This is a genomic window from Sorangium sp. So ce426 (assembly GCF_051475585.1).
Lineage (GTDB): Bacteria > Myxococcota_A > Polyangia > Polyangiales > Polyangiaceae > Sorangium > Sorangium cellulosum_B.
In genome coordinates this window covers 13,043,283-13,100,953 of record NZ_CP150341.1, presented here as the reverse complement: position 1 = coordinate 13,100,953, position 57,671 = coordinate 13,043,283, and the positions used below count along the sequence as shown (strand labels likewise).

45 protein-coding genes and 1 pseudogene (2 of these 46 cut by a window edge) are annotated in these 57,671 nt (G+C 69.5%); 18 read left to right on the top strand and 28 right to left on the bottom strand.

Translation table 11 applies throughout. The annotated features are described in order from the left end of the window. On the top strand, positions 1-40 hold the 3' portion of the coding sequence (locus WMF44_RS49305; protein ID WP_437296988.1) for a hypothetical protein. Its footprint begins 1,421 nt before the window's first position; only the last 40 of its 1,461 coding nucleotides appear in the window; its start codon lies off the left edge, out of view; it ends in the stop codon at positions 38-40. 74 nt (positions 41-114) lie between these two features. Here the strand turns inward: WMF44_RS49305 and WMF44_RS49300 are convergent, their stop codons facing one another. The 10 genes from WMF44_RS49300 to WMF44_RS49255 all read right to left on the bottom strand — a co-directional run bounded on the left by WMF44_RS49300 (position 115) and on the right by WMF44_RS49255 (position 12,044). Continuing rightward, on the bottom strand, positions 115-1,701 hold the full coding sequence (locus tag WMF44_RS49300) for an MSCRAMM family protein (RefSeq protein ID WP_437296987.1): 1,587 nt from the start codon (positions 1,699-1,701) through the stop codon (positions 115-117). 248 nt (positions 1,702-1,949) lie between these two features. After that, positions 1,950-2,453 carry a hypothetical protein gene (locus WMF44_RS49295; protein WP_437296986.1) on the bottom strand — a complete coding sequence of 168 codons (504 nt, stop codon included), beginning with the start codon at positions 2,451-2,453 and terminating at the stop codon, positions 1,950-1,952. Positions 2,454-3,274: 821 nt separating this feature from the next. Beyond that, on the bottom strand, positions 3,275-6,799 hold the full coding sequence (locus tag WMF44_RS49290) for a DVUA0089 family protein (RefSeq protein WP_437296985.1): 3,525 nt from the start codon (positions 6,797-6,799) through the stop codon (positions 3,275-3,277). Between the two features lie 159 nt (positions 6,800-6,958). Then, positions 6,959-7,600, bottom strand: coding sequence for an NAD(P)-dependent oxidoreductase (locus tag WMF44_RS49285; protein ID WP_437296984.1), 642 nt, complete (start codon positions 7,598-7,600; stop codon positions 6,959-6,961). Between the two features lie 102 nt (positions 7,601-7,702). After that, entirely contained in the window at positions 7,703-8,476 is a 774-nt protein-coding gene (locus tag WMF44_RS49280) for an endonuclease/exonuclease/phosphatase family protein (RefSeq protein WP_437296983.1), read from the bottom strand. Between the two features lie 194 nt (positions 8,477-8,670). Continuing rightward, a complete protein-coding gene (locus tag WMF44_RS49275) occupies positions 8,671-9,237 on the bottom strand; it encodes a cytochrome c maturation protein CcmE (protein WP_437296982.1) in 567 nt (188 codons plus the stop codon). Between the two features lie 196 nt (positions 9,238-9,433). Continuing rightward, positions 9,434-9,769 (bottom strand): hypothetical protein, encoded by a 336-nt coding sequence (locus WMF44_RS49270; protein ID WP_437296981.1) that lies wholly within the window; start codon positions 9,767-9,769, stop codon positions 9,434-9,436. 28 nt (positions 9,770-9,797) lie between these two features. Then, positions 9,798-10,226, bottom strand: a complete 429-nt coding sequence (locus tag WMF44_RS49265) for a hypothetical protein (protein WP_437296980.1) — start codon at positions 10,224-10,226, stop codon at positions 9,798-9,800. A gap of 244 nt (positions 10,227-10,470) precedes the next feature. After that, complete coding sequence (locus WMF44_RS49260; RefSeq protein WP_437296979.1) at positions 10,471-10,935, bottom strand: hypothetical protein; 465 nt, start codon at positions 10,933-10,935, stop codon at positions 10,471-10,473. Positions 10,936-11,270: 335 nt separating this feature from the next. Then, the gene (locus WMF44_RS49255; protein ID WP_437296978.1) at positions 11,271-12,044 is read right to left on the bottom strand and encodes a phosphoenolpyruvate--protein phosphotransferase; all 774 of its coding nucleotides are present in this window, start codon (positions 12,042-12,044) and stop codon (positions 11,271-11,273) included. A 617-nt stretch (positions 12,045-12,661) separates the two neighbouring features. On the opposite strand from WMF44_RS49255, the gene WMF44_RS49250 reads away from it, so the two are divergent. Then, entirely contained in the window at positions 12,662-13,291 is a 630-nt protein-coding gene (locus WMF44_RS49250) for a LysE family translocator (RefSeq protein ID WP_437296977.1), read from the top strand. Here the strand turns inward: WMF44_RS49250 and WMF44_RS49245 are convergent. The 6 genes from WMF44_RS49245 to WMF44_RS49220 form a co-directional block, all read right to left on the bottom strand. Next, on the bottom strand, positions 13,266-14,018 hold the full coding sequence (locus tag WMF44_RS49245) for a hypothetical protein (protein ID WP_437296976.1): 753 nt from the start codon (positions 14,016-14,018) through the stop codon (positions 13,266-13,268). The genes WMF44_RS49250 and WMF44_RS49245 overlap by 26 nt on opposite strands. A gap of 48 nt (positions 14,019-14,066) precedes the next feature. Further along, a complete protein-coding gene (locus WMF44_RS49240) occupies positions 14,067-14,669 on the bottom strand; it encodes an alanyl-tRNA editing protein (RefSeq protein ID WP_437296975.1) in 603 nt (200 codons plus the stop codon). Positions 14,670-14,736: 67 nt separating this feature from the next. Then, a complete protein-coding gene (locus tag WMF44_RS49235; protein ID WP_437296974.1) occupies positions 14,737-15,522 on the bottom strand; it encodes a 2OG-Fe(II) oxygenase in 786 nt (261 codons plus the stop codon). A 1,111-nt stretch (positions 15,523-16,633) separates the two neighbouring features. Next, entirely contained in the window at positions 16,634-16,936 is a 303-nt protein-coding gene (locus tag WMF44_RS49230) for a hypothetical protein (RefSeq protein ID WP_437296973.1), read from the bottom strand. Next, positions 16,933-17,388, bottom strand: a complete 456-nt coding sequence (locus WMF44_RS49225; RefSeq protein WP_437296972.1) for a hypothetical protein — start codon at positions 17,386-17,388, stop codon at positions 16,933-16,935. Before WMF44_RS49225 ends, WMF44_RS49230 begins: the two co-directional genes overlap by 4 nt. 39 nt (positions 17,389-17,427) lie before the next feature. Then, positions 17,428-17,913, bottom strand: a complete 486-nt coding sequence (locus WMF44_RS49220; protein WP_437296971.1) for a hypothetical protein — start codon at positions 17,911-17,913, stop codon at positions 17,428-17,430. Positions 17,914-18,922: 1,009 nt separating this feature from the next. On the opposite strand from WMF44_RS49220, the gene WMF44_RS49215 reads away from it, so the two are divergent. After that, positions 18,923-22,339: a hypothetical protein gene (locus WMF44_RS49215; RefSeq protein ID WP_437296970.1), complete on the top strand. Its 3,417-nt coding sequence runs from the start codon at positions 18,923-18,925 to the stop codon at positions 22,337-22,339. On the opposite strand, the gene WMF44_RS49210 is transcribed toward WMF44_RS49215, so the two are convergent. Beyond that, on the bottom strand, positions 22,307-22,486 hold the full coding sequence (locus WMF44_RS49210) for a hypothetical protein (RefSeq protein ID WP_437296969.1): 180 nt from the start codon (positions 22,484-22,486) through the stop codon (positions 22,307-22,309). The two genes, WMF44_RS49215 and WMF44_RS49210, sit on opposite strands and share 33 nt — an antisense overlap. Before the next feature lie 116 nt (positions 22,487-22,602). Between WMF44_RS49210 and WMF44_RS49205 the strand changes: the two genes are divergently transcribed. Then, positions 22,603-23,745, top strand: a complete 1,143-nt coding sequence (locus WMF44_RS49205; RefSeq protein WP_437296968.1) for an acyl-CoA dehydrogenase family protein — start codon at positions 22,603-22,605, stop codon at positions 23,743-23,745. Positions 23,746-23,948: 203 nt separating this feature from the next. Continuing rightward, positions 23,949-25,139 carry a glycosyltransferase gene (locus WMF44_RS49200; protein WP_437296967.1) on the top strand — a complete coding sequence of 397 codons (1,191 nt, stop codon included), beginning with the start codon at positions 23,949-23,951 and terminating at the stop codon, positions 25,137-25,139. Positions 25,140-25,215: 76 nt separating this feature from the next. Here the strand turns inward: WMF44_RS49200 and chrA are convergent, their stop codons facing one another. From chrA to WMF44_RS49185, 3 genes are all read right to left on the bottom strand, one after another. Next, the gene (gene chrA / locus WMF44_RS49195) at positions 25,216-26,415 is read right to left on the bottom strand and encodes a chromate efflux transporter (RefSeq protein ID WP_437296966.1); all 1,200 of its coding nucleotides are present in this window, start codon (positions 26,413-26,415) and stop codon (positions 25,216-25,218) included. Positions 26,416-26,478: 63 nt separating this feature from the next. Further along, positions 26,479-28,665 (bottom strand): VWA domain-containing protein, encoded by a 2,187-nt coding sequence (locus tag WMF44_RS49190; protein ID WP_437296965.1) that lies wholly within the window; start codon positions 28,663-28,665, stop codon positions 26,479-26,481. A gap of 92 nt (positions 28,666-28,757) precedes the next feature. Continuing rightward, positions 28,758-28,952, bottom strand: a complete 195-nt coding sequence (locus WMF44_RS49185) for a DUF5522 domain-containing protein (protein ID WP_080599224.1) — start codon at positions 28,950-28,952, stop codon at positions 28,758-28,760. 151 nt (positions 28,953-29,103) lie between these two features. Here WMF44_RS49185 and WMF44_RS49180 point away from each other — a divergent pair, with 151 nt between their 5' ends. Continuing rightward, entirely contained in the window at positions 29,104-31,056 is a 1,953-nt protein-coding gene (locus WMF44_RS49180; RefSeq protein WP_437296964.1) for a hypothetical protein, read from the top strand. Positions 31,057-31,094: 38 nt separating this feature from the next. Here the strand turns inward: WMF44_RS49180 and efp are convergent, their stop codons facing one another. Next, positions 31,095-31,658, bottom strand: coding sequence for an elongation factor P (gene efp / locus WMF44_RS49175; protein ID WP_437296963.1), 564 nt, complete (start codon positions 31,656-31,658; stop codon positions 31,095-31,097). A gap of 217 nt (positions 31,659-31,875) precedes the next feature. Here efp and WMF44_RS49170 point away from each other — a divergent pair, with 217 nt between their 5' ends. Continuing rightward, positions 31,876-32,736, top strand: coding sequence for a tetratricopeptide repeat protein (locus tag WMF44_RS49170; RefSeq protein WP_437296962.1), 861 nt, complete (start codon positions 31,876-31,878; stop codon positions 32,734-32,736). Positions 32,737-32,791: 55 nt separating this feature from the next. Here the strand turns inward: WMF44_RS49170 and WMF44_RS49165 are convergent, their stop codons facing one another. Beyond that, positions 32,792-33,814 carry a hypothetical protein gene (locus tag WMF44_RS49165; RefSeq protein WP_437296961.1) on the bottom strand — a complete coding sequence of 341 codons (1,023 nt, stop codon included), beginning with the start codon at positions 33,812-33,814 and terminating at the stop codon, positions 32,792-32,794. Between the two features lie 62 nt (positions 33,815-33,876). Continuing rightward, complete coding sequence (gene htpG, locus WMF44_RS49160; RefSeq protein ID WP_437296960.1) at positions 33,877-35,865, bottom strand: molecular chaperone HtpG; 1,989 nt, start codon at positions 35,863-35,865, stop codon at positions 33,877-33,879. A gap of 347 nt (positions 35,866-36,212) precedes the next feature. On the opposite strand from htpG, the gene WMF44_RS49155 reads away from it, so the two are divergent. The 3 genes from WMF44_RS49155 (at position 36,213) to hisN (ending at position 39,393) form a co-directional block, all read left to right on the top strand. Beyond that, complete coding sequence (locus WMF44_RS49155) at positions 36,213-37,346, top strand: hypothetical protein (RefSeq protein ID WP_437296959.1); 1,134 nt, start codon at positions 36,213-36,215, stop codon at positions 37,344-37,346. A gap of 143 nt (positions 37,347-37,489) precedes the next feature. After that, positions 37,490-38,488 (top strand): alpha/beta hydrolase, encoded by a 999-nt coding sequence (locus WMF44_RS49150; protein WP_437296958.1) that lies wholly within the window; start codon positions 37,490-37,492, stop codon positions 38,486-38,488. A 107-nt stretch (positions 38,489-38,595) separates the two neighbouring features. Continuing rightward, entirely contained in the window at positions 38,596-39,393 is a 798-nt protein-coding gene (gene hisN / locus WMF44_RS49145) for a histidinol-phosphatase (RefSeq protein ID WP_437296957.1), read from the top strand. A gap of 90 nt (positions 39,394-39,483) precedes the next feature. Here the strand turns inward: hisN and WMF44_RS49140 are convergent, their stop codons facing one another. After that, positions 39,484-40,209: a TetR/AcrR family transcriptional regulator gene (locus WMF44_RS49140; RefSeq protein ID WP_437296956.1), complete on the bottom strand. Its 726-nt coding sequence runs from the start codon at positions 40,207-40,209 to the stop codon at positions 39,484-39,486. Between the two features lie 116 nt (positions 40,210-40,325). Between WMF44_RS49140 and WMF44_RS49135 the strand changes: the two genes are divergently transcribed. The 3 genes from WMF44_RS49135 (at position 40,326) to WMF44_RS49125 (ending at position 44,833) form a co-directional block, all read left to right on the top strand. Next, positions 40,326-40,949, top strand: a complete 624-nt coding sequence (locus WMF44_RS49135) for a hypothetical protein (RefSeq protein WP_437296955.1) — start codon at positions 40,326-40,328, stop codon at positions 40,947-40,949. A gap of 402 nt (positions 40,950-41,351) precedes the next feature. Continuing rightward, positions 41,352-42,950: a serine/threonine-protein kinase gene (locus WMF44_RS49130; RefSeq protein WP_437296954.1), complete on the top strand. Its 1,599-nt coding sequence runs from the start codon at positions 41,352-41,354 to the stop codon at positions 42,948-42,950. A 113-nt stretch (positions 42,951-43,063) separates the two neighbouring features. Beyond that, a complete protein-coding gene (locus WMF44_RS49125) occupies positions 43,064-44,833 on the top strand; it encodes a PEGA domain-containing protein (protein WP_437296953.1) in 1,770 nt (589 codons plus the stop codon). Between the two features lie 95 nt (positions 44,834-44,928). Here the strand turns inward: WMF44_RS49125 and WMF44_RS49120 are convergent, their stop codons facing one another. Next, positions 44,929-46,833 carry an OmpA family protein gene (locus tag WMF44_RS49120; protein WP_437296952.1) on the bottom strand — a complete coding sequence of 635 codons (1,905 nt, stop codon included), beginning with the start codon at positions 46,831-46,833 and terminating at the stop codon, positions 44,929-44,931. Then, the gene (locus tag WMF44_RS49115) at positions 46,830-49,193 is read right to left on the bottom strand and encodes a thrombospondin type 3 repeat-containing protein (RefSeq protein WP_437296951.1); all 2,364 of its coding nucleotides are present in this window, start codon (positions 49,191-49,193) and stop codon (positions 46,830-46,832) included. Before WMF44_RS49115 ends, WMF44_RS49120 begins: the two co-directional genes overlap by 4 nt. Positions 49,194-49,706: 513 nt before the next feature. On the opposite strand from WMF44_RS49115, the pseudogene WMF44_RS49110 reads away from it, so the two are divergent. The 5 genes and pseudogenes from WMF44_RS49110 to WMF44_RS49090 all read left to right on the top strand — a co-directional run. Further along, positions 49,707-51,035 (top strand): annotated as a pseudogene (locus WMF44_RS49110) (hypothetical protein); the annotation flags it as partial. Positions 51,036-51,080: 45 nt separating this feature from the next. Beyond that, positions 51,081-53,357, top strand: coding sequence for a hypothetical protein (locus WMF44_RS49105; RefSeq protein WP_437301709.1), 2,277 nt, complete (start codon positions 51,081-51,083; stop codon positions 53,355-53,357). Between the two features lie 81 nt (positions 53,358-53,438). Continuing rightward, positions 53,439-53,876 carry a hypothetical protein gene (locus WMF44_RS49100; protein ID WP_437296950.1) on the top strand — a complete coding sequence of 146 codons (438 nt, stop codon included), beginning with the start codon at positions 53,439-53,441 and terminating at the stop codon, positions 53,874-53,876. A gap of 130 nt (positions 53,877-54,006) precedes the next feature. Continuing rightward, positions 54,007-54,846, top strand: coding sequence for a hypothetical protein (locus WMF44_RS49095; RefSeq protein ID WP_437296949.1), 840 nt, complete (start codon positions 54,007-54,009; stop codon positions 54,844-54,846). 15 nt (positions 54,847-54,861) lie between these two features. Next, a complete protein-coding gene (locus WMF44_RS49090; RefSeq protein ID WP_437296948.1) occupies positions 54,862-55,305 on the top strand; it encodes a hypothetical protein in 444 nt (147 codons plus the stop codon). Between the two features lie 308 nt (positions 55,306-55,613). Here the strand turns inward: WMF44_RS49090 and WMF44_RS49085 are convergent, their stop codons facing one another. Both WMF44_RS49085 and WMF44_RS49080 read right to left on the bottom strand, forming a co-directional pair. Next, positions 55,614-56,555: a DUF2931 family protein gene (locus WMF44_RS49085; protein ID WP_437296947.1), complete on the bottom strand. Its 942-nt coding sequence runs from the start codon at positions 56,553-56,555 to the stop codon at positions 55,614-55,616. A 73-nt stretch (positions 56,556-56,628) separates the two neighbouring features. Next, on the bottom strand, positions 56,629-57,671 hold the 3' portion of the coding sequence (locus WMF44_RS49080; RefSeq protein WP_437296946.1) for a T6SS phospholipase effector Tle1-like catalytic domain-containing protein. Its footprint extends 391 nt past the window's final position; the window shows 1,043 of its 1,434 coding nt (coding positions 392-1,434); the start codon falls outside the window, past its right edge; it ends in the stop codon at positions 56,629-56,631.

The window sequence follows — 57,671 nt, the reverse complement described above, 5'->3', positions numbered from 1 at the left end:
CTCGGGGCCGTTCACGCTGACCATCGCCCCGGCGGAGTGACCTGAAAACGCGGACCGGCCGTCCAGGAGGCTCCGCCTCCGGACAGCCGGGCGATCGCGCTTTCGCGGAGCTCGCTACCGCAGCGGGAGCGCGGCCTCCTTGCCCTTCATGCTGGGCAGGTCGATCACCTGGAGATCCGCCGTCGCGACCTCGCCCGCCTTCACCTGCACGCCCGTCCCGATGCTCGTCGACTCGACGTTGACGATGTAGCCGCCGGCCGGGAGCCCGGACACGCGGAACGAGCCGTCCTCCACGGTGACGGGGTAGAACATGCCGATCGCGCCGTCGTCCCCGATCTGGGTGGCCACCATGAGGCGAGCCCCCGGGAGCGGCTTGCCGGCCACGGTGACGCGGCCGCGGATCTCCGCGGTGCCCCGGGGCGCAAAGGCGATGTCGTGCTGCGTGTTCTTCCCCTCCTCGATGCCGACCGCCGCGAGCATCACCTCCTCGCCTCGCCGCATCATGACGCGGAGCTCGCCGGGCGGGACCTGGTCGAAATTGAAGCTGCCGTCCTCGTCGCTCACCGTGTTCACGAAGCCGATCGGGCGGTGCATGAGCGTGAGCCGGGCGCCGGCGACGGGCTTGCCCTCGGCGTCTCGCGCCACGCCGGAGAGGCTGCCGCCGGGCGACATCACGAGCTTCACCGGCTTCAGGCCGTCGCAGCCCGCGACCTCGATCTCGGTCGAGCTCACGGCGTTGCTGCCGTCATAGCCGCGGACGACGATCGTGCCCTTCGGCACGTGCGGCAGGCTGAAGGAGCCGTCGTCCTCGGTCTGCGCCTGCGCGGCGGCCTCCATGGACAGGCTGCTCAGCTCGCCGACGGCGAAGAGCGACTCGGCGTCCACGTACACCCCGGGCAGCCCAGCGCCGGACGAGTCCACCGCTTGCCCGATCAAGGTACATCCCTTCGAGAGGGTCAGATCCATCTTCTCGACGTCTCCGGCGCGCACGTTGACGTTCGTGGAGAACGCGGGCGCGAACTCCGCCGCCGTCGCCCTGACGACGACATCCCACGAGGGCAGCTGATCGACGCGGAACGAGCCGTCCGGGCTCTCGAACGTGCGAGAGAACAGGGGCGGCGTCGCCGGCGTCTCCGCCGTCACGGCCGAGAGGATGTCGATCGAGAAGCGGCGCACGGGCTCGCCCCGCTCGTCCAGCACGCGCCCCTCGATGACGCCGCTCTTCGGCAGCACGAGGCTCAACGCCTCGCCGGGGCGCGCCGTGGTCGACGTGGTCCCGTATCCATCGACGCTCGCGCTCAGCTGATAGGTGCCGTCCGGGAGCGTCAGCTCGAACCGCCCTCCATCGTCGCTCTTCACGGAGCCCGCGGTCGAGAGCACGTTGCCGGCGACCTCGAAGGTCATGGCGACGACGGTCGCTCCGGCGAGGGTGTTCCCGTCCGTGCCATAGACGACGCCGCTGATCGTGGGCTTCGCCTCCTCCTTCGCCGCCGGCGCCGGGCCGCGCACGAGCGCCCTGTTGCGATAGCGGACGTGCTTCTCGGCCCCGGCGGCCGGGCCGCTCGCCCCGGCGGTCTGCTCGTCCCCGGAGCGGAAGGCGAGGAAGAGGGCGACGCCGGCGAGGGCGGCCAGGAGCAATCCGGCGGCGATCCACGAGGGCCGGCGCGAGGGGTTCCGTTGCGACGAACTCGGTTGCATCATTGTTCCTCCAGACAAGTTGACCTGGCTAGAGCCCTGCGGTCCGGAGCTCGGCGGAGGCGGAGAAGAGAAAGGGGCCGCCGGCGTTCCGCCGGCGCCCCCTCCTCAATCCGCACGACACGATCGACGAGCGCCTCCCCGACCTGCCCGGGGCCGTTACTATGGGCTTTCTGCAGGGAGGCTCTCGCCGATCGGTCGGACGCCGGGCGCCGTCTCAGAGCCCGGTGAAGACCGGTCTCAAAGGCACGCCGTCAGTAGCAGTGCGGGGTGTACGTGACCGGCACGGGCATCGACAGCGCGGAGTAGAACTGAATCGTGGCCTTGATCGTGCCGGTGAAGTCGTCCTCCATCCCCACGAAGTTGCAGATGGGCGCCTTCTGGAGCCGTGAGGTGATGCCGGAGCTGGGCGGGAACGCCACCGTGCTGGGCGGGATCGGCACAGAGGGCAGGAGCGAGATGCTCCCGTCCGTGAAATAGAAGGAGTTCCAGTCGCAGTCGTTGCTCCCGATCGTCGTCGCCTGGCGAAGGAACATGTTGGCGGCGACGGCGGCGCCCGGGGCCGCCACGACTCCCCACTTGCACACGTAGCCGCACTCATCGTTGAACGGGGTGCCCGCCTGCTCGGCCAGCTGGCAGACGGTCGTACCGACGGGCACCTTCCTCAGCCCGGTCTTCATCGACACGTTGTAGATACAGTCGTTCCGGATGGCCAAGGCGCTGCCCGAGATCGACGTGACGGTTGCGAAAGCGAGCACCCAACGAGCGAAATTCTTCATGAGAAATACCTCCGAGGAATCGAATCTGTGGTGAAGTTTGATGCAGATACCTATCCAGATCGTCACCCAAGGGATGCAATCCCCCGGGGCCTGCGCCAGGAGAGCGGTGCCCCGACGGGCGCGACGCACGTCGTCGTCGTCCCGTCACGGTCACGCTCCCGGAGGAACCCGCCCCGAGGTCATGACGCGAACAACAGGAGACTATTCTCCCCGCGGTCTCACGCAAGCACTTTTGACTGGCATCTTTCCGGTCAAAAACAGGACGGAGTTAGAACCATGGAGAATACCGGCACTCCTCGAATATGAACTCGCGCCCTCTGCCGTGAACGCACCCCGCGGGCGCCTACATCCGGCCGAAGTATCGGGCACCCGCGCCGAGAGGCGGTGTGCGGCGGCGCCGCGAGGCGCGGCCGAGGGCGGGAATCGCCGGGGAACGCCAGGGCGGGCGCGCGGCGGCGGACGCGCGCGCGAGGCACAAGGCAGCTCCGTGCCGCCCCCGGCGCTCGATCTACCCACCAACCTACCTACCTACCGAAGACGCCCCGCGAAGGCGCTTGTGGGTATGGCCCCCCCATGCGGCGCCGGTGGGCACCGCGGAGCCACACCGCGCGGCGGCGCGACGGAGCGCGGCAGTCTCGCGATGATGGGATATCGAGACATCGAATCAAATCATCGCGCGGCGGCGGGTGCGTCCCGGTCCTCTGACAACGCGCGACGCGCGACGCGCGGCGGCGGACGCGCGCCGTCCCGGCCGGATGGGCTCAAGGGTGATCCCGGACGTCCGGCGGCGTCCGCGCTCGTCAGCGGAGCGTGACGGCCAGCCGGTACGCGAAGAGGGCCGCGGTGCCCGAGGCGCCGGACGCGGCGCGGACGCGGAGGAAGTACCGCCCCGCCGGTAGCGCGTGAGCCCCGGGGTGCCGCGGGGCGTCCCCGGTGCCGTCGAGGATCGAGCAGTTGCCCCGGCCGCCGTCGTCATCGTCCGCGATGAGCGCGCCCGCGGCGTCGAGCAGCGACAGCCGGCTGTCGATCTCGAGCGACTCGCACGCTTTCTCGCCGCCCTCGATGATCTCCGCGCGGATCGACCGGCCCTCCGGGACATCCACGGCGTAGAAGTCGAAATCGTCGGTCGCCCGCGCGCCGGCGATGAACCCGTCGGATCCGACGGATTGGCGCGCGGTGGCGATGCTGCCATTCGGCTCCTCCTCGGCGCCCGCGGGCGCGAGGATCTTGGCCTGGAGGAGGTAGAGCGGAAATTCCGCGCCGCCCTCGCGCGCCGCGACCTCGACGTCGTGGTCGCCGGAAGGCAACGCCACGACGAGCGCCGAGCATCCGCCGATGCCCCCCGCGTACGCGGCGTCGGAGAGCCCCTCGTCCGTCGCGACCGTCCCGCCCGCCGCGTCGAGCACGCGGAGCGTCGTGACGAGGCCTCCCTCGCAGCCCGCCGCGGTGCCGTCGAAGACCTCGAGGCGTACGACCGAGGCGACAGGCAAGCTCAGGCGGAACACGTCCCTGTCGCCGCCCGCGGAGAGGCTCGCCGCGAGGAGCGCGTCGCCCGAGATCACGAGATCGCTCGCCCCGGCCTGCGCGGGGGTGTCGTTCGGCTCGATCTCGGCCGTCACCGCCTCGAGCTGGCAGGCGGCGCTGCACCCGTCGCCGCCCGCGGCATTGCCGTCGTCGCACCCCTCCGGCGCGTCGAGCAGGCCGTCGCCGCAGACAGGGAGCCTCTCGCAGCGGGCGCTGCACCCCGCGCCGCCGTCGCACTCCTCCGCGCCCTCCCTCACGCCGTCGCCGCACGAGGCGTCGAGCGAGACCCGCAGCGTGTAGCGGGCCCCCGGCTGCTCCGGGAAGCCGCTGACCCGGACATGGTATGTCCCGGGTTCCAGGCGGCGCGCCGCGGCCCCGCCGGGGCTCCTCGAGTCGATGAGCGAGCAGGCGCCGATCCCGCCGTCGTCGTCGGACGCGAGCACGGTCGCCCCGTCCGGCGAGAGGAGGGAGAGGACCGTATCGACGCCCTCGGCGCACCGCGCGGGGCCGCTCGAGTCGAAGGTCTCGAGCCGGAGATCGGAGACGGTCGTGACCTGCAGGGCGAACAGGTCGACATCGCTGTCCGGCTCGATCGCGCCGGACACCAGCGCTCCCGGCGCGACAGCGCCGTTCGCCTCGGCCTCGGCAGGGGTCGAGTTGGGCTCGACCTCGGCGATCGCGCCCTCGATCCGACATGCGGCGTCGCAGCCATCCCCGGCTCCTGTGTTGCCGTCATCGCAGACCTCGGGCTCGTCGATGAAGCCGTCTCCGCACACAGGGACGCGCTGGCACGTCGCCCCGCACGCGGCGCCGCCGTCGCACTCCTCCAGGCCCTCGACAACGCCGTCGCCGCAGACGGCCGTCGTCCGCGCGCGCACGGTGTATTGAGCGATGGAGTCTCCTCCATAGTCCTGGACGCGCACGTAATAGCGGACGTGATCGACGCCCGGCGCGGTGACCGCGGCGCGGATCCGGGAGCACCTGCCTTCGCCGCCGTCGTTGTCCTCGGCGATCACGGCGCCGTCGGGCCCGAGGAGCTGCACCACGGTATCGACGCCGCGGCACGAGGTCGGGCCGGTCGCGTCGAAGGTCTCCACCTCCAGCTCGGCCAGGCCGGGGACGTCGATGGCGAAGAAGTCGGCCTCTCCCGGCGGAGAGATCGACGCCGTGAACAGCGCCCCCGCCGCGGTCGCCCGACCCGCGGTGGCCTGGCCTCGCGCGTCGTTCGGCTCGATCTCCGGGAGGGTCCCCTCGAGCTGGCACGCGGCGCTGCAGCCGTCTCCGCCCTCGGTCCCGCCGTCGTCGCACGCCTCGCCGCCGTCGATGGCTCCGTCGCCGCACACCGCGATCCGCGCGCACTCCGGGGAACAACGCTCCCCGCCGTCGCACGCCTCGCCCTCCTCGATCACCCCGTTGCCGCAGAGCGAGGTGAAGGCGATGAGGAGGTCGTACCCCGGGATGACGGCGTCGTTGTTGAACTCCTCGACGGTCACATAATACGTGCCCGGCTGGAGCCGTGTCGCCCTGTCGTCGACGCTCGAGTCGATGAGCGAGCACGCCTCGAGGCCGCTGTCGTCGTCGCTCGCCAGCACCGTGGCGCCGTCCACGTCGAGCAGCTGGAGGAAGGTGTCGACTCCCTCGGCGCACTCGTCCAGCCGCCCGGGGCTGAACGTCGCGAGCTGGACGTCCGCGAGGCTCGGCACCTCGAAGGCGAAGACGTCGAGCTCGCCGAGCGGCTCGATCGCCGCCGAGACGAGCACGTTCGGCCGGAGCGCGGCGCGCCCCTCCGCCTCCGCCGCGGTGCCGTTCGGCTCGACCTCGGGGGAGCGGAGCTCCAGCTCGCACGCGGCGCTGCAACCGTCACCGCCGGTCGTGTCGCCGTCGTCGCAGAGCTCCGGATCCTCCAGCACGCCGTCGCCGCACACCGAGGTATCCAGCGTGAGGGAGAGCGTGTAGTCGAACGTCGCGGGCTCCGCTTCAGGGGAGATCTGCACGCGGACGAAATACTCGCCAGGGCTCAGCTTGCGCAGCGCCAGGTAAGAGCAGAAATCGTCGTTGGCGACATCGTCGTTGTCCTCGATGCTCGCCAGGCTCGCGTCGAAGATCGTCACATGGGTATCGACGCCGAGCGAGCTGCACGTCGTGCCCAGCGGGCCATCGAGCGTCTCTGCCTTGATGCGCCCTATCGACCCCTCGGGGACGGTCACCGAGAACACGTCCACGTCGGATCCGGGGTCGATGAACGCGCGGATAAGGCCGCCGGGCGCGATGGCGAAGGCGTCGTTGGCGGAGGCGAATCCGTCGTTCGGCTCGACCTCGCAGCCGGACTCGACCCGACACGCGCGCGAGCAGCAATCGCCGTCCTTGTCGCCGCCATCGTCGCAGGTCTCCGCGCCGCCCAGCGCGCCGTCGCCGCACCCGCTCGTACAAACGCTCGGCGCCCCGGCGCACGCGAACCCAGGCTCGATCGCGCATCCCGGATCGCACCCGTCGCCGGCCGTCCGATTCCCATCGTCGCACATCTCGGCAGGAGCGCTGACCGCCCCATCGCCGCACACAGCGCCGGCCGCGCCGCCCTGCCCACCGCCGCCGCCTTCTCCGCCGTTGCCGCTCTCTACACTGCTGCCGCCTTCTCCGTCGCTGCCGCCTTCTCCACTGCTACCGCCCTCTCCGCCCCTGCCTCCGACCGCGGGTGCATCGATCTTGCTGCGGTCCGCCGAGGCGAGCAGCTCACATCCGCTCAGGGCAATCAGCGCCAGACCGAGGAACCATGGGAGAGCGGTCCTGGGGGAGAAAATCATGATTTTTGAGGCCTCTGCTCGGCAGCGTCGCGAGGGTCACGGCGATCGCGGCATTCGTGGCGATCACCGCAGGCGCGCCGCAGGCTGGCCACGACGGCGGGGGCGGCAGAAGACCGATGCTCCGCGGCTGCGTCAAGAGATGACGACCGCGCCGCGCCCTCAGTACGTCACGACGATCGCCTTGTGGAGGTACTCTTCGCTCTCCAGCTGGGAGAGCATGAAATACGCCAGATCCTCGCGCGAGATCGTGGGGCCGCCAAAGAGGTAGCCCTCCGGCGGAGAGGGGTCGACTTCGGCGCGGCACTCCCTGGTGAGCCGCCCATCGGTGAGCTTGGGGACGCGCACGACGGTCCAGGCCACATCGCTCTGGCGGAGGGCCTCTTCCATCCGCAGCATGTCGGAATACCGGTTGCGGAGCATCGGCTTGACGAGGAGCCGGAACCAGAGCGCAGGCTGCTGCTCCTCGCCGATGCCCGCGGCGGTGACGGCGATCAGGCGGCGGACGCCGTGCTCCTTCATCGCGCGCAGGACGTGGACGATGCCGTCGGAGTAGACGCGCGTCGGGCCCAGGCCGCGCGACCCCAGGGCCGAGAGGACGGCGTCGTGGCCGGACACGGCGCGCGAGACCTGCTCGGCATCCATGATGTCGCCGCGGAGCGCGCGCAGCCGCTCATGGTGGGGGACAGGCAGGGTGGCGGGCGTGCGCGCGAAGGCCGAGACCTCGTGTCCAGCCTCCAGCGCCTGACGGATCAACGCGGCGCCCGTGCCCCCGGTCGCCCCCAAGATCAGCAGCCTGCTCATGTGCCGAAAGCCTACCCGGTCCGCCGCAGCGGGTACAATTTGCGCGCGAACGCCGCATCCATCGAGATCTGCTGGAGATCCGGGCGAGCGGGGCCCCGCCCTTCAGGCGCCGAGCCGCAGCCACGCGGCCACGCCGTGGTGATCCGAGCCGGAGAAAGGCGCCCGCTCGCAGCGCGTGACCGCCCACCCCTCGCCCGGTTGAACGAAGACATAATCGATGCGTCGCAGCGGCAGGCCCGCGGGCCAGGTGCCGCCCGCCTTGCCGGGGTGCGCCTGCGTCCAGGCGTCGAGCCAGGAGCCATTTCCGGCGCTCGCCTGGAGATAACAGACCGCCTCCTCGCTGGGGAGCGCGTTGAAGTCGCCCATCAGCACGGCGCCGTGGCTCCCCGACTTCTGGCGCTCGCGCGCGGCGAAGCTCACGAGCTCGCGCACGGTGCGCGCCCGCGCGCGCTTCGACAGCGAGAGGTGGGTGACGAGCACGTCGACCACCGCGCCGGCGTGCCGGATCGCGGCGCGCAGGACGACGCGCTGGCTGTCGCGCTCGAACGGGTCGTCGCGATCGAGCGTGAGCGCCTCCACGGAGTGGTCGAGCACCTCGATGTCCTCCCGGCAGAGCAGCGCGACCCCCTCGCACTCGCCGCTCGCGGCGACCCTGCCCGGCGCGAACCAGGCCCGGTATCCGCCGGCGAGCCGCGAGAGCTCCCCGGCCTGGCCGAGGTCGCCGCTCGACGCCGGCGCGTGCACCTCCTGGAGCCCGAGGAGGCAAGGGCGCAGATCGCCGATGAGCCTGGCAAGCATCGCCCGGCGCCGCTCCCAGAGGGCGACTCCCCCCCAGATGTTCTGCGTCAGGACGACGAGATCGCGATCGTGGCTCAAATGCCTCCTCCTCGGGCGTCAGTCCGGGGATGTCTCTTAGCCAGCTTGTCGAGGAGGCTCAAGGTCCCGCGAGCGAGCCAGTCGGCGGCTTGCCGGGGAGCGGGGAGAGGGATCCGGTCGTGTCGGCGCCGCGCGCGGCGGCGCCTGTGGGCGTGCCGGCGCCGCGCGCGGCGGCGCCTTCGGGCGGGAAGCGCTCAGTTGAGCGAGAGCGGGCCCTCGCCGGGCTGGGCGCCGCCCTTCATCTCGTGCGAGTTGGGATCGTACTTCGAGGTGCACTTGGCCATCACGAGGCTCGCCTCGAAGTCGCCGCCCTGCGAGAGCGTGCCCTCGACGGTCACCTGGACGCCGCCGCTCGGGACGTCGCGGAAGGTGTCGGGGATGACGCACTGGGCGTAGCGCACGGGCAGCGGCGCCTGCGTGCCGTGGATCTGGAAGCGGTACTCGCAGGGCGAATCGCGCTTGACCAGCGTGCCGGGCACGAGCTCGCCCTCGACCCGGACCTTGCGGCCGGTGAGCTTGTCCTTCGACGCGAGCAGCTGGTCGACCGGCGTCGCGTAGACGGCCGCTTCCTTGAAGCCGACGAGGAACAGGGCGACGAGCGCGCCCACCATGACGAGCAGCGTCGCCAGCAGGCCGAGGCTGCGCGACGGGCGCGCCTTCGGGGCCGGGCTCGCCGCTGCCGGCTTCACCACCGCGGGCGTATCCTGCTGCTCTGCGAGAGACAGCGCCTGGGCCAACTCGTCGTCCAGCTTCTTGCTCATCGTGGATAGGTACAGGCTAGCCCGCGCCCCGCGGACGGTCGAGCACCACCTGCACGGCCTCGGGTCCGGCCGGCGGCGTCCTCCCGTTTGGGCGCTGCGGCGGACAGCCCGACCGGAGTTCTCCCTCGCGAGCGGACCCGACGACCCCGCGCGCCCGCTCGCGGAGGGTCGGAGCTCACCGGCCCCTCTCGCCTGCTCAGCGGCGCGATCTCCACGCGCCGACGAGGCTGACCAGCGCACCGACGCCCCCGAGCGGGAGCGCGAGGAGCCCCGCCGCCCCGCAGTTCATCAACCGTGACACGGTTTCCGCCAGGAGCCGGGCCTTGGTCGCAGGATCCACGCTGCTCGACGCGATGCCCGACGCGACCACGAAGGGCAACACGCCGCACCCGATGCCTCCCGCCACGGCGATGAGGCAGAGCGTCCTGCCACGACCCCACCGGCGCTGCAGCAGGGCACGAAGGCCAAGCAGGGCCACGCCGAGGGTGGACAGCCCGAGAAGGAGCATCAGCACGTCCAGCGCCTGCATCATGGCATCGTCCTACGGCGCTGGATGGCGCTCATTGCGGTGTCAGAGCTCCTCCTGGCGCTGGCGCGGCACCCTGCCTGGGCCCCTCATGGGCTCTGCTTATAGCCGCCTCGATGGCGGGGAGAAACAGCGTGTGAGGGAACGCCGCGCGGAGCCGCTCGGCGCGCGCGCGGGCGTCGGCGCGCCGCCCGGCCTGGACGAGGGCCTGGATGACCAGCGCCTCGCGCAGCTGGACTCTCGGGCTGCGCGGGTAATTCCGCTCGTGCAAGGCCAGCACATCGAGCGCCTCTGTCGCCTTCCCTTCGCTGAGCGCACGGCCGGCGCTGCTGAGCAACGTGCTCTCGTCGGTCGCGTCGTGCTCGCTGAGCGGAGCCGCCTCGCGGGAGGGGGCGCGTGACGGCGCCGCGGCCGCGATCTCGACAGCCGCCGGGGATCCAGCGCTCCCGACGGTCGCGGCCACGGCGCGCCCGTCCGCGGCGGCCCCGCTGTGCCCGGCCACGGCGCGCTCGGCGCGCTCGGCGCGCTCGGGCGCGGCGCGCTCGGACGCGGCGCCAGACGCCGAGGAGCACCGTCTGGAGGGGATCCTCCAAGTCGCGAACGGGAACGTGGAGGGCGCGGAGCAGGAGGGCGACGAACGGCCGCTCGGCATAGCTGGTACTATTACAAAAACGGAGACATCTGTGTGTTCATCGCCGGAGTTCCCGTTAAGTGCGGCTACGAGGGTGGAACTCCTGATTGAGAGCGCGCGCGTGGAACGCGGCTTCCCGCGACACGCGCTTCCAGCCCGGTCCGAACAGAGATTCCATGCACCGAAGAGCGAGCGGGTAGAGCTCGGGCGATCGCTCACCGCTCGAGAGCGCAGCGGAGCCTAGTCCGCGGAGTCGCCGCATCCGCTCGACGTCTTCCACGGTGATGGTTGTAGGCCCGTGCAGGCGACCGCGGACGTGCTCCAACATCGCCCCCTCGGCGGCGATCAGGGTGTTTTCCCACGCCGAGGGATCCACCTGGAGATCGGCGTCGCCGCGCTCGAACGCGTCGGCGAGGATGCGGATGTAGCCGACGGCGTAGAGCGTGGCCCAGGACGCCCAGTCGAGCAGATCCTCGTCCTCTTCGCTGAGCAGGTCATCGTCCTCGTCGTCGTTGGTGAGGGGCTGATCCGGGTCAGGCATGCCCGGAGTCTAGTTCAGTCTCACGATGCGGAGAGGCGCTGCGGCGTCGCCTCGTCCGAGGACGGTCTGGCGTGCGATAAGAGAAGGTTACCGAGCACCAGACTGCGCCTGGCTCCCCTCGTCTGCTGGTGGGGGCGCACGGCCAGGCGGACTCCTGCCGCCGTAGCTCGCTCGGTCCGCTCGACCCTCGTGCGGGGCAGGCGGGGCGAACCTGAGAGAAATGTCACCTGGAATTGGGCGTGAAGCGGCGTTGCGAGGTAACCGGCGAACGGCGCCGTCCTCGCGCAATGGGTGGGATGGCCGGTCGCCTGCGGGCGGGTACGCGAGGAGCAGCGCTATCCGATCGGGTCGGGCTCGACGTCGGCCTTCTTCCTGGCGCTGGCGGCGCGGGCCCGCTGGTCGGCGCGCCGCTCTTCCTCCGCCGCGTCCTCGTAAGGCGAGAGCAGCCGGTCGCGCAGGAGCGCGTGTGTCTCGTCCTTGTCGTCGTCGTACTCGGCATGGGCCTGGACCAGGAGCGTGCCATAGGCCTCGTGCCACGCCTCGACCGCCTTGACGGCCGGATCCGCGGCCTTCGCTTCCGTGACGCCGAGCTTCTTGCCGTACAGCTCCGTCCAGCGCTGGAGGCGGCCTACCTCGGCCGAGAGGCCGAGACGCTCGACAGCCGCCTTCACGTCCTTGCCCTCGAGCGCCTTGATCATCGCGCTCATGCGCACCCACTGCTGGGAGTAGACGAGGCGGATGAAGTCGGTGCCCGACGACAGCACCTCCGAGCGCACCAGCAGCGCATCGCGGCGGCGCGCCGCCTCGTCATCCGTCAGCGGCAGGATGTCGTCGTGATCGAACGCGCGCTCGATGCTGGCGAGCTGGCCGCTGAACGCTCCGATGCACCGGTCGGTGCCGCGATCGATCTCCACCATCGTGGCGTCGATGCTCCCGAGCGCCTCGAGGGCCTCAGTGGACGCGATGACGGACTGGACCGCTGCGTCGACCTTGGCAGCGAGCTTGATCTTCTTCGACTTCAGGGCCTCCCGGTGAGCGGCGAGCTTCGTACCTGCAACAATGCACCCGCTCGGCGTGAGCCGGCGGGCGAGAAATGCGGCTTTTCCCATCAGACCTGGCTATCGGGCCGCCGATGGCCAGGCAAGGCGGCAGCATGGTTTCGACGCAGCGCAGCATTCCGGCGTCCCCCCACGCCCCGGAGCACGACGGCCGGCGTCCCCCCACGGCCCGCTGCACTACGGCCGACGTCCCCCCACGCCCCGCCGCACGCCGGCCGGCGTCCCCCTACGCCCCGGCGCACGACGGCCGGCGTCCCCACGCCCCGCCGCACCCCGGAGGGGTCGCGCTCCCGATCTCCACCACCACGGAGCGCCGGCGAGCCGCCCGCCGCGCGCTGGCGCGGGACGATCGCTTACCGGCGTTTGCGTCCGCCCTCAGCGGCTCCGCGGGGCCCCAACGGGCCCGCGTGCCCCAGAGCGACCGGAACGCTCATCATGGCGATATCCGGCACGACTCGCCCCATCACGCGATGGTCGAACACGAGCACGTGTGTACCGGACGTCCGCGGTTTCCATGAGCGAGCGGACGACATGATGCACGGATTACTGCTCATGCAGATGCAGCCGAGCTTGTCCGATGCCTGCTCGCTGCACAAGCTAGCGTGTCAAGGGGCAGGACGGCCACCGATCTTGACCCTCAAGTGGCTTGGCTTCATGGAGCCCGCGAAATGCTCGCGCCCCTGGTTCACGCGTACGGTATATTCCTCTTGGCCCTTGTCTCACCGGGGCCAGATTTCGCCGTCACGGTCAAGAACAGCCTCACCCGTGGGCGAAGAGCCGGACTGCTTTGTGCCGCGGGCGTGACGCTGGCCAACTCACTGCACATCCTCGTCGCGAACCTCGGGGTGGGGGCCGTCATCGCGAATTCTCCTCATGTTTACACTGCCCTGGTGTGGGCGGCGGCCGTCTATCTAAGCTACCTGGGGATCCGCCTGCTGCTCTCCAAGAGAACCGCGCCGCCTCCTGGCCCGCATCAGGAACCGCCTTATCGCGGCAAGGAGAGCGCGCTGCGCTCCCCGCTGCTCGAAGGGTTCCTGGCCAATGTGCTCAACGCGAAGGCGATCCTGTTCTGGGTCAGCTTCTTCGCCCTGGTGCTCCGAGAGGCGCTGCCGGCGCCTGTCCGCGCAGGCTTCGTTGCTGCGATAATTCTGACGCTCCTCTGCTGGTTCTCTTTCGTCGCTCAGGCGCTCTCTCGGCCGCGAGCCCGAAGATTTTTCTTCGAGCACGAGCTCGGCTTCAATCGCACCATGGGGCTTCTGCTGATCGCGCTAGCTATCCGGGTGGGCGCGATGGCGTGAGGAACCGTTCGATCTTTCGGATCCTCATCTCGACGTCCTCTATACACTTCGCGATCTCTCGCCGATAGTCAACGCGCCAGGCTTCCTCGGTGATGCGGTGCCCTACCCGCCAGAACACCACGTAGCTCATGAGCACAGACAACTCGCGCTTGATGTCGAGGATGTCAGGCACGAACGCCGGCTCGGCCAGGCTGAGCAACATCTGAGATCCAATCGAGTACAAATGAGCAAAATTCTCTTGCACGACGTGGCGCTCGGCGTCCAGGTAGAAGAGCTCCGCCGCGTTCTCGACGATGGGCCTGGAGTCCATGTAGACAATACAACGGTTGGCCAGTGCACGCAGCTCTTCGATCTCGGCGCGAAACAGGCGCTCTCTGTCGATCTCATCCTCTTTTCTCCATCCTTCAGCGAGACGATAGCCGAGCCCGCGAACATTGCGGATCACCTGCAGCGCCAAGCCAGCGCGCAGCAGATCCTGCCGAGCCCCATGCACGATCTTATGAATTGTCCGTTCGAGGCTCGCTGGAGATCCGACGGGATAGACCGCTCGAAAATGAGCGAAGATCGCCTCCAGCGAGGCCGTTTCAGGATGGAGGCTCGCGATGAACTGGATGAGCTCGCTGTGCAGCACGCTCTTGAAGCGGTGCTCGAGCCCGTCGATCCAAAATACGACGTCACCGGCCACCAGACGGAGCTGCTGGGCGCCATCAGGGCACGACAGCTTCACGACCCCACGCCGCAAGCTTCGGTCCGTCAAGCGGCTCATATTCAGTAATCAGGGAGGTAGCGCGTCATAAGCGACGCGAACACGGTTACCTTTCCTCTTGATGCTCAGGACTCGTATAACGGAGATCTCGGACAGCGCTCGCACGTGGGTTCCACCGCAAGGTATCGGAGAGAAGTCCCCGATCTGGATCGCTCGCGAGTTGTACGGATCACCCATCACCTTGACCTCGATGGGCTTCGAGAGGATCTCTCCCAGGCGTGTCGATAGCTCTGCGGCAAGTCCAGCAAAGCCCGAAGCCTCCGCCTGCCCCTCGAACTCGACGCGCGCTTCTCCTGGCCACTGATGACCGGCCACAGCGGTCAATCCATGCTGAAGACTTTCCAGCACCCCGGCGATCAGGTGCCCGGACGAATGGTAGACCGAATTCAGCCTTCGCCAGGCGGAGTCGACTGCGAAGCCGTAGGTTCCTCCGACGGATAGGCCCGCGAGCGAGTCTACGAAGTGGTCCACCATGCCGCCATTGTGAGCCACGTGTAGCACGCGCGCCGGACCGATGGTCCCTCGATCGGACTTTTGACCACCACCCTGGGGGTGGAACCAGGTCTCAGCCACTCGAACGACGGGGCTTTCACCTGCGATGAGCTCGGTCACGACAACATTCCCTGTCGCATCGGCCCGCTCTAGATAGACCTTCTTTGTAATAGATTCCATCCCCCGCCTAGCTCCACATCATCAACGTGTGGTCGACCCCCTGGCTTCCCACGAAGCAGGACCAGGTGACGCGCTCGCCCTGGCGGGATTTTTCGACCGCATGGACGAGGTTCGAGTTGAACAGGATAAGCTCTCCCGTCCTGGGAGAGATGCGGACGGGATCGTGTGCCAAGATCGATCCATGAATCCCGTAGCTTCCTAAGATTCCCGCACGCTCGTACTCCTCGCGGGACAGCGTCATCGGCCAGATCAGCAAGTCACCACCGCCCTGAGGCATCTTGAGGTAGATATTCGCCGCAAATTGCCCCTCAATCCTTTCAGCCTCTTCAACTCCCGGCGCGTCCCAGGCGAGGACGTCTTGATGCGGCTCGGCGCCCACGCCTGTGCCGAAGAAACGAGCCAACCCGACGAACATCTTCTTTCCTTGCAGGGTTCCAAGCCTCGATCCACTTGGCCAGATCTCGTCGAGAACGAGGCGAAGCTTATCGATCGGGCTGAGGTACGGCTCGCAGCACAGCCGCATCTCACGAATCCATTCGACGGCCCTTGCGTAGTAAATACTCCGAAGCTGCGCCGACGCAACAGACTCAAAGAACGCTTGACCGACGCGAGCGATCTCAGGCGCGTTCACATACTTCCCATACATATCAGATCTTCGCATCCGGGCAGCGACCTGGACACAGATATCCTCCGGATAGAAATTCGGGACGCGCAGCGCAACGACCTCGCCACCCATCAACGCGACGAGCCCTTCTTGATTCAGCAGATTCGAGACCATTACCGCGGGTTTCATGTGCTCCCCCCAGGCCTGTTTCCATGTTCGACATCGGCGTCGACCTGGGACATTGTAGACAGGAGCTAGGTAAGACTCTCTTCCCGCAACGTTCCGGGCGAGGTCACCGCGAGGACCTGGAACGAAGCTAGACGTACGAATCACCGCAAGAGTTCGTCGTATCTTTCAGAGGTCGTCCGGCACCGCTGCCGCGCGAGCGCTCGCTCCGCTGCGCGCATACCAGCTGAGCTGAGTGGCTCGGCATCCGGGCCCGGCATGGAGCGTCAGACCTCCCTGACATTGGGCCCGGACATCGGGTGCTTCGGAGGCTGTCCCCTCGCTCGTTCGGTTCTCGCGGCTTGGGATCCAGGTGTTCCTGACCCACGCTCCAGCCGGAGGCCCACAATCGCGGCTCGCGATCCACCATCGGTGCACCTCGCCCCTCGTGGCGTCCTATCTGCCATTTCCGGACCAACCGCGAGCGTGCGGCCGGTGCCCGCGCGACGCTCGGCCGCCGCCCCGAGCAGCCACGCGGACAAGAGACCCACGCGCGAACGAAGGACGCATCGTCCCCGATCCCCCCGATCCGTGCTCCCCTGCGCTGCTCGTCCCGCTCGCCTGCGGCGCGAGTGCGTGCTCCGGCGGCTTCCTGCGAGACTCGCCCGCACAGACCGGCACCGCGGCGCACGCGCCCGGCGGCAGGTCGGCCCCGGCCTCGGAGAGCGCGCCCTCGACGGGCGCCGCCGCGACCGCCCTCGCGAGCGCGGCGGCACACCGCTCGGCACGGCGGCGGTACAGCCCTTCCCGTTCCTCCTAACCGAGCCGTCGCGCGACGGCCGCTCGGTGCTGTTCCTCCCAAAGGCACGCCAGCCGGCATCCCCTCACGCCCCGCCGCAGGCCGGACGGCGTCCCCCCCCACGCCCCGTAGCACACCGATGGATGCAACCTCGCCGGCGCGCTCGGTGGCCCGGTCGAGACGGCGCACGACCAGTAGTCGCCCAGGCGCGCACGCTCGACGACTTCCAGGTGACGACGAGTGCCCGAGCCGCGAGGTGCTGGCGTAAAGGCCTCTCCTGCACGAGGTGAGCCCACATCGTCGGGGCCTGCAAGGCGACGCGCGCTGAGATTCCCATCAAAAGCGATAGACGCCCTCGACGGCTATGCTGATGGAGATCCCGGACCAGGCGATGCCTGGGATATACGCCGTATGTACGGTGCCTCTGCCGCCAAGCCGCCTTTCCGGTGCCGGGAACAGCATCGCGCCCAGATGCACGGCCGGCGCCAGGCCGTGCTCACGCTGGCACCACGTATCGGCGCAGAGCAGCACGGCGAACACGTCGAGGCTCGGACCGAGCTCCAGCGTGAGTTCGCGGTGGTGGATCCCGACCACGGCGGCATTCACGTCGATGACGCCGATCCAGCGCAAATCCTTCAAATATGAGCCGGTCGACACCGAACATTCGGGTACATCCGCGGGTGGGGGCTCATGAGCAATCTTCGGGCGGTACGGGGGGGCAGGCCGAGCTCTGCCCTGATCGCATCTCCAGCGTCACGGAGCTCGCGGGTGATGTCGTTCTCGGGCTCCGTATCCGTCAACCTCTCCAACGTCGCTTCCAGCTCATCTGGATACTTTTCCAGCTCGAACGCCTTTCCGCCTTCCGTCATCCGGAAGAGCGTCTCTCGCCTGGCCTCACGCCACCGCTTGTCGGCTATCTCCACATTGTAGATGGCCCTCGCGCGCTCATAACGCAGCACCACCTCTTCGCTAACGCCAAATTTCTCAGCCAGAGCGCGCCGCTCCTCGGCCGACAAGCCGCCAGGCCGTATCCTGCGCACGATCTCCCAGATGAGAAGAATGTCTCTCGTCCATTTAACGCGCATACCCATCACCCAGCCCACGTCCCGCGAACAGCGAGAGAACGCCGGTCACCTCCGAGCAGCGTCGTCGCAGTCCTCAGCTCCGTCCAGGCAGCGGCCCGCCGGCGCAGGTGGCGGCGACGTGAACCGTTTGTTGTCGCAGCGCACCCCCTCGACCCAGAGCCTCATCTTGAAGGCCAGGATCTTCAGCCCCCTGATCTGCTCGCTGATGGCGCTGGATAGCCGTCCGGGGAGGTCGTTTCGGGCTGCTTCGCGGCGTGCGGCGCGGCGGCGCGCCGCGATCTCCTCGTGGTCGATGACCTCGCCGTTGATGACGACCACCGATTCACGAGCGAACCATCGATCGAGTTGCTCGTCCTCCTCCCGTGTCGCACTCTCGGGACCCCCCTCGATCTCCCCTGCGTACGGTGCCTCGATCACCCCAGCGCCAGGGCCGATCGACCCGATGCGCGCTTGCCCTCGAACGGACGCACCGTCCTCGGGCAGGACGCACGCCAGCAGGGCGAGCAGGAACAACGAGCCGTATCGTCGCATCACGCACCTCCGGCGCCGGAGACGCGCCAGGTCGTCCACTGCGCTGTCGACCCCGCTGAAGCCAACCAACGCAACCACACACGCGCCCCTCCGGAGGCCGAGCAATCCGGCAGCCTCGGCGCCCCCAGGATCCGTCCTTGTGGCATCCGCGGAATCGGACGCGCCGGGCTCTTGGCCGGCCTGCATGTCGGTACCCCGGTGAGCGTCGCACGCGCTGCGCTCGTGACCAGGCAGGTCGCTGACCTCCGCGCCATCGCGCCGGCCGGGCGCAGGAGGGCTACCCGCCGCCTTGACTGCGCCGACAGCGAAAGGCGTGGAGTCAGGCATCCGGCGCACCCATAACAATGGCGCCCCCACAGCACGCGACGACGGTACCTGCAGCGATCGCTCGGCGTCAACCTGCGCCGGGCACGGACTGGTGGCGTGGGGAACGGTTCAAACCGGGAGCCTGGGTTGCACCCGGACGGAACGAGAGCTTAGGTTGCATCTGTCGTGGAGGACCAACGACGGAGGAGCGCTGCACGCAATCTTATGAATCGTGCAAGCTTCGGTCCGTGGCGCGGCCCATGCTTAAGGAATCAGGGAGGGAGCGCGTCATAAGCGACGCGAACGCGGCTCCCTTTCCTTTTAATGGTCCACCATGCCGCCATTGTGAGCCACGTGCAGCACGCGCGCCGGACCCATGGTGCCTCGATCGGATTGTTGACCGCCCCCTGAGGGTGGAACCAGGTCTCGGCCACTCGGACGACGGGGCTCTCACCTGCGATGAGCTCTGTGACGACGACATTCCCTGTCGCATCGGCGCGCTCTAGATAGACCTTTTTTGTACTGGACTCCATCTCCCCTGGACCTCGCGCCCCTTGGCGCCTCTCTGCCATTTCCGAACCAACCGCGAGCGTGCGGACGGCGCCCGCGCTAGGCTCGGCCGCCCCGGGCAGCCACGCGGGCAAGGAGACCCGAGCGCGAGCGAAGGATGCGTCGTCCCCGATCCCCCCTCTCCCCCCGATCCGTGCTCCCTGCCCTGCTCGTGCCGCTCGCCTGCGGCGCGGGCGCCTGCTCCGGCGGCTCCCTGCGGGACGCGCCCGCACAGACCGGCACCGCGGCGCACGCGCCCGGCACAAGCCCGGCCCCGGCCCCCGCCTCGGAGAGCGCGCCCTCGATCGGCGCCGCCGTGGCCCCCCTGGCGAGCGTGGCTCCCCCCGGCCGCACGCCGCTCGGCACCGCGACGGTGCAGCCGCTCCCGTTCACGATCGAGCCGTCGCTCGACCGCCGCTCGGTGCTGCTCCTCTCCAAGCTGTCGTCGGATCGCGCCGGCTGGGTCAGGCGGCTCGACGCTGCCACCGGCGAGCTCGGACCGCCGCACCTGCTCCTCGACGAGGACCTCGCCGGCGCCCTCTCCTCCCCGGACGGGACCACCACGCTGCTCACCTCGCAGGGCGGCGAGCTCTGCGTGACGGCCATCCTCCCCGGCGAGGCCTCGGCCGCGCCGCGCACGTGCGCCCCGATCCGAGCACACGCGATGGCCGCCGTGGGCGAGCGCGTCGCGCTGCTCGAGCTCGCCGAGGCCGCGCCGCGCGGCAGCGCCACGACGCCGGCCCAGCGCGCCGCGCGCGAGCGCTCCGCCGCGGCGAAGCCCGCGCGCAAGGCCCCCGGCCGCAAGGCGACGGTGGCGAAGCCGAAGCCGCCGGCAAAGACCTCCGGCGCGAGCGGCAAGGCCACGCGGAAGAAGCGCGGCGAGCACCGCGGGCGCGACGGTCGGCCCACGAAGACCACGCGCCCCGCGCACCGGCCGAAGCGGCCGGACCCGCCGCCCGAGGTCGAGGTGCGGCTCCGCTGGGTCTCGCCGTCCGAAGGGATCGCGGCCACGTCGTCCCCCACCGGGCTGCGCTTCCGGCCGCCGCTCGACGGCATGGGGCTGATCGACGCAGGCGGGCGGCCAGGCGCGATCGACCTCTTATTTTACGCGGTGAGCTCGAAGAAGACGAGCACGTCGTGGCTCGGGAGCGCGCAGATCGCCTTTGCCTCGCTCGGCGAGGACGGCAAGCTCGATCCGGGCCGGCGCGCCGTCGTTGTCGAGGGCGACCTCGAGTACGGCGCGCTGCGCGGCCACCAGGATCCGCGCCTCGTGACGGCGAGCGCGGGCGCCGTTGTCGTCGACATCACCGGCCGCAACGGGGCCTGCCAGGCGACGCGCGTCGCGCCCTCGCTCCAGCGGCTGGCCGCCGGCGCCGCGCCCAGGGCGGTCTGCGCCGTGGATCCGGCGCGCCTCGCGGACGCGACCCCGGTCACGCCGGCCGAGATCGGCGCCCTCGAGCGCATCGCCGCGAGCGGCGCCCGGCGCGCCGCGGGGCAGCCGGGGTACGATCCGGGGCTCGCCGCGTGGGCGGGAGATCGCGCGTACTTCCAGACGATCTCCGGCGGGCTCTTCTCGGCCTCGCGCGCCGACGGGCAGCCGCGCCGCGAGCCGGACCCGTTCCCGGCGCGGCGCGCGCGCATCGCGTGGGGCGCGCTCGCGACGGACGGCGAGGGGCTCGCCTTCGCCGCGGGGCAGCTCCACCGGCTCGACGCGCGCGCCCTGGTCACCGCGGCGGCGGCGCCGGAGAGCGGCGGCGCAGCGCCGGCAGGCGCCGCCGGCGGCGCGCCGGCCACGCCGATCGGCGAGCCGGAGCGCCCCACCGACAGGCGGCGCGCCGCGCGCATCGGGTCGTCCTGGTGGCTCGCGAGGACCGACGTGGGGCGGCTCCTGCCCGAGCCGCTCGTGGTGCCCGCGCTGCGGGGGCGCGCGCACGAGGACAGCACGGCGCTCGTCGGGGGCCGCGAGCGCGGGCTCTTCCTCGAGGTGCTCGGCGACAGGCTCCAGATCACCGGGATCGACGCCTCGGGCGCGCTCACCGGGCTCGGCGCTCAGGGCGGGCTCGCGCCCGTCGCGCCCGTCGCGCCCGTCGCGCCCGTCGCGCCCGATCCCCACGGCGCAGGCCGCGCGCCGCCCGCCCTCACCATCGCGTCGCCGGTGCGCGCGGGGTTCGACGCATGCGAGCGCCGCGGCGGCGGGGCCATCGTCGCCGGCGTGAGCGCCGCGGATCCGCGCAGGGTCGTGGCGCTCTCGATCGACGCGCTCGGCCGGCCCGGCGCGGCGCGCGCGACCTCGCTGCCGATCGCCGAGGGCGACCTCGCGGTGCGGCTCGTCGCCCTGCCCGAGGGGGGCGCGCTGCTCAGCGACGCGGCCCGGCGCCACGTTGTGTGGCTGGACGACGAAGGCGCCGAGCTCGCGTCGCAGCCCTGGCCGGCCGACGACACCGGCGCGCTCTGCGTCGACGGGCAGCCCGCGCGGCGCGCGGTCCCGGCCCCGGCGCCCGGCGCCTTCGTGACCGTCCCGGAGCTCGCGGCGCCCGGCGCGTGCGTGGTGGGTGATGCGGTCTGGGCCTCCGACGGCAGCCTGCGGTGGTTCGGGAGCGCCGTGAGCGGCCTCGACGCGCAGGCCGAAGCCGGCGTCGCTCGCCCCGCGCTGCCCGCGAGCGCGGGCGCGGCGCGCCCGGCCGCAGGAGAGCCCGCGGAGGCGCCCGCCGCCGCGCTGCCGGGCGCGCCCGCGTGTCCGGCCGACATGGTGGCCATCGACGGCGGCCGCTTCTGCGTCGATCGCTTCGAGGCGATGCTCGTCGACGGCGCCACCGGACAGGCGCTCTCGCCCGACTACCCGTCGACCCCGAACCTGCTCGAGCTCACCCTCGCCGACTGGTCGACCGGCCTGCGGCGGATCGGCGACGTCCACGCGCGCGCCTTCCCCCTGCCGCTGCTCGCCCCCTGGCAGCGCGGCCAGGCGATCGCCGCCCTCGCCCGCTCGCGGTCCGGGGTGCGGCCGAGCGGCTACGTGACCGGCCTCGTGGCCGAGAGCGCCTGCGCCGCGGCCGGCAAGCGGCTCTGCTCGGTCGAGGAGTTCGTCACGGCGTGCCGCGGCGAGGACGACACGCTCTACCCGTACGGCGACACGTTCGAGGAGGGCGCGTGCAATGTCTACCGGCCGGCGCACCCCGCCGCGCTGCTCCACGGCAATGCGTCGGTTGGCCACCTGGATCCCCGGCTGAACCGCGTGCGCAGCGCCCGCGAGCCGCTGCTCCGGGAGACGGGCGGGAGCCCGCGGTGCAGGAGCCGCTGGGGCAGCGACGCGGTCTACGATCTCGTGGGCAACCTCGATGAGTGGGTGAACGAGCCGGGCGGAGCGTTCGCCGGCGGCTTCTACGCGCGCTCGACCCGCGCAGGCTGCGAGGCGCTGATCACGGCCCACCCGAGGAGCTACCTCGATTACTCGACCGGCGTCCGGTGCTGCCAGGACGGGCCCTCGCCGCCAGCGACAGCGACGGACGCGCCGCCGGGCGCCGCGGCCGCTCCCGCCGGCTCAGAGCCGCGGCCGCCCGGGCATCTTCCGTAGCATCCCGGTCACGGCGAAGGCGGCGGCGATCACGAGGAGCGCGGGGGTCCACGGGTGCACGGCCAGCACACCGACCATGGCGAGCAGCCAGGTCAGCAGCGAGACCAGCACCACGCTCCAGAGCACCACATCGGTCCAGCTTCTCATTCGTGCCCCCTTCGATGACGGTCCGTCCAGGGACGAGGCGAACAGCGTGCCACCCCATCGCTGATGCGCGGCCGCGCGTGCTACGTTGGGCCGCGATGAGCGCGTCATCCTCCGCAATGGCAAGCGATCTGGAAAACCCGACGGAAGAGCACCGGATGCTGCGGCAGATGGTGCGGGATTTCGCCCGTGAGGTCGTCGAGCCGCAGGCCGACGAGCACGACCGGAGCGCCACCCTGAACGTTCCCCTGATGCGGCGGCTCGGCGAGCTCGGCCTGCTCGGCGTGACCGTGCCCTCGGAGCACGGGGGCGCGGGCATGGACGCGGTCGCCGCGGTGATCGTCCACCACGAGCTCGCGAAGAGCGATCCCGGGTTCACGCTCGCGTACCTCGCCCACGCGATGTTGTTCGTGAACAACTTCTTCCACGCCGGCAATGACGAGCAGCGCGCGCGGTACCTGCCGAAGGTGCTCTCCGGCGAGTGGATCGGCGCGATGGGCATGACCGAGCCGACGAGCGGGACAGACGTCCTCGGCATGAAGACGTTCGCCCGGCGCGACGGGGATCGGTACATCCTGAAGGGGCGCAAAGCGCTCATCACGAACGCCCCGGAGGCCCAGATCTTCCTTGTCTATGCGACCATCGAGGGCCGGGTCACGACCTTCGTCGTGGAGCGGGGGTTCCCCGGGTTCTCGACCGACGAGAAGACCCCGAAGATGGGAATGCGGGGGAGCACGATGAGCGAGCTCCTCTTCGACGACTGCGTCGTTCCTGCCTGGAACGTCCTCGGCCAGGAGGGGGGCGGCATCCGCAACATGATGAGGAACCTGGAGCTGGAGCGCCTCACGCTCGCGGCCATGAGCCTGGGTATCGCGGACCGCTGTCTGGAGATCATGATCCAGTACGCCGGAGAGCGGAGGAGCTTTGGCAAGCCCATCGCCGAGCACGGGCAGATCCAGCGCTACATCGCGGAGAGCTACGCCAAGACCGAGGCGGCGCGCGCCCTCATCTACGCGGTGGCGCGCAACGTCAGCCCCGAGCGGAGAAATCGGCTCGGGACCGACGCGGCGAAGCTCTTCGCCGCGCCGGTGGGCAAGGAGGTGGCCGACAACGCCATGCAGGTGCTCGGCGGCTGGGGCTACTGCACCGAGTACAAGGTGGAGCGGTTCTTCCGCGACGCCAAGCTGCTCGAGATCGGCGGCGGCACGCTCGAGTCGCACCAGAAGAACATCACGCGCGAGCTCATCGGCCGCATCAGCTGACGCTGCCCGGCCGCGCCGATGGGCTCGCGTTACCTCGGCGCGGGTGTGTCGGCGACGGATCTCACGTAACACCTCGAGTTCGTGCCGGCCATCGCGGTGTGTCGTGGCGATGAGGGGCTGTCACACCTCGGTCGCGAAAAGTCAGCGCTGGGTTTGCGGTCCGGCCATCGAGACGCCACGCGGTTCGATCAGCATGGCCATCCATGGATTGGGGAGATCTGGCGACGGTCGCGCCGACGGCGCTGTCATCCATCATCTACACGACGATCCAAACCTCCTTCCTCTGGAGGATCGCGCGGCACCGGCTCGTGGCGCCGGTCGACGCGTGGCGACCATCCGGGGCGACCCCGTTCGTCAGCATCCTCAAGCCCGTCGCGGGCGTCGACGACGGGCTCGTCGACAACCTCGAATCCTTCGCCCGGCTCGATTACCCCTGTTACGAGATCGTCTTCGGCGTGGCCTCGCGAGAAGACCGGGCGGTGCCGGTGATCCAGGCCTTCATCGCGGCGCACCCCGAGCTGAAGGCGCGGCTCTGCCTGACGGATCCGAGCGAGGCGTTGAACCCGAAGGTGGCGCAGCTCCTCGAGCTCGAGCGCAGAGCCGAGGGCAGCGTCCTCGTCATCTCGGACGCGAACGTGTGTGTCCGCCCAGACTACCTCCGCTCGCTGCTGTCGATCTTGATGCGACCGGGCGTGGGGCTCGTCTCGAGCGTCGTCGTGGGCACGGGGGAGCGGACGCTCGGCGCGGTGGTCGAGAACGCGCAGCTCGGGGCGTTCATCGCGCCCGGGGTCGTCGCCGCCGCCGAGCTCGCGGGGCGGTCGATCAGCGTGGGCAAATCGATGGCGATGCGGCGGGTCGATCTCGCGCGGGTGGGAGGGTTCGAGAGCGTGGCCAACGTGCTGGCGGAGGACGACATGCTCGGACAGCGCTTCAGCGCGTGCGGGTTCGTCGTCGATCTCTGCCTGGATCCGATCGAGAACCGCAACACGAGCTGCTCTCTCACGCGCATGCTGGATCGACACACCCGCTGGGCGAAGATGCGGCGCACGCTCGTTCCGCGCTGCTTCGCCGCGGAGCCGCTCAACTCGCCGCTGCTCATCGCGTGGCTCACGTTGCTGCTCAACCCGACGGGCCTCGCGCTGGAGATGTGGCTGTTCGCCTGGACGCTCCAGAGCCTGGGGGCCTTCCTGGCCCTGAGGATGCTGCGCCCGGCGCGCTCCAACCTGGCGCTGGTGGCGGTGGAGCCGCTCCGGACGCTGTGCTGGTTCTTCTGCTGGCTGAACGCCTATTCGAACCGGCGGGTCTCCTGGCGAGGCAACGCGTTCCACATCGGGCCCGGGACGGCGCTGGTGGCCGCGGACGAGCCGTCTTCCCTGCGATCGCCCGCCAGGTAGCGGGGACGAGGGATCCCGGGCTGCTCCCCGGGCGCGGGCACGGCGAGAGGGGGCCGGAGCAGCGAGGAGCGCCGGCTCAGACGTGAACCGACGCGACGCCGATGACGGCGCCGGCCAGGATGAGCCAGAGCGAGCTCACGCGGTACCGGATGAGCAGGAGCGCTGCCGCGATGGCCAGGGCGCCCGTGAGCCAATCGACCACCGCCGCGCGGGCGAGGCGGAACGACACGACCGCCATCAGGGCGAGCGACGCCGCGTTCACGCCGTCCAGGAAGGCCGAGGCCACGGCCGAACGGCGGACGCGGGGGATCAGGGGTCCGCTCAGCGCGACGAAGAGGAACGCAGGAAGGAAGATGCCCGCCGTGGCGACCAGCGCGCCCGGGACGCGGCCGAGGAGATAACCGATGAACGTGGCCGTCGTGAAGACGGGTCCGGGCGTCACCTGGCCGACCGCCACCGCGTCGAGCAGCTGGGCCTCCGTCATCCACCGGTATCGCTCGACGAGATCCGCGCGGAGGAACGCGAGGAGCACATAACCACTCCCGAAGAGGACCGAGCCCACCTTGACGAAGAACAGGAACAGCGGCAGGAGCCCGAACGGCACGCCCGCCGCCGCGGCCGTCGCGGCGGCGCCGCCGGCGAGCGGGACGGCGAGCGGGACGGCGGCCGCCGCGCCGGGAGGCGGGCCCGCGGGGCGCCCGGCCGCGAGCCGGTGCGACACGGCGAGCGCGCCCGCGCCGGCCAGGACCGCGAGCTCGTGGATCCCGAAGAGGCTCGCGCCCGCGCAGAGCGCCGCGAGGCCGAGCGAGCGCCCCGAGCTCAGCCCGGCGCGGCCGAGACCCCAGAGCGCCTGGGCCACGACCGCGATGATCACCGGCTTCACCCCGTAGAGGAGCGCCGACATCTCCGGCACCGCGCCGAACCGGACATAGCCCCACGCAAACCCGAGCGTGATGAGCGCCGCCGGAACGATGAAGCACCCTCCGGCCACGAGCAGGCCCGCCCAGCCGGCCCGTCGATGCCCGATGTGGATCGCGAGCTCGGTCGAGCTGGGTCCCGGGATGAGGTTCGTGGCACCATAGAGATCGAGGAAGTCTTCGCGCGTCATCCAGCCGCGCCGGCGGACCACCTCGTCCTCCATCATCGCGACATGGGCCGCGGGGCCGCCGAAGGCCGTGGCGCCCAGCCGGAAGAAGAGCCGCGCGAGCTCCCAGAGCGCCGCGCCGCGGGCCTCCCCGGACGTCGGCGCCCCCTCGATGCCAGAGTCTTTGCTCATGATACGTGCCGCGTGAAGCAGCGCTCGCGGGGCCTCCAGTGGGCCGCGAGCGCTGGAGGCTCATCAGTCGATGGGGGGCACCGGGATCTCCGGCGGGACGAGGAAGAAGACCTTGCGGGTGCTGAGCGTGGCCACGCTGTCGCCGGTGACGACGATGTTCGCCGTGAACACCTGCGGCTCCGTCGTCGGAGGCACGGAGACGTTGACCTTCGGAATCACGTCGAAGCAGACCGTGGGCCCCGGGAGCACGTTGGTATACGTGTCCTCGACGCCGTCGAGGTTCCTGTCGATGACCTTGAGCCCGGCGGTGCAGGGCTCAGAGGCGCTGTTGTTCGCGATGATCCTGTCGACGAACGCGCTCACGGCGTCGATCGTTTCGTTCTCGTCGACCTCCGGCGTCGCCGAGATATCGAGCGTGACATAGTTCGTGAGCACCTTGATCGCCTGCACGACGGACAGGTTCAGGCCTGCGCCGGTGTTGGAGACCTCGAACACGAGCGGGCACTTGCCGTTCTCCACCGTCACGCCGCTCCCGTTCTCGCCGGTGCAGCACTGCCCGACCGCGCAATTCGGCGGGCGCGTGCCCTCAGGCCCCCACGCCGCCGGCGGAACCACCGATCCGGTCGCCAGCGCGCCGGCCGTGAGGTCCGCCTGCGCCTCGGCCGATTCGGGGGTCGGCGTCACGATGGACATGCCGATGAGGCGGCCTCCCAGGCCGGTCACCGCGCGCAGCGCCTCCGCGTGGCTCGGCGACTCCAGCCCGGAGTAGTCGTACCGCGGGATCGTCCCGTTGTGGTTCGGCATGTCGGTGATCATCACCACGATGGGCAGCGAGCCGGCGCGGAAGCCCACGCCGCCGCGGGTCCCGACCGCCTCGCCGGGCGGGATCGTGCCCGGCGGCGCGCTCGACGGGTTGAACATGGGAACGTTGGCGTGGCCCTCGCGCGTGCCCTCCCCGGTGGCGATCTGATAGAGAGCCTCCCAGCCGCTCTCCGGTTCATCGAGCCCCCCCTTGGCCGAGAGGCGATTCACCGCCTTCTGCACGGAGGTGCGCCCTCCCGGCGTGTGGACGCTCATCACCCGGTGCTCCAGGTAGAATGGCTGATCCTTGTAGACCGGCTCGGTCGCCCCGTACGGGTCGATCGGGAAGTCCCTGTAATGCGTCACCCCGATGCCGATGCTCGGGATCTCTTCGGCGAGCTGAGCGATCATCTCCTGGAGCGCTTCCTGCATTGTCCTGATCGCGCGGGTCATGGATGAGGTGGTATCCATCGCGAACACCACGTCGGCCTGCGAGATGTTGGTCGAGAAATTTAGCGTGTCCTGCGCGGGATCCGGGCGGCCCTGATAAGGCATGATGAACACGAAATCCCCGCTGGCCCGCGGGTTGTCCAGATCGTCGTTCGGGTCCGTGCCGGCGGCCTGCTCGATGAGATCGTTCACGCCGTCCTCGTCCGTGTCCTCGCGCGCGGTGCTGGACTCGCCCGGGTCGAGCACGCCGTCGCAATTGAGGTCCTCGAGCTCGTCGAGCAGGCTGTCGTTGTCGCTGTCCAGGTCGAGGAAATCGGCCCCGCCGTCCCTGTCGCTGTCGACGGGCGGCTGCTCGGGATCGCCGTCGCCGCGCTCGATCGAATCGGGCCGGCAGTCGCCGTCCGAGTCGAGATCTCGAAACGCCGGGATCCCGTCGCCGTCGGCGTCGAACGCTCTCTCGAACCGATCCAGGATATCGTCGTCGTCGGAGTCCCTGTCACGGAAATCAGGCCAGCTGTCGCCGTCGGTGTTCACCGGATCGAGCGGGCTTGGCCCGAGCTCGACCACATCCAGGAGGCCGTCGCCGTCATCGTCGGGATCCACGTAATCGGCGCTTCCATCGCGGTCGCGGTCACCGTCGCCGTCGTCCTCGTCGGGTAGCCCGTTGTTGTCGGAGTCCTCGTCGCGGTAATCCGGCACCCCGTCGCCGTCGCTGTCACGCGGCTTTGCTTCCCCTGGGAAGGGAGCGCCCTCGAGCTTGTCGGACAGCCCGTCGCCGTCGGAGTCGGTGTCCTCGAAATCCGGCTGACCGTCGCGATCCGTGTCGACCGCCGCGTCGCGCCCTTCAACCGCATCGCTGATCCCATCGCCATCCGTGTCCACGCTCGGCAGCTCCGCCGACGTATCGTGGGACGGCGGCCTGTTCGCCGACGTGGCGTCGCAGCCGACGGGCACGGAGAGCAAGAGGCAGCAGAGCAGAGGGTGAAGACTGCGACGCATAGGAGCTCCCGCGCGGATGTAGGCGCGAAATCCTAGACGCTCCACGCAATCCGGATCAACCGACATTCCATGATGCGCCGGGGCTCTCCGGGTCAGGGGAGCTTCAGCCGAGGCAGCGCGACGGGGATCGACTCTGCCGGCGCCCTCTCCCGGTAAGGGCAGTGGCGGCACTTGGAGTTACAGCAGTATCCCCGCTTCAGGTGATACGCCTCTGTAAAAACCACCCGGCCTCCCTCGAGGTAATAGTCTTCGCCTTCGACGGCCCTGGGAGGCTTCGGCCCGCTCATCTACCCTCGATCAAGCTACTCCGAAAGGCGCACCGGCGCCATCCGGCGCGCGGGCGGCTGGATGGCGCGCCGGCTCCACGACGCCCGCCCGCCGCCCGTGCTACGCCTGCGCCGCCCGCCGCACACCGGTGCGCCGCCGGGTCCGCCCGCGATGCCCGATCGATCCTGCTCGAAGCTCCTCCGCGCCCTGCTCCCGCTCCTCGCCGCCGCCGGCTGCGATGGCTGCCCGAGCTCCAGGCCCTACACGCCCTACACGCTCGGCTCGGCGGAGCCCTCCGGCTCCCCGCCCCCGCTGAGCGGCGTCGGCCCTGGCGCGGCGACCGCCGGCCCCGAGGCCGACGCCGGCGCTCCGGACGCCGCCGCGCCTCGGTTCGCGGTCGTGCCGAGCGTCCCGGCGCCAGAGGGCGGCAAGCAGTGGCCCCTCGAGGGCGGCGCCGTGGCCGCGGCGCCGACCGGGCGCACGTTCGAGACCGGGCTCCTCCTCGACGTCGACGGGGACGGCGCGCGCGATCTCGTCGCCTGGGCGCGGTCGCCCGACGGCCTGCGCGGCGAGCTCCTGCTCGCGCCCGCCGCGCGGCCGCAGGCGCTGCGCACGCTCGCCGCGCTCCCCGGCGATCTCGACGCGCAGGGGTGCACTCCGCGCGTCGGCCTCAGCCAGATCGGCCCCTCCGCGCTCGCCTTCGATTTCGCCCCGCAGTGCGGCGGCGCTCACCGCGGCGCCGCGGGTACGGGCCCGACGCGCTGGCTCGCCGTGATCCGCCTGCCCGAGCCCGCCGCGGGCGCGGGCGCGCCGCCGGAGCTCGCCCTGGAGCTCCGCCTCCGCGCGCCGCCTGCGGAGGAAGCGCTCTCCGCCTCCCTCGAGGTCGCGGACCGCGACGCGGACGGCCGCGACGACCTCATCGTCTCGGTCGGCCTCTCGGGCGCCCTGCGCCCGTTCCCTGCCCCGGCGGGCGCCGCGTCCGAGATCCGCGCCCCGCTCGTCTTCCTGGATCGCCCCGCCGGCCTCTCGCGCGACGCGGCCCAGCCCGGCGAGGCGCTGCGCGCCCTCGCCGCCTCCCTGCTCCGGGACGCGCGCGGCAAGTCGACAGCGCCGGCCGTGGCCGCCTCCGCCCAGCGGCTGCGCCGGCTTCACGCCGCCCTCTGCGCCGACGCCGAGAGCGGCGCCGGAGCGACAACAGGCCGCGACGCCGCGCGCGCCGGCGAGGCCCTCGTCTGGACGGGCCCTGGCCCGGTGCGCTGCGGCGAGCCGGGGCTCGCGGCCGCCATCGGCCACGCGGAGGCGGTCGCGGCGTCCACGCGGGGCGCGCCGATCGCGGCCATCGCGGCGCTCGACCGGGGCGGCGCCGACGCGCGCACCAAGGAGGACGGCAAGCTCCTCGCGAAGCTCGCGCCGCCGGCGACCGCCGCCGCCGTGTACCGCACCGCCGCCGCCCCGCAGCCGACGAGGACCGGCGCCTTCGGCCCGCTCGCGTTCGAGGCGAGCGGCGCCCTGCTCGTCAGGACCGCGCAGGGCGTCGTCCGCGTCGACCCGGCCACGTCCACCGAGTCCGCGACGGACATCCCTCCCTGGCCCGCCGCCGTCCATGCCGGGCCCGCTGAGCTCGTCGCCGTCGAGCGGCGCTGCGACGCGCCCACCTTGCTCGCGCTCTTCCGCAGCTCGCCCGATGCCGTCGGCGAGATGGAGGTCCCGCTCCCGCTGCTCCGCGGCCAGGGGCCTCGCGCCCGGCCCGGCGCGGCCGCGCCCGAGCGCTGCGCCGGGACGGAGCGCCTGCCGTTCGTTCCGCTCGCCGCGTCCGAGCGCGGCTTCGACATCGCCCTCGGCGCCGCGCTGATCTCGATCGACCTGCGGGCGGCCGCGCCGGCCTCGTCCGCGCTGTCGTTCCCGCTCACGACGCCCGCGCCTCAGGGCGCGGCGCGGTCGCCGGACGGCGCCACGCTGGCGATCCCCGCCGCCGGCGGGCTCCTCGTGGCGACCGCGGGCGGCGCCGCGCGCCTCTGGACGGGCGGCGACCTCGCGCAGGCGACGGCGTGCACGCCGGCCAACGGAGGCGCCCGCGTCGCGTGCGTCGCCGGCGCGGCCGCCGTGATCTTCGAGGCGAAGTGACCTCCGTCGGCGCTCGGACGCCGGAGGTCAGCCGGGGCTCAGCCCTTGTTGACGCGCTCCAGGTACTTGCCGTCGGTCGTGTCGATCTTGATCCACTCGCCCTCCTTCACGAAGAGCGGGACGTTGACGGTCGCGCCGGTCGACACCGTGGCGGGCTTGGTGGCGCCGCTCGCCGTGTCGCCCTTGACGCCCGGCTCGCTGCTCACGATCTGGAGCACCACGTGCGGGGGCATGCTGACGCCGATCGGCAACCCGTTGAACAGGGTCACGTCGATCGACATCCCGTCGCTCAGCCACTTCGAGTCATCGCCGATCTTGTCGCCGGGGACCGTGAGCTGCTCGCCGGTCGCCGCGTCCATGAACACGAAGTCGGTGCCCTCCGGATAGATGTACTGGAGGCTGCGCTCCTCCACGTCCGCCGGCTCCAGCTTCTCGCCCGATTTGTACGTGCGCTCGAGCACCGCGCCCGTCGCCATGTTCCGGATCTTGACGCGGGTGAACGCCTGCCCCTTTCCCGGCTTGACGAACTGGAAGTCGATGACCGAGTAGGGCTGGCCGTCGACCATAAACTTGAGGCCTTTTCGGATGTCGCTTGTGTCCATGGGGAGAGCTTCCTGGTAGCGTAAGGGCGGCCTGTCGGCGAGGCCGGGGATCCGCGTCCGCGGCACCCTGGCGCGGCGCGGGGGTCCGCATTCGCGGCCCCTTCCACAGGTCGGGGGTCCGCGTTCGCGGCCCCTTCCACAGGTCGGGGGTCCGCGTTCGCGGCCCCCTTAGCACGAGCACAGCCTCCTGCACAGGGCACGGTTTCAGGACCTGAAAATGCACGACTTCGACGACGAGCTCAGGGAGATCAAGCGTGAGATCGTGGAATCCCGTGGGCTCATCATCAAGACGAACAACCTCACGAACGCCCTCGCCGCGGATCTGAAGAGCATCTCCAAGCGCCAGATGGCGTACGAGCGGCGCGCCTTCTGGAACAGCGCGAGCGCGAACCTGCTCTTCGTGATCGTGGTGATCGGCGTGGTCAAGCTCGCCTGGGACGCACGCGTGGACGCCGTCCAGGCCGAGACCAAGGGCGCGCGCGACCGCATCGCGAAGCACGAGGCCGATCTCAAGGAGATGCAGCAGCGGAGCGACGCGCGCGCCAAGGCCGAGAGCGACGCCGCAGCGTTCTACGAGCTCATCCGTGCCGAGCGGCGACAGGAGGTGATCGAGGGCTTCGAGGCGCTGCGCAAGGCGCCGCTCACCCGGGCCGAGCTCGCGTTCTTCTCGGACTCGGTCGACAAGTCGCGCTCGGAGCTCTCGATCAAATCGTACCAGACGGGCCTCGATCACATGCGGACGGGCCGCTGGCACGAGGCCGCTGTCGCCTTCGAGGACGCCATCCGGCAGAAGGAGACGGCGTCGCACACCCCGTCGGCCCGCCTCAACCTGGCGCGCGCCTACCGCAGGCTGAACCGGCAGCGCGACGCGATCCCGCTGCTCATGACGCTCTCCGAGGCGTCGCCCGATCGGGAGGTCATGGATGACGCGACCTTCCTCCTCGCCGAGTGCCTCCTCGACATCCAGGCCTGGAACGACGCGAAGACGACGCTGCGGTCGTTCATCCGCCGCTTCCCGGACAGCGCGTACGTCAACGACGCGCGCCTCGCGCTGGCCAACGTCTCGCTCCGGCACTGACGCGCGCCGCCACGGCCGGCGCCCCCGCACGCGGCGCCGCGGCGGCGGGACGACGTCAGGACCCGCGCCGCACGTCGATCCGGCGCGGCTCGTCCTTCTTCTTGAACCAGCTGGATCGGAGCTGCCGGCGGAAGCCCGACGCGAACAGGCAGTCGCGGAACGCGTTCTGCTCGAACGTCACCGCGCTGTGCGCGAGCGGGACCTGGATGAAGATGGCGCGGCCGTCCAGCAGCTGCTTGCGCGTGAGCTCGCCCGGGCGCCGCTCGTGCAGGCAGGCGACGCCCTGCGCCTCGAGCGCGCGCTCGAGCTCGAGGTTGAGCCGCCGCACGTCGCCCGCGACGAAGTGGCTGATGAGCTTGTGCCTGTCCCGCCCCGTCTGGCCCTTCCGCTCGAGCACCCAGTCGCGGAACGCGTCGACCTCGCCGTACAGCGCGTCGAACAGGTACACCTCGTTCACCTCGCAGCCGCCGTGGCGCAGGCACGCGGCCGCGACGCGGTATCCGCCCGAGTGCGCCGACAGGCAGAGCCTCCCGAGCCTCGCCTTCCGCGGGATGGCGCGATCGCCGAGCGCCCGCCGCGCCGAGGGGCTCGCGAGCACCGACCCGAGCTCGCCGCAGAGCCGCCGGAGGCCGCCCTTCTGCCCCAGCTTGCCCGGCGGCGACTCCGCCGCGTTCACCGCGCACTGCGGCACCACGAGCACCGCGTTCTGCTTGCTCTCGTGGAGCTGCTCGCGGAGCTTGTGCGCCGCGATGGCCCGCTCCGCGGTCGTGACGTGGCCGTGGAAGTGGATCACGAGGTCGAGCTCATCGCTCTCCGGCGCGCGGTAATGGTCCGGCACGAAGACCATCACCGTGGCGTCCTGGTAGGGAGCCCCGTCGCAGGGAAACGGCGCGTTCGACAGCTCGATCTTGAGCGTCACGCCGATGTCCGACGCCTCGACGGCCCTCACCCTGGAGGCCGCCCTGGCGAGCGCCGGCGCCGGCGCCCAGAGCCCCGGCGCGGCCAGGGCGCCGCCCGCCGCGCCGAGCGCACGAAGAAAGGCCCGGCGGCCGAGCGCCGGTGTTGCGATTCGGGACATCCTGCCGACCTCGTCCCGCGCCTATCACCGACGCTCGACCCCGGCCAAGAAACCGCGGCTCGTCAGGGTTGACCGACGGCGGCGGAGCTGACCTGCGCGAGCAGGTCCTGGATGCGCCGGACGAGCTTCGCCGGCTCCTGGACCACGCCCTCGACGAGGAGGGCCTGGTCCAGGAGGAGCTCGGACCACTGCTTCACCCGCTCCGAGCCGGGCTCACGCCCCGCCAGGATGTCGAGGTTCTTCACCACCGGGTGGCCCGGGTTGAGCTCCAGGATCCGCTTGGATTCCCCGGTATTCTGGTCGATGAGCTTCATGATCCGCTCGAAGTTCGCGCCTGGGTCCCCCTCGGCGGCGACGAGGCAGCTCGCGCTGTCGGTCAGGCGCCGCGAGACGCGCACGTCCTTCACCCGGTCGCCGAGCGCCGCCTTGACCGCCGCCACGGCCGCGTCCACCGACGCCTCCGGCTCGTCCTTCTTCTCCGGCTCGGCGCCGAGGTCGACATCGCCGTGCATCACGCTCTTGAGGCGGCGCTTGTCGAACTCGTTCAGCGACTGCACGAACCACTCGTCGACCGGATCCACGAGGAACAGCACGTCGTAGCCGCGCTTCCGGAACGCCTCGAGGTGCGGGCTCTGCTCGACCGCGTGGCGGCCGAGCCCCGTCACGTAATAGATCTCCTTCTGTGCCTCCGGCATCTTCGCCACGTAGTCGCGGAGCGAGATGGCCTTGCCGGCCTCCGTGTTCATCGACTCGAACCGGCAGAGCTCGGCGATCGCGTCCTTGTTCTTCCAGTCGTTGGTGACCCCCTCCTTGATGACCCGGCCGAACTCCTTCCAGAAGGCCGCGTAGCGCTCGGGCTCCGACTCGGAGAGGTCCTTGAGCGACTTGAGCACCTGCTTGACGATCTGCTGCTCGATCTGGGAGAGCGTGCGGTTCTCCTGGAGCATCTCGCGCGAGACGTTCAGCGAGAGGTCCTCGGAGTCGACGACGCCGCGCAGGAAGCGCAGGTACATCGGCGTCAGCTTGTCGCAGTCCTCGACGATGAGGACCCGCTTCGCGTAGAGGCGCACGCCCCTGCGGTCCTTGTGGAACATGTCCGCCGGCGCCTTCTCGGGCACGTAGAGCAGGGCGTGGAACTGCACGGGCGCGTCGATCGACAGGTGCACGGTGAGCAGCGGCTTCTCCCCCTCGTAGCCGCCGGTCACGTGCCGGAAGAACTCCGCGTGCTGCTCCTCGGTGATCTGCGACTTGGGCAGCGTCCAGAGCGCGGCCGAGCGGTTTGCGACCTCGTCGTTCACCTTGATGGGGAAATGAACGAAATCCGAGTACTTGCGGATGATCTCCTTGATCCGCCACACCTTCGTGTACTCGCGCGCGTCCTCCTTGAGGTGGAGGACGATCTTCGTGCCCGGGTGCTCGCGATCGCCGGGGGCGACGGTGAAGGAGCCCGCGCCGGACGAGCGCCACAGGACGGGCTCCGCGCCCGGCAGCATCGAGCGGGTCTGCACGTCGACGCGCGAGGCGACCATGAACGCGGCGTAGAAGCCGACGCCGAACTGGCCGATGAGCTGGAGCTTGCCGCCGTCCTTCTTCTGCTTGGCGGCCTCGGCGTTGGCCTTCAGGAACTCCAGCGACCCCGAGCGGGCGATGGTGCCGAGGTTCTGCACCACCTCGTCCCGGGTCATCCCGATGCCGTTGTCCTCGATGGTGAGGGTGTGGGCGGCGTCGTCGAGCGTGATGAGGATCGCGGGCTCGCCGGCTTGTTCAGCGACGCCCTCGCGCGTGAGGGCCAGGAAGCGGGCCTTGTCGAGCGCGTCCGACGCGTTCGAGATGAGCTCGCGGAGGAAGACCTCCTGGTTTGCGTAGAGCGAGTTGATGACCAGCGCGAGGACCTGCTGCACCTCGGCCTGGAAGGGGAGCTCGACCGCGCCGGCGGCCTTGGCCTCCTCGGACGGGGTCGACGCGGGCGTCTCCGGGCCCGGGGCCGCACCCGAAGGCTCGGCAGAGGGCGTGGAACCGCTGGTTTCGGGGTTCGGGCTTTCCGTGTTCATGTCGGCGACCAAATGGATCCGATTTTCGAAAGGGCAATCCCCCGGCGCGCGCGGAGCGCCACGGAGCGTCCCCGAGACACGCCGCGGTGTGTCGCCTCGCTCCGGGCGCTCCGCGGCCAGCGCGCGGCCCTGCCGCCGCGGCGCCCCCTGCCGAGGTGAGGGGCTCACCAGGCCGCGGGCCGACGCCTGCGTCGAGGTCGGGATCTGCGCGCCGGGTCGTCACGTTCAGGTCGCTGTGCGCGATCCCCGCATCCTTGTCCGGCTTTTCCGGTGGGTAAGGGTTTCTTCATCAGGTCGCCGGAGCTAGATTCACCGGCGTTGCACCCTCGCCGTCGTGGAGATCTGTTGTGGTAGCACTTCTCCGTGCAGTCCTCCGTGTTCTCCCGGCAATCGGCGTGCTGGCCGGGGTGCTGGTGCTCGCGGGGTGCGGCGATCGGGGCAAGACGGCCGAGCAGGACGTGAAGCGTCCGCCCGCCGTGCTCCAGTTCGACGGCTATGTCTACGTCCCGACCGGGACGAGCGATTTCAAGATCCTCGAGCGCGTGCGGAAGCAGACGCGATCGGTGTTCACGGGGCTGCGGAAGTCCCGGGTGATGGTGAGCCGGCGCGAGGTCCAGGGCGCGACGACGGACAGCTTCGCCAAGGAGGCCGTGACCGTCGTCGATGCCGCGGGGCACCGCACCCTCGCGCTCCGCGTGCGGTACCGCTTCGTGGCCCGGCCGGAGGTCGCGAACGGCATCGACGATCGCAAGGAGCTCCCGCTCGCGCTCCTGCACCGGGAGGACGACGACGTCGCGGAGCGCATCCACGAGGAGTGCACGCCGCCCCGGGAGCGGAGGAGGGGGGGCGCCAGCGCCGTGGGCCTCGACTTCGATCCGTCCCTTCCGAGCTGCAAGGCCGCGATGGCCGCGGAGCAGGCGGCGATCGACGCGGCGCGCGCGAAGGTGCCCGAGCTCGCGGGCGGGCCGCCGGCCTCCGCCAGGGACACCGTGGTCCCGCTCGAGGAGGTGCGGCGCCTGTACATCCCGACCCAGGTGACCGTCGAGCTCCGCGATCGGAAGCCCGGCGAGGTCGCGCCGCGCTTCGTCCCGGTGGATCGACCGGAGGAAGAGGACGCGCGGATCGCGACAGCGGAGCCGGGCGGCGCCGAGCACCCCGAGGGGCTCGAGCCGGCGGTGGTGCTCATCGACCCGGATCTCAGGACGGAGCGGACGCCCGAGGAGAAGGCGATCGCCGAGGGGACCCTGCTGCCGAAGATGCCCGCGGCCGGCGGCACGGGCGCCGTGAGCGGAGGGAGGCGCGTCGAGGTCGTGAGCCCCGCGGTGGCGCAGGCGCAGCAGCGCAAGGTGGAGGCCGCGACAGCGAACGAGCGCTTCGAGATCCCGTTCGAGACGCTGACCGACCCGAAGTTCCTGGTGGTCTGGCTGAGCCTGCTGATGGCGTATCCCATCCTCCGGGGGGATCCGCGGAAGAAGCGCTGACGCGCGCCGCAGGCGCTGGCGCGCGCCGCAGGCGCTGACGGGCGCCGCGGCGCACCTCGCTGAGAGGGGCGACAGCGCGGCGCTCGGACCGGCGCGGACACAGGCCTCCGCGATCGCGGGAGGCGTCCGCTACGATGCCCGCCATGAGGCTTCGCCTGATGAAGATGTTCGGCCTCGCGTTCGTGGAGACCACGACCGAACGCGCCCGCCGGGGGCCCGCGCGCCCGAGCTGGGGCTTCGGCTTCGAGTGGGTGGTCCGCTTTCTCCGCCGCGATTTCATCCAGCTCCTCGACCGGCCCTACCCGGAGGTCAGGGCCGAGCTCGACGCGCGCCCGTACTCCCAGAAGGCCGTCCGGCGCGTGAAGCGCACGGTCGACACGTTGAAGGGCGTCCCCGCGGTCTGGTTCGAGCCCCCGGGCGCGGCGTCGCGCGGCGTCGTCCTCTACCTCCACGGCGGCTCGTACCTGTACGGCTCGACGAAGACGCACGCGGACCTCATGGCGCGGCTCGCGCTGGCGAGCGGCGCCCGCGTCGTGGGCATCGACTACCGGCTCGCGCCGGAGCACCGCTACCCTGCGCAGCTCGAGGACGCGCTCGCCGCCTTTGACGCGCTGGTCGAGCGCGGCCATGCGCCGGGGGAGATCGCGCTCGCCGGCGACTCCGCGGGCGGCAACCTCGCGCTCGTCACGCAGCTCGCGCTGCGCGACCGCGGCGCGCAGGCGCGCTGCGCCGCGCTCATCTCTCCCTGGCTCGACCTCACATCGAGCAGCGCCTCGGCGCGCGCGAACGACGCGACCGATTACGGTACCCGGGAGGGTCTCCTGCGCCAGGCGCGCGACTTTGCGGGCGCGACCCCGCTCGACGATCCCCGGCTCTCACCGCTCCACGCGCGCCTCGCCGGGCTGGCCTCGCTGTTCATCCAGGTCGGCGGCGCCGAGCGCCTCCACGACGAGGGCCAGGAGCTCGCGCGGCGCGCCCGCGAGGCGGGCGTCGACGTCACGCTCGACGTGCTGCGGGACATGCCCCACAACGGGCCGGTGCTGGCCGACTTCCACCCGGAGGGCGCGCGGGGCACGGACACGCTGGGCGCGTATCTCCGAGCGAGCCTGTCGCCGGGCGCCCGCGTGGGCGACGCGGCCTGACGCGGAGCTCGCTCCGGGCGCCGCGAGGCGAGGTGGTTGCCGTGAGCGGGCGGCGCGCGTAGGGGATCGCGCGGTGAGGCTCGCCTCGAGGGCCCACGGAGGAGACGATGACCCCTTCCCAGGACCTGGTCGAGCTGGCAGAGCGGCTCGCGGACGCCAGCGGCGCCGTGATCCGGCGCTATTTTCGCAAGGGCATCGAGGCCGACGACAAGGCGGATGCGAGCCCTGTCACGGTCGCCGACCGTGAGGCCGAGGCGGCGATACGCGAGCTCCTTGCCGCGCGCGTTCCAGACCACGGGATCGTGGGAGAGGAGTTCGGCCGCCAGAACGAGGGGGCGGAGCTCGTGTGGGTGCTCGATCCCATCGACGGGACGAAGGCGTTCCTCACGGGCAAGCCGCTCTTCGGCACGCTCATCGCGCTGCTGCACCGGGGCCGGCCGGTGCTCGGCGTCATCGATCAGCCCGTCCTCGGGGATCGCTGGCTCGGCGTCCTGGGCCGCCCGACGCTCTGGAACGGCGCGCCGGCGCGCGTCCGCGCGTGCGCGGGGCTGCCGCTCGCGCGCCTCTCCACCACGGGCCCGCAGTACTTCCCGCCGGCGAAGGCCAGCGCCTTCGGGGAGGTCGCGTCCCGGGCCAAGCTCGTGAGCTACGGCGGCGATTGTTACCAGTATGGCCTCGTGGCGAGCGGCAGCATCGACGTGGTCGTCGAGTACGGCCTCAAGCTCCACGATTTCGCGGCGCTCGTCCCGGTGATCACCGGCGCCGGAGGGGTCATGACGGACTGGGAAGGGCGCCCGCTCGACGCCACGAGCGCCGGTGACGTGGTGGCCGCCGGCGACCCGCGCACCCACGCCGAGGTGCTCGCCGCGCTCCGCGCCGGCGATCCCCGGCAAGTCATGCGCTGACGCGCGCTGACGCGCGCTGACGCGCGCCGACGCCGGCGCGCCGGTGATCTCCGGCAGAGCGCGCGCCGACGCCGGCGCGCCGGCTGCGCCTCACGCCCGGAGCCCTCGGAACTGGAGGGTGAGGGAGCTCTTCAGCACGGGATCGAGCGCCGCGCCGAGCGTCACGAAGCCGCTGAGCCAGGACAGGAGCGCCGCGAAGTAGAGGGCGAAGATGTTGTGCGCCGCGGCGAGCGGGTCGATGTCGCCCGCGACCTCGCCGCGCGCCTGCGCGTCGCGCACGAGGCCCGCGATGCGGTGGAGGAACGCGAACGTGAGCGCGTTCAGCCGCTCTCCGTTCGGACCCGACGCACCGGGAAACGCCTTCACGAACGCCTGCGACACGAGCGGCTGCTCGCCGTACATCGCGAACAGCCGCTGGAACACGTGGAGCAGCTGAGCGAGCAGGGGCTCTTTGCGCGGCAGCGCCTCGAACGCCGCGTCGACAGCGGCCGCGAGCCGGTCGTGCATCACCATCATGAGCAGGTCGGGCTTGTCGCGCGCGTGCACGAACACTGTCCCCGTCGCGACCTCCGCGCGCTCCGCCACCGCCTTGGTCGTCGTGTCGTCGTACCCGAGCTCCGTGAAGAGCGCCCACGCGGCGTCCCGGATCCGCCGGCGGGTGTCGAGCTTCTGCTGGGCGCGCCCGCCGCGCTCGGGCGCCGGCGCGATCGGCGCCGGCGCGATCGGCGCCGGCGCGATCGGCGCCGGCGCAGCCGGAGCTCGCGGCGCCGCGGCTCGCTTCCGGCGTTTCGTCGCGCCTGGAATGACCTTGCTCATCGACCGGGCACTCTGTTGCCGCGGATGCCTCCCCGTCAAGCGGCGATCTCCTTGACAGAACGAACGCGAAGAATGACCATAGTCAGTGACTTAAGTCATTGAACGAGGGTGGTGCCATGGCTCTTGTGCATTACGACGAAGGCCTCACGATGCGGGAGGCGCGTGCGCTCTACTTCGAGGTGAACCGCTTCGGCGCGGACGGCGGGTACGGCGACGCGTGGGTCGACTTCAAGCTCGGTCCGCTCCCCGTCCCGTTCCCGAACACCCGGGCGCGCGTGCGCGCGGTGCGTTACCACGACCTGCACCACGTGCTGACGGGCTACGACACGAACGCGATCGGCGAGTTCGAGATCGCCGCGTGGGAGCTCGGCGCCGGCTGCAAGGGCTTCGTGGCGGCCTGGCAGCTGAACCTGGGCGGCCTCTTCGCGGGCCTGCTCTCGGCCCCGCGCCGGACGGTCCGCGCGTTCTTCCGCGGCCGCCGCAGCGAGAGCCTGTATGGCCGGCCGTTCGAGGAGCTGCTCGATCGCGAGGTCGGCGAGCTGCGCAGGGAGATGCGCGTCGATCAGCCATCGGTCAGCCCGGCGGCGATCGACGTGCTCTGCCTCGGGGCCGCGGGCATCGCGGGGCTCGGGGTGGCCGTCGGCAGCCTCGCGATCGCGGTCGTCGTGACGCCGATCGGGCTCGTGAACCTGGCGCTGCGCCGGCGCCGCACGCGGAGCGCCGCCGAGGCGGGAGCCTGACGGCCGGAGACGGCGATTCACCCGCGGCACCTCCCGCCCCGATTCCGAGCGGCTCCGCGCGTCGTGTTCCGCCGGAGCGGCCCTCGCGGCGCTTTCAGCAGATCACGCGCCGCCGCGCGGGGGCTCTCCGGCCTCCGTGCGACCGGCAACCCACCTCTGGAACCACCGGGCCCGGTTGATGGATTATCGTATCGACGAGCCGGCTTGCGTCGATGTCGGTGACGGAAGGAGAGGACCCGAGATAACCCCTCGTGGTGGATCGTTCGACGTAGGCTGATGGGATCCGCTCACCTGCGCAGATCGCGGCAGGGTTTCAGGGTGAACACACCGGAAACGACGGCTGTGAGCGAGCCCCCAGGTCCGTTGCGACGTCTCCGAAAAGCCCGTAATGTGGCAAGCGACATGATCGGTACGCTCGTCGATGGGAAATATCGAATCGTCCGGCAGCTGGGGGCCGGCGCAATGGGAGCCGTGTACCAGGCCGAGCACACCGGGACCGGGCGGCGTGTCGCGCTGAAGGTCATCACCGGCGATCTCGGCAACCGTCAAGAGATCGTCGACCGCTTCTGGCGGGAGGCGCGCGCCGCCGGGCGGATCGAGACGCAACACATCACGCAGGTCCTCGACAGCGGGGTCGAGCAGGAGCGGAACCTCCCCTATCTGGTCATGGAGATGCTTGCCGGCGAGGATCTCCAGGGCTTCCTCAAGAGGACGGGCCCCGTCGCCCCGGATCTCGCGCTCCGCCTGATCGGGCAGGCGTGCCTCGGCCTGCAGAAGGCGCACGAGGCGGGCGTCGTGCACCGCGACATCAAGCCGGCGAACATGTTCCTCGCGCGGTTCGACGGGCGCGAGCGGATCGTCAAGCTCCTCGATTTCGGGATCGCGAAGCTGGTCATGGAGCAAGCGCAGGGGACCGAGAGCGCCGGGCTCACGAAGACGGGCAGCATGCTCGGCTCACCGCTCTACATGTCCCCGGAGCAGGCGCTGGGCAGCAAGCAGATCGATCATCGCTCGGATCTGTGGTCGCTCGGCGTCGCGCTCTACCAGGCCCTCGCCGGCCGCACCCCGTTCGATCACATCGGGGGGATCGGGGAGCTCATCGTCGAGATCATCTACGGTCACGTCGCGCCGGTGCAGCACTTCGCGCCCTGGGTGCCGCCGGAGACGGCGGCCATCGTGCACCGCGCGCTCCACCGCAAGCCGGAGGAGCGCTTCCAGAGCGCGGCGGAGATGCTCGCCGCGATCCAGCTGCTGCTGCCGCACGGTCTGAGCATCACCGACGACATCCTCGTCCCGCTGCCGGACGCGGTGCGGGCGCGCGTCGAGCCGCGCCTCCCTGCGCCCTCCTCGCCGTCGCTGCCGGACGTCCCGGCGGCGGCGTTCTTGCCCCAGCATCCGCAGGCCGACCTCGCGTCGCCGCATCCTGGCCATACGGGGGGCGCGATGGCGCGGTCGCACGCCACGCCGCCGCACGCGGCCTCGCCGCCGAAGGCGCTGCTGGCGATCAGCGCCGCGGCACTGATCACGGCAGGCGTGGTCGCGGGGGGCTACATGGCCGTCGATCGCGCGGCCGCTCCCGCTGGAGCCGCGCGGGCACAGACGTGGGTCGCCGCGTCGTTTAAGGCGGCGCTCGCTGCGCCGGCACAGAGCGCCGCGCCCGCGCCCACGCCCCCCCCGGCTCCTGTGCCACCGACGCCGGTCCGGACGGTCCAGATCGAGGTCATTCCTCGTGAAGCCTCGGTCGAGGTGGACGACAAGCCGGCTCAGGCGAGCGGCGGCGTCGTCGAGATCACCGGCGCGCCCGGGAGCAGGCACCGCGTTCGCGTCTTCATGCACAAGTACTCGACCGCGACCGACGTCGTCGTCACGGAATCTGGTCCCCCGACGCCGGCGCGGGTGGTGCTCTCGTTCAGCGCCGCCGGGGGCAGATCTCAGCTCGGGGGCGGGGCGACGTCGGGCCAGACGACGTCTCGGTCCGGCGGGAGCCGCACATTCGAGTAGCCGGGGCCGGCCGGCAGCCAGGGCCTCGGGTCGCATGCCTGCGTTGGGGGACAAGGACGATGATGTTCGCGCGAAGATCCGTTGCATGTGCGGCGTCTGCCGTGCTCTGCGCTGTGCTGACCAGCTCGCAGCCTGCGCTCGCGCAGCCTTCGGAGACGGCCGCGCCGGCGAGCGCGCCCGCAGAGCAAGGCGCTGGCGAGCAGGGCGAGGACGCACCTCGCTCCGAGGAGGCGAAGGAGGAGGCGCGCGCACGCTTCGAGAGAGGGCTCACGCTCATGGATCAGGGGGCGTGGGTGGCCGCCGCCGCGGAGTTCACGGTCTCGCGCAAGCTGTACCCGACGAGGAACGCGACGTTCCACGCAGCCCACTGCCTCCGCAGGCTCCAGCGATACGACGAGGCGCTCGAGGTGTTCGAGGCGCTGCTGCGGGAGTTCCCGAAGCTCCCGCAGGACCAGAAAGCGTCGGCGCAGTCGGCGCTCGACGAGCTGCGCGCGCTCGTCGGCACGGTGGAGATCGCGGGAGCGAAGCCTGGCGCGTCGATCGTCATCGACGGGAGGGATCGCGGCGACTACCCGCCGGTCGACCCGATCCGCGTCGCCGCAGGCGCGCACATGGTGCGCATCCTCAAGGACGGGTACGCGCCGTTCGAGGTGCGCGTCGAGATCGCGGGGGGCCGGACCACGCCTGTGCTCGTGAAGCACGTCGCCCTCACGGCGTCGGGCCGGCTGAAGGTCACGGAGCAGTCCGGCAAGACGGTCGATGTGATCGTGGACGGCGACGTCGTCGGGCAGACGCCATGGGAGGGTGTGCTCTCCGTGGGCGATCACGTGGTGGTGCTGCGCGGCGAGCGGAACCTCGGGACGGGGCCCGCCACGGCGCCCGTGAAGGCGCGGGAGCGGACGACCCTCTCGCTGCGCGCCGAGGAGCTCGAGGCGATGGTGCGCGTGGATCCGACGCCCGCGGGGGCGATGGTGGCGATCGACGGCGTGCCGGTGGGCCGCGGCACGTGGGAGGGCGCGCTCCGCGCCGGCGCTCACCGCGTCGAGGTGCGCGACGAGGGGTTCGTGCCGGTCGTGCGGCAGCTGAGCCTCGGGCGCGGACAGCAGGAGAAGCTCCCGATCGCGCTGCAGCGCGACGAGGGCGCCGAGCGGTGGAAGAAGCCGTCGAAGTTCGTGGTCGACCTGACGGCGGGGTTCGCGTTCACCCCGTCCTTCGGCGGGGGCGTGGCCGGCGGGTGTGATGGCGGTTGCTCGAGCTCGTTCGGTCTCGGCGGGCTCGGGCTGCTCCACGCCGGGTACGAGCCCGGCTCGGGCGTGGCGCTCGGGGTAACGCTCGGGTACGTCCTTGCATACCAGGAAACGACAACACGCGCGGCGACGGTGACGCCGTACGGGCTCTCGGCCGAGCCGGGCACGGTGGACGATCAGCTCCGGCTCACCGGGCTCGTCGCCGGCGGGTCCGCCTGGTGGCACCTCGGAGAGCGGTCCCCGCTGCTGCTCCGCCTCGGGGCTGGCGTGGTGCTCGGCACCATGCGCGACCAGCGAAGGGGCTTCACGCCGAACAACGAGGGCATGAACGCCGACGACGTGGTCCACGTCGACGCGGCGGAGAGCCAGGCCTCCGCGTTCTACCTCTACCTCGATCCCGAGGCGCGGCTCAGCGTGCACGTCGGCGAGCGCCTGGAGCTCAGCGCCGGGTTGCAGGCGCTCATCCTGTTCGCGCCGACCGAGCCGCGCTTCGACGACCGGCAAGACGTCGGCGTGAGCCATCGCGTCGCCACGAACCGCGAGCGGCCCGGGGTTGCGAGCTACCCCGACGACACGCTGACCGCGCGCACCGTCGTCCTGTTCGTGCCGAGCCTCGGCGCGCGTTACGCGTTCTGAACGAAGGCGCGCGCTGCGCGTGCTGAGCGAACGGTGCGCGCGGCGGCCTGGAGCGCCGCGGGCGTCGCCGGCGCTCCAGGCCGCCGCGCTCCCGCTCACTCCTCCTGGAGGATGAAGAGCTGGACCCTCCGGTTCTTCTGGCGGTCGTCCTGCGTGCGGTTGGGCGCGATCGGGTCGGTATCGCCGTAGCCCTTCGCGACGAGCTTCTCCTTCGGGACGCCGGCCTCGACGAGCCACAGGCGAACGGCGTCGGCGCGCTCCTCGGCGATGCGCAGGTTGAAGGCGGGGTCGCCTGCGTCGTCGGCGTGGCCCCGGACCTCGACCAGCTTGATCTCGGGGTGCTGCTCGAGCACGTCGCGCACCTCGGTGAGCACCTCGTCGGGGATCGGCTCGACCGTGTCCTTTCGGTCTCGACCGTACATGACGAAGCGGATGGGCCTGCGGAGCGCGATCTCCCTGTCGCGTATCCGGAGATTCTTGGGACAACCGCTCTGGGTCGGGTCCGGATCGCGCGCGCCTTTCTCTCGGGGGCAGGCGTCCTCCGGCGGCTTGAGGCCATCGCCGTCGATGTCCTCGGGGCAGCCGTTCCGCGACCTGTCGGGGCTGCTCTCGCCCGCGAGCGAGGGGCAAGCGTCCACGCGATCGAGCACGCCATCGCCGTCGCGATCGCCGGGGCAGCCGTTCTGGCGGGGCGCCGCGCTCGGCGCGCCGCGGAGGTCGGGGCAGGCATCGACGACATCGGCGATGCCGTCGCCGTCGCGATCCGGGGGGCAACCATTCTTCGTGAGATCGAGGCTGGACGGGCCAGGCGTCATGGGACAGGCGTCGGCGACATCGAGCACGCCGTCGCCGTCGCGATCGGCCTTCGGGCAGCCGTGGCGAGCGCGGTCGTCGCTGGCGATGCCTCGGGTGCCGGGGCAGGCGTCGGCGGTGTCGAGGATGCCGTCCCCGTCGCGATCGGCGGGCCGCGCTTGCGGGGCGGGCTCGTCGGAGGGAGCCGGCGACCAGCCGGCGAGCGCGACGAGGCGGAAGGCGGGGGTGCCGATGGCGCTGGAGAGTCCCGGGCCACCGGCGGCGCCGAGCTCGAGGCCGCCGAGGAGACGCACGCGCGCGCCCAGCAGGAGCTCAGCGTTGACGGGCGCGCTGGAGGTGACGATGGCGCCAGGCGCGGAGAGCATCGGCCTGTCGCTGAGCGGGGCCGCGCCGTAGAGCTCCGGTCCAATGCGGAGCCGATCGCGCCCGAGGACGAGCGCCGCGCCGGCGCCGAACGTGAGCGTGTGCGGGTTGTCGGAGCCGCGGAGGACCGCGCCGGCCGTCGCGCTCCAGGCGATCGAGAGGGGTGCGCTGAGTGGGAGACGGCCGCCCACGAGAACGTGGGGGGCGCCGCGGAAGGCGCCCTCTCCCGCGTAGGATCCGGCGGGCGCGGTGGGAACGAAGAGGTAGGCGCCGAGCGCCATCTGAAAGGGCGCGTGGTCGGCGCCGAACAGTCGGCCGCGGACACCGAGCCGCAGATCGCCGGCCGCTGCCGAGGAGGGCACGTGGTAGGCGACGCCCGGGGTGCCTGGATCATCGCCTGCCTGAAGCACGGCGAACGGCATATCGAGCGAGACGAGCAGGCGCTCCCAGAGCGAGAGCGAGGCGTCGAGCCGGAGAAAGGCTTGCGACGAGACAACCGATGCAGGGTTATCGCCGTGGAGCTGGAGCGGGTTATGTGCGTAGTCGAACATCAGCAAGGCGCGCGGCATGAGGTGCCCGCCGACCGACGGGGAAGGCACGCCGAAGAGCGCGTCGCCTGCAGGGGCGGGATCGAGCTGCTCGAGCGCCAGGCCACCGACGGCGATGCGTGAGGCGGGTGTTGCCTGCGCCGAGGCGGGACGTGGGAGGGCGAGCGCGGCGAGGGCGAGCGCGGACAGGACGAGCAGCGGGTGACGTCGACCGGAGCGGCGGGAGAGCCGGCGGAAGGCACGCGAAGAGCAGACGGACGAGGAAAGCGAGGTCATGGTGCGTGCCTCGGCGACGTAGGACGACCGCGGCGGCGGCGACGGACGACAAGGACGGTGGCCGCCATCGCGGCACCGAGCACCGAGGCCACATGCAAGGCGGAGCGCTCACGCATACCCAGGCTGCATGCGAAACCGCCGCCGCCGAACTCGAGAGTCGTCGGAGCAGAGGAAGGGGGCTCGCCAGTACCGCCTGCGCCACCTCCACCGCCTGCGCCGACCGAGCTCGCCGCGTCGCTGGTCTCTGGTGAATCGCAAACATCTCCCACCCGATCGCCGTCACCGTCGTCCTGGGCGGGGTTCGCGTCGACAGGGCAGTTATCGCACGTGTCCCCAAGCTCATCTTCGTCAGAATTTAATTGCTCAGCATTCACATCGAAATCACAGTTATCCACATCATTCACCACGCCATCGTTGTCCCAGTCATCGTCACACACATCACCGAGACCATCACCATCACCATCTCGCTGCTCAAGATTCGGCACCAAAGGGCAATTATCTAGCTCATTCGGAACACCATCACTATCCCCGTCTCCATCGCAGAGATCACCGAGACCGTCCATATCAGAATCGATCTGCGGGTCCGGATTGACCTTATAGCGACAGTTATCGTCATCATTAAGCACACCATCGTCGTCCCAGTCATCGTCACAGGCGTCGCCTAGACCATCATTGTCAGCGTTATCTTCCTGATCCGGATTGTACACACCAACGCAATTATCCAACTCATTCGGACGCTCATCACCGTCAAAATCCGCTTCCAAGCATGCGTCCCCAGGACCGCTCGTGCGAGGTGGGTCTGTGTCTTTCTGATTCGCATTCGCGACACGCGGACAATTGTCACTCGCGTCTGGAGCCCCATCATTGTCGCTATCGAGATCTAGAAAATCAGGCAGCCTGCGTCCCTCCTCGCTGTCATGATCGGTGTCAACGGGCATCGTGCACAGATCCGACCTTCCGGCCTCTTCAATGTCGAGCAAGCCGTCGCCGTCGCTGTCGTCGTCAAGCGCGTCGATCCGCCTGTCTCCATCAGTATCGGGGAAAGACGTCGCCGTTATGGCAGGTCGCTCCACCTCGGGCAACTTTAGACCGTCGCAGGGTTGCCTTGGTGGCCATGCCCCACTGCACAACCGCTCGAAGCCCGCCTCGTACAAATCCCATATAGTATCGCTATCGCTGTCCACATCGAACGGGTCCAAACCCATCATCTCTTCGACAGCATCCGACAACCCGTCTCCATCGGTATCATCCTCACACGCATCGCCCTTCTCGTCGCAGTCCATGTCCCGCTGATCAGAATCGGGCTTCTCTCGACATGTGTCGCCACCATTCAGAATACCGTCACCGTCGAGATCATCATCACAAACATTACCTATGCCATCCCCATCGAAGTCTTCTTGCCCTGGATTTGAATTGAACTCACAATTATCGATGAAATCAATATACCCGTCATCATCCCCATCATCACAAGCGTCCCCAATACGGTCACCATCCTCATCCTCCTGACCTTCGTTCGCCACCAAGGGACAGTTGTCGCACGCATCGCCACGTGAATCACCGTCTCTATCGCCATTCCCATCCCCTGGAGTACCAACAAACGGGCACAGGTCTTCAACATCAAGAATATCATCGTTATCATCATCCTCGTCGCACGCGTCACCCCCTCTCAAATGATCAGGAATGGCATCATCGGACGAATCCGAATCAGAATCAACTTGCCCAGGATTAGATACATCGACACAATTGTCGCAAACATCGCCTTCCCCGTCGCGATCACGATCTTCTTGATCTGAATTCGCCCTAGAGGGACAATTGTCACATGCAGTCCCCACACGATCGACATCAATATCACTCTGATTTATATTGAACACGCCAGGACAGTTGTCACATGCATCGCCATGGCCATCAGCATCACTGTCCTTCTGATCGGGATTAGACTTACCCTCACAGTTGTCACAGGAATCACGGGCTCCGTCACCGTCAACATCTGGGGTTCCGGAATCACAAGCGGCACGAGCGATCTGAGCGCTCCCTAGGTGAAACAGCAGAACAAAGCACATCATCAGCAACATTCTACAATCAAGTGTCCGCGCCGGCAGCGCTCGCCACGGCGCTATAGATAAAGACGCCATTACACTGGCACACTTCAAGATCGAGAAGCGCCATCCTACTTGGCAGTCCGACAGATATCCCGGATCCATCTCATTAGAAATCAATCGCATCGCACGAACGCTCCTCGCTCCCATATCGTTGCTTCCCTCCCCGACGAGCTCTTGAGAGATCGTCTCGCCCCCTGATGCATCGCCCGATGCTCCATCGAAATTGCCGCATCCTCTCACTTTCTTATCACGCGCCTTCATGTTCCTGAGTTTTCCTGGGCTCCATGCGTCTCCGCATCGGTCTCGTCCCACGACTGCTCGCGCCGCGTGCGTGCGAGGAGGCATCCACCCTGCTTCCTGGTCTGTCGTCGACCTGAGCCCACACTGAAAGTACCGCGCATGTCGCACGACATGCAAGCGCACGAGATGCGCCACCTGGCGACTGTATTCGATCGGGATCGCCGCATCGGTGGAGTCAACATTCTGGCGGCAACGCCGTTCAAGGGTGCCGCGCGATCACGTCTCGGACGCAACGCTCCAAGGTCGTCGTAAAAATCCCAGCAAGCAGGACGGGCTACTTGCCTTGAAACGACGTTTCCATTCGTCCTTCACCATCCCACACGTATTAAGTGGCGTCGTGTCCCGCATCCTTGCTTCCGAGCCTGCGGCATGCCTGGGCATGCATCCCAAATGGGCGAGCAGGCCACCCCACAACTCTGATACGATGCGCTCCGGGGAGGACGCCTGATCTCCCCGCGTTCACCGGCGGAGATCATGATCACGCACCGAATTTTGCCTCTTCGTACGGGCGGCAGGCGGCACCTCGTTGCCACGCTCGTCCTTGCTGCCTCCGCGCTCTCGCCGTCGTGGGGGTGCTCCGACCACGCAGCGCCAACATCGTCCGCCTCGGCGGACGGCCCTGTTCCTGATCTTGCCGAGGTCCCCCGGGCGCGCGACCGGCTTACGGCAATCCGTGCCCGATTCGAAGAAACACTACGCACCACCGCGCGTCCCCGCTTCGAGCGCCTGGAAGGCGGCGCCGTCCGGGCGCGCTTCGCGGCGCCGTCCCGGTCCGTGAGGGCAGGCAGCGCCACCGTCGAGCTTCCCACGCGCGCATCCGACCCGGTACGCCTTCGCGACCAAGCCTCGGGGCTGGGGATCACATTCGCCTTGGACGGGGCGCTGGACGTGCCGCTCGCCGCGATCGAGGGCGTCGCTATGTATGCCGGCGCCCTCGCGCGAGACGGCGCCGATCTCGTATACCTCGCAAGTCCCACAGGTATCGAGGACTTCGTCTACTTCGATCGCGAGCCCGCCGAGAGAGAGCTTCGCTACCGCGTCGACGCGAGCGGCGTCGCGGGCCTGCGCCTCGTCTCGAACACGCTCGAGTTCCTCGACAGTCAAGGGACGCCGCGGCTGCGGGTCCGTTCTCCCTACGTCCTGGACTCAATGGGGCGCCGTCATACAGCCAGGTTACAGGTGAATGGCTGTACAGTGGACACAGATCCGCGCCCTCCATGGGGGCGGCCCGTCACGAGCCCCGGAGCGGGATCTTGCACGGTGCTCGTGGAGTGGCGAGGGGCCTCGATCCAGCATCCAGCGCTGGTCGATCCCCGGTGGGAGGGGACAACCAATATGCTCGCCGCCCGTACGTTGCACGCGGCAACGCTCCTGAATCCGAGCGCTCCCGCCAGCCGCGTCCTCATCACGGGCGGATTCGGGCCGGGTAAGAACGCGCTCAGGACGGCAGAGCTCTACGAGCCGCTGAGCCGCACCTTCGCGGCGGCGGCCTACATGAACCAAGCGCGTGGGCGTCACACGGCGACCTTGGTGGAGCCACCCTCGTCAGAAGATCCATCGCCCGAACCGCCGCCGCGGGACGTGCTGATAGTCGGCGGGAGCGTGGACCAGGACGGCCCTCCATTCACGACCGTCGGTCCTGTGGAGAAGTATGATCAGGAGACAGGACAGTTCGTCAATCTATTTGAGAGCCCTGACAATCTTCTGACCCTGTCCAGGGTTCATCACACCTCGACGAGGTTCGGACCAAGTAAGGTGCTCATCGCGGGCGGCTCCGACGGCCCCGGCCAAGCCTTGAACAGTGCATACATCTACACTGCCGGCTCACCCACGCTGACACCAGTATCTATGCAGGCAAATCGGGCCGGTCATGCCGCCACGCTGCTCGCCGGCGACGACACTACGTCGGGTGATGTGCTCCTCACGGGGGGCCTCTATGTCGACATCGCGCAGACCTCGGGTGAGATCTTCCACGTAGAAGGCTCGGACGGGTCCCACTTCCAGCCCGTCGAGGGGGACATCGACAACAGGACGTTCCCGGCGATGTTGCAGTCACGCGCCTTTCACACGGCGACACGCCTGCGGGATGGCAGCGTACTCCTGGCGGGCGGGACGAGCAGCAGCAGCAGCCATGCGCTCGTGCGGGACACCGCCGAGCTGTTCATCGACAGCCCCACGACGAGGGGGTTTACCAGGATCGCCATCCCCATGTCCGGCACGCCGGGCATGCTCGGTCGTGCACGTTACGGTCACACGGCGACCCTCGATCCTGCCGGACACGTCGTCCTCGTGGGCGGCTTCGGGGGACCTGGCGGCGACCCGCCCGAGCCCGCTCCCGGCCCCGAGGTCGGCTTCCTCGTCTCCTTCTGCCCGCGGACCGAGACGTTCACGCATTACCTGGACCTGGACATGCTGTCGCCCACGGCAGGCCACACCGCGACCCTGGTGAACGCCGGCGAGGCTGTGACCGCCGGGAGGAGCATCCTCATCGCGGGTGGCGGGAACACCGCGAAGGCAGACGCCTACTTGCTCCTGCGCGATCTCGGCGAGCCGTGTGCGACCGGCCAGGACTGCGCGTCCGGGCACTGCTTCCAGACCGCTGCCGGAGGAGTCTGCTGCAATATGGCTTGCACAGGCGAGTGCGAGACGTGCATCGCATCGCGGAAGGCCGATGGCTCTGGCGACGGTCAATGTGGTCCTGCAAGCGCGGGAACCCCCACCAGCGTGACGTGTGTCGACGAGCTGAACGCGGATGGGGTGAAGGTGAATGGCGTCAGAACCCAGAGCGCCTGTGATGGTGCGGGTCACTCTGTCTCAGCCGAGGTCCAGAGCTGTGCCCCTTTCCTGTGCAACGACGCGGGCACCGATTGCGCTGCGACGTGCGGACCGGACGGTGCGTGCGCGGTTGCCGCATGGTGCAGCTTTAAGCCCGGCGTCGTCTCGGTCCCTAACGGCTGCCTGCTCGACAGCGCGTCAGGCGGAGGCGGCGGAGCGGGCGCAGGCGGCTCCGCAGGCACGGGCGGCACTGGCGGCTCCGCAGGCACGGGCGGCACTGGCGGCTCCGCAGGCACGGGCGGCGATGGGGGAGTCGGGGGCGCAGCCAGCGCGGGTGCAGCAGGGGGCGTGACCGGCACAGGTGGAGGTGGAGGAGCCGTGACAGGCGTCGATCCCTGCTATGCGCCCGACGGAGACGGCCCCGGCGGCGCGGACGGCGGCACCGGTGGAGGAGGAAGCGGCGCAGGCGACGCCGGCGCGGGCGGCCCTGGAGCCGGGGGAGGCGGCGGGGCGCCAGGCGACGCGCTCGGCGTGTGCGTCTGCAAGCAGCCGCTCGGCGCCGGGTGCGAGGACGCGCGCGAGTGTGCCAGCAATTTCTGCATCGACGGTCGCTGCTGCGATGCCAGCTGCAATGGGCCATGCGAGGCCTGCGACACCGAGGGGGCGCTGGGGCTCTGCAGGCCGCTCGGCACGCCGCTCGAGCATCAGCCGCCGCGCACCGGTCACACCCCGTGCCTGAGCGACGTGGGCTGCGAAGGGTGGTGCGACGGCACGCGCACCGACGAGTGCACGTACCCGGAAGTAGGGCACCAATGCGGGGAGCCGAGCTGCACGGACGGGATCGCGATCGGATACGCGTGCGCCGCGGACCACACCTGTGAGGAAAAGACCAACGGGTGCGAGGGGTTCCTGTGCGATGAAGCCACGCGCAGATGCAAGGAGGGATGCACGACTCGCCAAGAGGACTGCATCGAAGATGCGATCTGCGCTGGCGCGCGCTGCGTGGAGATCTCGGGCGACACCTGCGACGGCGGACATTTCGTCGTGAAGCTCGAGGGTGACGACAAGGACTGCACGCCCTATACGTGCAGCGGCTCCGCTTGCCGGACATCCTGCGAGACCTTCAAGGACTGCGTGGATGGGTTCGTCTGCAGCCAGGGCGCGTGCGTCGAAGCGCCAGAGGAGCCCCAGATCTCGTCCTGCAGCGTCTGCTTGCAAAATCGACCCGACGTGCGCTTGCCCTGGGGGCTCGCCGCTGCTGCGCTCATCACAAGGTTCGCGCGCCGTCGTGTCCGACCCGCCGCTCGTGGCGACACCAGGCTGGCTCAACGAGGCTATCCGGCCCTCTGACCAGTGGCTCGGCAGCAACCCGCACAACTTGATGCCGGAGAAGGTTCAGCGGCGAAACACGAGGCGGAGTACCAGACCAAGATGTTCAAGATTCACACCAACCAGATGGATGTGTTTCGGGAGCGGGAGAAGACGAATTTCATCAATCGCCTCGTCGACTACTTGCTTCACGCACACCCGGAGACCGAGGTGAAGCTGCCTGAGAACCAGAAAGCGCCATTGCAGTCCCTCCCCCGAGCGGTGCTGCACGCGATGGTCCGCGGCGGTGTGGCGCGCGCGGAACGATACGGAATGACGTGGGAATCCAACGTGACCGCGTTCGTCGTCATCATGTTCATCGCCTCACCAAATTTTGACGGGCACCCGTGCGTACGACGAACCCTTTGCCGGAGCGAGACGGACCCGAATCTCCGGCTCGACATGCTCTGGGAAGAGACATCCGACGACATATGGGACGCTGTCACGACGGGTTACGACGCGAGCAGCTGGACCCTCTCGGTGGAATGCAATGGGTGCTGAAGGAACGATGAACAGGCTGATGTCGACGGCCAACGCGGCGAGATCACGCGCACCGGATACGCCGATCGGGTTAGCGTGCGAGTGTTGCGCACAGACGACACCGGCGACTCCAACAGTAGCGGGTGTCTGCATGTCGACGACCGCTCAGTACAGCATTGGAGCGCCGCAGAGACCGCCGATCCATCACGACAACGGGTTTCTTCAGAACCCGTCCGATTCGAACGATCCAACCCCCATTCCCACGACGGAGCCTAGCGTCGCCGACCGAGCATCGCTCCTCTACTGGCAGGGCACCCTCGAGGCGGCGGAGGCTGCTCAAGGCGTCCCGCGTGCACCACATAATAACATACCGGACGCTCTCGCGGCGTACCGGCATTTCCTCTACGGCAACGGGGCTAACAGGACATTCTCCTACGAGCGGTTCGTCGCGAACGACGCCTCCGGCGCAATTGCACTGCGAAATGCTATCCGGGATATCCAAATCTGCATCGAGAAATTCTACAGAAAGATGGTCGACGACGATCCCTCCCTCGCAACGAGGCAGGTGACGTTTCAGCTAACGGGCACCGCAATCGCAGTCGGTTCAGACTCGACGTACCCTTACCCAAGCACGGAGAACTGGCAAAAGGCCATCGGTGCCCATAGTATCTGGATGAGCGGAACGGTAGTCGTTGAACCTGCACCATGCTCTGGTAGCGGCGAACCCAGGCTGGAGATGCGCGCAACGCTCCATGCCGAGGACCGTTACAATTTCAACCCGAATGCAGCGGACATCACCACCGGGATTCCCGACGACGCGAATGGTCGCTTCGAGGCCACGGGTCTCGCGCATCAGTACATGAACTATGCGACGCTGCAGCGCGATGTCACCTGGATGTTGGGCCACCCCGAGGCGGGCACGACGTTGAGGATGAACGGTACGCGCCAGCGCAGTCCAGGTGACAACCGGCGCGCGCGCAACCGCGTTTGACGTGCAGAGGACACCGTGAAGATCCCCGACAGAAACAAACCCGCAAGGGCCCCACAGCCGCGGACCGACATGAGAGAGCTGTCGAAGCTCATCCGTCTCCCCTGCACGCCCGAAAGTGGCCTCTATACGGTGGCAGTTCGAGGGGAGATCGGCTTCGGTCCGACAGATTGGTATCTGACCGCTCTGCTAACCTTCGAAACTCGCCACGCAGATACGGTAGTTCAGGAGGCGGCCCGTCGCCGTCGCCCGCGCATTACAGTGAACGTCCCGCAAGAGCAGATCAGTTGGCTTCCTTTATATGTAATAGATCTCCTCGTCGAGAACACGCAAGACGGTAGCCTTAGCCTGAAGGGGGAGATATACGATGCCAACGACTTCTTCAAGCCGCCGCTCTCACACGGTTACATGGTCCGCGCTGGAGAAACCCCACATCTATATCTGTATCTTTATACGATGTAATATTAACGTCGCGCGAACCGTACATAGCAGCCCTCGGCCGAGTGTGAGCGGAGAGAGAGCGCGCCGCGGCGCACTGACGGTGCCTCCCCCGCTCGGGAGCCTAGTGCAGATGATCCGCTCGCCGGCTTCTGCCCGACGGACGTCAAACGCTCACACATGCTTTTGAGATCGTCGGATCTCTGCAGCGCGTGGACCGACCGGTCCACTCATCCAAGAGCCAGCGGACCCACGCCGCCGAGACGCACTGTCGCAAGTACTTTGACTACTCCTCCAACACGCACAATACGCAAGCACGATTTGAGGCACACTCAGCGAGTACTGAACAGCTCGACGAGGACCTTCTCCAGCGGCAGGACATATTTCTCATCCCGCAGCGAAATAGCGACGGTGGTCCGAGCAGTCTCGAGTTCGAGCGCAAGCACGCGCGCAGCGTCGCCGCGGCTCAGCTTGGCGAAGGCGGCGAAGATCTCGGTTTCATCGAAGGTCAGTCGCGCGAACCGCGCCCCGCCGTCAGGCGCCATCCACCCGAGATTGATCGCGGCGGGCACGGGGCGGCGTTCGCGCGGAATCGCAGGCCCCGCGCACCCGATGAAGGCCCGTTCGCCATTGAAGGAGCGGATCCACAGCCCGGTTGGCATCCCCTCACCCGTGACCGTTGGCCGCCAGTTGTATTGCCGGCGATAGCTCTGATAGAGTCCCCTGGGTGTACCTTCGCGACCGAGACGAGCGAGGCCCCTAGCGTTGAGCTTCGCTGCTAGTACCTGCCGAATGAATGCAGGGCGCGAACTTGCGGGGTTGTCGAGCACGCGCTCCCACGGGAGGTCCACCTCGGGCGCGATAAAGCTCGCCACCTCGATCGCCTCCGACCCTGTAGACATCCATACTGCAACCAGCCCCTCCGGGGCCATGCCAACGACGATCCTCTCAAATCCGCGAAATTCTTCGGTCTGCGGATCGGCGACCCCCGCTCGGAACAGCGTGGTCATCGTTGCCGTGGGTAGCATGAAAGATCCGCCAAAGAACCTGTCCTCTAGATAAGAGAACCAAGTGAGATCAAGCCGCACAGGCACCGGCTTGACCGCTGCGCCGACGATATGCGTCGATCCCCACTCGCCCCACCCGTTGGCCACATCGCGCCCATCGGGAATATAGATCGAGCCGCCATCGGCGAAGTACAGGTCTCCGCGCACGAGGTGCACCGGGGCTCGCTCGGGCGCGGATTCGGTGGGGAGCCATTCAAAGTTCGACATAAGCATCGAGTCTCCTTCACTAGCCACGCTCCGCAAGCCGCCAGAACCAGCTCCGCTAGCGTCGCAAGGCAGCTTAGCCATCGTAGATGTTCCTCATCCGATGCCCTCGGACGGGATCGTTGCTCGACCACTGCGGCGAGTGGGCGCCGCCGCGGGTGCCGTAGCGGGCGGAGAAATGTAGATGGCCGTGGCGGAGATCGATATGCCAGCTCGGATCGAGGGCGGGGTGGGTTTTGAACCAGTCCCCCACGGAAGAGCGGGTGGTACTACGGATATAGGCCTGTATCTCCGAGTATGCATCGCGCAGATCCGCAGGGATCGGATGACGGGATTCCAGCGCGGCGGCGATAGGAACGCCGTTGGTGCGCGCGAAAGCAGCCATGATCCATAGAGGTATGCGCGCATAGGTGTTTCTGATGCCCCGTCGCGTCGCCCTGACTTCGTTCCAGAACGTCGTCCCCTGGAGCTCGGAGCTGCGATACCATCCTGTGTCCACCAACCATCGGCGCTCGCGCGCGATTGCTGCACGCTCGTCAGCGTTGAGCCGGAGCGTGTCGAGATCGAACAGCTGGTAGTCCACCTCGGCTGCATGGTCAGCATAGCCGCCGCCGATGTCGGAGTGCACGCCGGGAAGGAACAGCTGTCGCCCACGACTGCCGGAACTATTAATATTGGTCAGAGGAAAATTGGCGCGATGCTCTTCCGCAGCGGCGAGCTGAATGACACTGCTCGCGACCGAGATCGAGTCGAGGTGCAGTTCAGCGGTATCGTCGGAATGATTTAAACCGAAAGACGCAACCGTGTCGTAGAGCCCCACAAACTTGACCATCACCGTACCGACTGAAACTCCTCGCGATTCCAGCCGCTCCTTGAGCGTTCGGTTCGATTCTGTCATGCACTTCCACACGCAATAACGCGCCGCCGCGGCGCCCCGGCTAAAGCCGAAGGTATCAATGTGGAGATCCGTGACCTCGCCGAATCCAGAGTCGACGATGCTCACGATCGCCGCGATCGCCGCTCTGAGGCCGCGATCCACCTTGGCTTGCACACCAGTGTCGCCTTGGCCAGTCGCCGAGCCCCACCCACTGTCGTCCCCACCATCGACAGTCCCGATAC

Excerpts from the sequence above, each read along its gene's own strand:
- WMF44_RS49300 (WP_437296987.1), bottom strand. The coding sequence starts at position 1,701 with ATGATGCAACCGAGTTCGTCGCAACGGAACCCCTCGCGCCGGCCCTCG.
- WMF44_RS49290 (WP_437296985.1), bottom strand. The coding sequence starts at position 6,799 with ATGATTTTCTCCCCCAGGACCGCTCTCCCATGGTTCCTCGGTCTGGCG.
- WMF44_RS49285 (WP_437296984.1), bottom strand. The coding sequence starts at position 7,600 with ATGAGCAGGCTGCTGATCTTGGGGGCGACCGGGGGCACGGGCGCCGCG.
- WMF44_RS49275 (WP_437296982.1), bottom strand. The coding sequence starts at position 9,237 with ATGAGCAAGAAGCTGGACGACGAGTTGGCCCAGGCGCTGTCTCTCGCA.
- WMF44_RS49270 (WP_437296981.1), bottom strand. The coding sequence starts at position 9,769 with ATGATGCAGGCGCTGGACGTGCTGATGCTCCTTCTCGGGCTGTCCACC.
- WMF44_RS49260 (WP_437296979.1), bottom strand. The coding sequence starts at position 10,935 with ATGCCTGACCCGGATCAGCCCCTCACCAACGACGACGAGGACGATGAC.
- WMF44_RS49255 (WP_437296978.1), bottom strand. The coding sequence starts at position 12,044 with ATGGGAAAAGCCGCATTTCTCGCCCGCCGGCTCACGCCGAGCGGGTGC.
- WMF44_RS49250 (WP_437296977.1), top strand. The coding sequence starts at position 12,662 with ATGCTCGCGCCCCTGGTTCACGCGTACGGTATATTCCTCTTGGCCCTT.
- WMF44_RS49235 (WP_437296974.1), bottom strand. The coding sequence starts at position 15,522 with ATGAAACCCGCGGTAATGGTCTCGAATCTGCTGAATCAAGAAGGGCTC.
- WMF44_RS49225 (WP_437296972.1), bottom strand. The coding sequence starts at position 17,388 with ATGGGTATGCGCGTTAAATGGACGAGAGACATTCTTCTCATCTGGGAG.
- WMF44_RS49220 (WP_437296971.1), bottom strand. The coding sequence starts at position 17,913 with ATGCGACGATACGGCTCGTTGTTCCTGCTCGCCCTGCTGGCGTGCGTC.
- WMF44_RS49210 (WP_437296969.1), bottom strand. The coding sequence starts at position 22,486 with ATGAGAAGCTGGACCGATGTGGTGCTCTGGAGCGTGGTGCTGGTCTCG.
- WMF44_RS49205 (WP_437296968.1), top strand. The coding sequence starts at position 22,603 with ATGGCAAGCGATCTGGAAAACCCGACGGAAGAGCACCGGATGCTGCGG.
- WMF44_RS49200 (WP_437296967.1), top strand. The coding sequence starts at position 23,949 with ATGGATTGGGGAGATCTGGCGACGGTCGCGCCGACGGCGCTGTCATCC.
- chrA (WP_437296966.1), bottom strand. The coding sequence starts at position 26,415 with ATGAGCAAAGACTCTGGCATCGAGGGGGCGCCGACGTCCGGGGAGGCC.
- WMF44_RS49190 (WP_437296965.1), bottom strand. The coding sequence starts at position 28,665 with ATGCGTCGCAGTCTTCACCCTCTGCTCTGCTGCCTCTTGCTCTCCGTG.
- WMF44_RS49185 (WP_080599224.1), bottom strand. The coding sequence starts at position 28,952 with ATGAGCGGGCCGAAGCCTCCCAGGGCCGTCGAAGGCGAAGACTATTAC.
- WMF44_RS49180 (WP_437296964.1), top strand. The coding sequence starts at position 29,104 with ATGCCCGATCGATCCTGCTCGAAGCTCCTCCGCGCCCTGCTCCCGCTC.
- efp (WP_437296963.1), bottom strand. The coding sequence starts at position 31,658 with ATGGACACAAGCGACATCCGAAAAGGCCTCAAGTTTATGGTCGACGGC.
- WMF44_RS49170 (WP_437296962.1), top strand. The coding sequence starts at position 31,876 with ATGCACGACTTCGACGACGAGCTCAGGGAGATCAAGCGTGAGATCGTG.
- WMF44_RS49165 (WP_437296961.1), bottom strand. The coding sequence starts at position 33,814 with ATGTCCCGAATCGCAACACCGGCGCTCGGCCGCCGGGCCTTTCTTCGT.
- htpG (WP_437296960.1), bottom strand. The coding sequence starts at position 35,865 with ATGAACACGGAAAGCCCGAACCCCGAAACCAGCGGTTCCACGCCCTCT.
- WMF44_RS49150 (WP_437296958.1), top strand. The coding sequence starts at position 37,490 with ATGAGGCTTCGCCTGATGAAGATGTTCGGCCTCGCGTTCGTGGAGACC.
- hisN (WP_437296957.1), top strand. The coding sequence starts at position 38,596 with ATGACCCCTTCCCAGGACCTGGTCGAGCTGGCAGAGCGGCTCGCGGAC.
- WMF44_RS49140 (WP_437296956.1), bottom strand. The coding sequence starts at position 40,209 with ATGAGCAAGGTCATTCCAGGCGCGACGAAACGCCGGAAGCGAGCCGCG.
- WMF44_RS49135 (WP_437296955.1), top strand. The coding sequence starts at position 40,326 with ATGGCTCTTGTGCATTACGACGAAGGCCTCACGATGCGGGAGGCGCGT.
- WMF44_RS49130 (WP_437296954.1), top strand. The coding sequence starts at position 41,352 with ATGATCGGTACGCTCGTCGATGGGAAATATCGAATCGTCCGGCAGCTG.
- WMF44_RS49120 (WP_437296952.1), bottom strand. The coding sequence starts at position 46,833 with ATGACCTCGCTTTCCTCGTCCGTCTGCTCTTCGCGTGCCTTCCGCCGG.
- WMF44_RS49115 (WP_437296951.1), bottom strand. The coding sequence starts at position 49,193 with ATGAAGGCGCGTGATAAGAAAGTGAGAGGATGCGGCAATTTCGATGGA.
- WMF44_RS49105 (WP_437301709.1), top strand. The coding sequence starts at position 51,081 with ATGCAGGCAAATCGGGCCGGTCATGCCGCCACGCTGCTCGCCGGCGAC.
- WMF44_RS49100 (WP_437296950.1), top strand. The coding sequence starts at position 53,439 with ATGTTCAAGATTCACACCAACCAGATGGATGTGTTTCGGGAGCGGGAG.
- WMF44_RS49095 (WP_437296949.1), top strand. The coding sequence starts at position 54,007 with ATGTCGACGACCGCTCAGTACAGCATTGGAGCGCCGCAGAGACCGCCG.
- WMF44_RS49085 (WP_437296947.1), bottom strand. The coding sequence starts at position 56,555 with ATGTCGAACTTTGAATGGCTCCCCACCGAATCCGCGCCCGAGCGAGCC.